Below are 55,947 nucleotides of genomic sequence, written 5' to 3'. Positions count from 1 at the left end.
CACGGGTGGCCCGGCTGCCGCTCGTGTCACTGGCCCAGATGACGAAGTTGTCGCCGTTGCGGTAGTGCACCAGGTTGCCGTCGTCCTGCATGCAGAGGCGGGTGGACCCATTCCCCAGGCAGTGCGGCGCCGGCAGGAACTGGTTCTGCCGCAACTGAGAACCCGAGGTGACCTGTACGGGAGCGACCTTGTCGACGATGGTCCACCGCACCAGCTCACGACCGTTGGGAGGGTCGTCGGGGGTGACGATGCCGCGTGCGTCGCCGATGAGCTGCCAGGAGGGCATGTCCCAGCCGCAACTCGTGCCCACCCCCCTGATCAGGGGCGCGCTGCGGACGGTCCAGTTCACCGCGTCGGTGCTGCGGGCGACGCCGACCGACGTCTGCGAATCGGACTGGTTGCACACGCCGTTCGCGCCGCCGAAGGCCTCGAAGATGAGATACCAGTAACCGTCGGCCTCGCGGCGCATGTCGCCCATCCCCATCCCGTAGTTCGCCCACGAGGGAGCGGGACTGAGGGAGAACGGGAACCTGCCGCCGGAGTAGTCCTCCACCAGTGCCGGGAGCCGAACCGTCGCCCGGCCCTGCGTCAGCCGTCCCGTGGAGTCGTGAAAGTGGAAGGTCAGCACGTAGCCTGACCCGTCCTTCTCGACGTCGGGCGTGCCCACCTCGTCGAATCGATCGCCGACCGGTCCCTCTTTCAACAACCGGGTGCTGTTCGACCAGCCGATCCCATTGGAGCTCGTCACCCAGCGGACGGAGTGCAGCGCCCGGCCCCGACCGGGCCCGTTCCCGTTCGGCCGCCAGTCGCGCTGCTCGAACACCATCAGCAGGCGACCGTTGTCCACGATCACGTCCGGAGCGAAGATCCGCGTGCTCGTGGCGCCGTCGTCGTTGTGGCAGGGGTCGCCGTACTGCTGCACCGACTGCAGCCCCGCGAGCGGCCTGCCTCCGTTGTGCTGAACCCAGGTGTTCCCGCCGTCGCCGGAGGTCGCGAGCGCGATTCCCTGGGCGAAGCCGCAGATCTGCCCGCTCGGGCTGATGAAGGTCCGGTAGTACATGAAGTACTGGCCGTTCCAGACGACGGTGCTCGTCTCGGCGTGGTCGCCGATGCCCCACCCGAACGGTTTCGGGATCTGCTGACTCAGCCCGGCCGCGTCGGTGAACAGTTTGCACGCGGTGTCGCACCCGGCGGCCGAGGCCGTCGGAGACGACCAGACCACGGCCGAGGCCAGGCCGGTGATCAGCACGGTGATCAGGCCGGTGATCAGAGCGGCGAACGCCCTGCGGGGCCGGTTCACAACCCGCTCGACAGGGTGACGCCGGCGCCGACGCTGCGCTGGGTGGTCACGTTGGTGACCGAGTTGCCCGTCGAGGTCACCGTGAGCTGGTTGCCGCCGCGCTGGTAGGACAGCCCGGTGCCCGATCCGTTGCCGCGTACGGCGTTGCCGGTCACGGCCACGTTCCCGGTGCCGTAGTTGACCTGCTTGATGGTCAGGTAGGTGGTGCCGGCGCCGTTGAACTGGAAGACCCGGTTGCCGACGACGGTGCTCGCGGCGTCGCCCTGGACGGTCACGCCGATGCCGTTGACGCCGAAGTCCTCGACGTAGTTGTCGCTGATGCTGCTCGCGAACAGCCGGCCGGCGTTGATGCCGGTGCCGCCGACGCCGTAGACGTGGTTGCGCTCGACCGTCCAACCGGCGGAGTTCTCGAGTTTGACGGCGTCGCCGCCGCTCGACGCGATCCAGCTGTCGGAGAGGTTCCAGTCGGTCACGGAGTTTCCGCTGTCCTGGACGTAGACGCCGTGCTGACCGGAGTCCTCCACGAACAGACCCTGGATGGAACCGTTGACCTGGGAGTTGGTGAGTGTGGTCCCGTTCTGGGACGTGTTGGTGACCCGCAGGCCGTTGACCTTGGCGTTCCGGATGGTGAGGTCGCGGATGGCCGTGCGCCACGACCGGATCACCACGGCGTCGCCGGCGGTCGGGTTGTTCGCGGCGTTCGCGTCGACGGTCAGGTCGCGCAGCGTGATCGGCTCGCCGGTGAAGGAGTCGTTGTTCACCCACGAGTCCGAGGCCAGCACCGCGGCGAGGTTGCGGCCGTTGGCCTGCTTGAGCAGGGTGTGCGCGCTGTCGCCGCGGTAGGCCCGGCCGCCGAGCAGGGTGATGGTCGTGGTGATCGAGCAGGGCCCGTCGACGACGATCTCGTCGCCCGCGGCGGAGCCGTTGATCGCCGCCTGGATGATCGCGGCGTCGCCGCTGCCGTTCGCGCACGTGGCGGTCACCCGCGCCGCGGCGGCGGGCGCGGAGAAGGCGAGCGACCCGATCGCCGAACCGGTGGCGACCACCCCTACCGAGACGACGACGGCGAGAATCCGATGACCGGTGTTTTTCATGAACGCTCCTCTATCGATTGACCGAATTCGGCTAATCGGAGTAAACGGAGCGGCGGGCGGGCACGACAGTACACCCCTGAACCCTCGGAGGTGGCGCACGTGGGAAAGGATGGAACTCCAATACCGGTCGACGCCGTTTCGGTGGTGTTCGACGGATCACAATGGTGGCTGAATCGCGGACAGTCGTTGACAATGGGCCGAAGCCGCGCGTGTGACCTGCGGTTCCCCGAAGACGAACATCTTTCCCGGCGGGCCGCGGCAATGACGGTTCTCGACGACTGTGTTCTCGTGCGCAACAATTCCTCGCACAAACCATTCGTCGTCCGGCCGCCGACGGGGGAGGACCGGGTGGTCGAGCCCGGAGCGGCGACGACCTCGTTGCCGTTCGCGACGTTCGCCCTGGTCTTCGCGGGCCGGGGAGGAGCGACGGTGACGATTCACGTCGACGCCAGGCCGATCACCTGCCCGCCGTCAGGAACGGAGACGGCCACGCGTGCCCCCCAGACGGTGAACGCGCCCATGACGATCACGCCCGCCCAGCGACTGGTGTTGTGCGCCCTGTGCGAACCTCTGCTGGCGAACGCCGGCCCGCGCGCCGCTCCCGCGACGTACGCCGAGATCGGCAGCCGGCTGGGACGACGACCGCAGTACATCCGCAACGTCGTCAAGGCCATCCGCGAGTCCCTGTCGGGCCACGGCGTTCCGGCGCTGACGGCCGACGACGACAACGCCGTACACGACGACTTCCGCTGGGCACTCGCACGGTGGGCCGTCCGCAGCGGTGTCGTCGACCTGGTTCAGATCACCGCCCTTCTCCCCGGAGGGGAAGGTCGCGATGGACGACGGTGACGAGCCGGAGACCACGGGCGGCCCCCTGCTGCCGCCGGCGCCGGCCTTGTTCGTCGGCCCTCCCGACGCGCCGGACCGATACGAACTGCTCGGCGACGGCATCCCCGGTGGTGAGGGCGTCACCTGGAAGGCCCGCTACCACGGCGACCTGGCCTCTCCGCTCCCGCTGGCCGTCAAGTTGCTGCGTCCGCCGGGCCACGCCGGTCCGCACTGGCCCTCTCCCCGAGACCGGCAGCGCTGGCGCGATCACGCGGTGCTGCTGCGCCACCTCCAACTCGACCACGTGGTGCGCCTCGACGAGGTGTTCTCGGGCGCCGCCCCCCATCCGCCCGGCGACGCTTCCGCCACGACCGGGACGTCGGCCTACCTGGTCATGGAATGGGTCGAGGGGCCGACGCTCCAGGTGCTCCTGGGCGGTCGCCCGGCGGAGGCCGGCACCATCGGCGGACGTCTCGGCTACATCGGGCAGGCGGCCGAGGCGTTGAGCGCTCTCGCCTCGGTGACGCGGTCGGGCGGCAACCCGAGCCTGCACCGGGACGTCAAGCCGTCCAACTGCATCGTCCATCCCGAGCGGGGGCTGGTGCTGATCGACGTGAGCACCCTCCGGCTCGTCGACGACGGCCACGATCCCGTCGGCTGGCACACACCCGGCTACACGGCGCCCGAGGTGCTGGCCGCACCCCACCTCCCCCGAGCCGTCGCGGCGGACGTGTACTCCCTCGGCGCACTCGCCTTCTTCTGCCTGACAGGGCACAACCCGCCGGTGACCGACCCTCGCGAACCGATCGTGCGCGCGGCCGCGTCGGCCGGCGTCGACGCTCCGGACGCTCTCGCCGCGCACATCTCGGCGGCGCTGGATCCCGACCCGGCCCGCCGCCCGCAGGACCTGCTCGCGTGGAGCCGGAACCTCATCGAGGCGGCGACCGTGAGGCGGGCGCCGAGCCGATGGCGCCGCCCCGTCGTGGCCGTCGGCTCGGCCACGATCACCGCCGTCGCGGTGCTGCTGCTCCTCCCGGATCTGATCGTGGAGAAAACGAATACGCCGGTTCCGGCGCCGCCGGCGAACGTCGGCGGGGAAATCCTCTCTCCCGCCGACGGCGCCGACGTCGAACAGTGTTCCTATTTCTCTGGTACGGCCGCACTCCCGCCCGGAACCACGCTGATTCTGGCCATGCGCAATCTCGATAACGGGGACCCGGAAAGATATCTTCAGGTGGTCTTCGGTTACGACAAGACCGAGACACTCGCTAATTGGCGGGGAGCGCAGTATTTCGGCACCGAAAAAGGCGGGGTCGGCCAGAATTATCAGGTCGACCTGCTGGCGGTGCGAGTCGACGGCGCGCGGGCCTACCACGAGTCGGCGAGCGGCGACGTCGATCGAGCGCTGGCCGACTCGGGCACTTTGCTCGACAGCGTGCGCGTCCATCGAGTCGCCGGGACCGGGCCGGGCGGCTGCGAGGGACCGCCCGGGAACTGACCACCGGCCTCAGACCGTGACCGCGCCGTCCGAAGCCGAGCCCACCGTCGCCACGTACTTCGTCAGCACCCCCCGCTCGACCGGCCGCTCCGGCCGCGTCCACGCCTGGGCCCGGGCCTCCAGCTCCGCCGCGTCGACCCGCAGGTCCAGGACGCGCGCCGCCGAGTCGATGACCACGGTGTCGCCATCCCGCACCAGCGCCAGCGGGCCCCCGCGATACGCCTCCGGCGCCACGTGACCGATGACCAGCCCGTGGGAGACGCCGGAGAAACGCCCGTCGGTCACCAGGGCCACGTCGAGCCCCTGGCCGACCAGCGCTCCGGTGATCGAGAGCATCTCGCGCATGCCCGGTCCGCCCGCCGGGCCTTCGTACCGGACGATGATCACGTCTCCGTCCACGAGGCGGCGTTCCTGGATGGCGGCGAAGCACGCCTCCTCGCCGTCGAAGACGCGGGCCGGGCCGGTGAAGACGAAGTCCGGCTTGCCGCCGAGCTTCAGCACGCACCCGTCGGGGGCGAGTGAACCCCGCAGCACGGCCAGCGCCCCGGGACCCTTCACCGGGTCGGCCACGGTCTTCACGACCTGCTGGCCGGGGGCCTCCTGGGCCGATTCGGCCACTTCGGCGAGGGTGCGGCCGTCGACCAGGGTGACGTCCTCGCGGAGCAGGCCGGCGTCCAGGAGGCGACTGGCGACCAGGGACGTGCCGCCGGCGCGCCATAGGTCGGCGGCGGTGTGGGGGCCGGCGGGCTTCACGCCGGCGACGATCGGGATCTGGTGGCAGATGCGGTCGATGTCGTCGATCTCCAGCGGGATCCCGGCCTCGCGGGCGATGGCGAGAAGGTGCAGGACCGAGTTGGTGGAGCCGCCCATCGCGGCGACCGAGACGATCGCGTTGTGCAGCGACGCCTCGGTGATCACGCGGGAGGGGCGGGCGTCGCGGGCGAGGGCGTCCATGACGATCTCGCCGATCCTCGTCGCGGCCTCGTTCTTCGACGGGGCCACTGCGGGGATGTCGCTGACGCCGAAGGGCGACAGGCCGAGGAAGTCGCAGATGGCGCCCATGGTGTTGGCGGTGTACTGGGCGGCGCAGGTGCCGGCGCCGGGGCAGGCGTGGCGGGCCAGGTCGTCGACGTCGTCCTGGGTGAGCTTGCCGACGCTGCGTTCGCCGAGGGCCTCCCACATGTCCTGGATCGTCACGTCGCGGTCGCGCCAGCGGCCGGGCATCATGCTGCCGCTATAGAGGATCACCGACGGGACGTCCAGGCGGCTCAGGGCCATGATCGCGGCGGGGGCGGTCTTGTCGCAGCCGACGACGGCCACGATGGCGTCGAACTGGTGGGCGCGGCCCATCAGCTCGATCGAGTCGGCGATGACCTCGCGGCTGACCAGCGAGGCGCGCATGCCGGGGGTGCCCATCGTGAGGTTGTCGGAGACCGCGATGGTGTTGAACTCCATCGGGGTGCCGCCCGCCCGGCGCACCCCCTCGGCGACGTGGGCGGCGAGTTCGCGGTGGGTGAGGTTGCACGGCATGGTGCCGGTCCACGTGGAGGCGATGCCGACCTTGGGGCGGCGCATGTCCTCGTCGGTCCAGCCCATCGCGTACAGGTGGGAACGCGCCGGGGCGCGGTCGGGGTCGGTCGCGATGTTCATGCTGTCTCCCTGGATGTGGCGACGGGCAGGTCGAGGCTCAGCAGCCGTGCGGCGTTGCCCGCGAAGATCAGTTCCCGGTCGCGGGCCGACAGGTTCAGTTCGTCGACGATCCTGACCTGCTCTTCCGCGTACTTCCTGATGTATCCCCACGGGAAGTCGCACGAGTCGGTGCCGAACAGGATGCGCTCGGGGCCGAAGGTCTCGTGGAACTTCCGGAAGAGCTGCTTCTGGTCGAGGTCGTAGGGCACCCAGCGGGTCCACTCGTGGTTGCTGGAGCTGTCGACGTGGACGTTGGCGTTCGACCAGCCGAGGCGCAGCAGTTCGGCCGGGTAGCCGCAGCCGAAGTGGGCCACCACGAAGTTGACGGTGGGGAAGGCCTTGGCGACGTCGTGCAGGGCCAGCGGGTCCATGTTGGGGGCCCAGCCGAGCCCGCCGCCGCCGTTGACCGGGCCGAAGTGCAGCACGACGGGCAGCGCGTGCTCCTCGACCACCTCCCACACCGGCCAGAGCGACCGGTCGGCCAGCGGCACCGTCACCCAGGGCGCGATGACCTTGTAGCCGCGCAGCCCGATCTCCACCGCCCGGCGCAGTTCCGCGGCGGCCCCGGGCGAACAGGGCGGGTGGTTGGCGAAACCGACGAAACGGTCGGGGTGGGCGGCGACGACGGAGGCGAGCCGGTCGTTGCCGCCGCCGGACATGAACACCACCCGCTCCAGGCCGAAGTCGTCGGCCTCGGCGCGCCAGGCGGCGGCCAGGTCTTCGGTGCCGCGCGTCTCGGGGGCGGTCGGGGGCAGGCTGCGCGCTTTGCGGACCCGGTCGGCGTACCGGGCGGAGTTCTCCCGGAGCACGCTGAGTTTGGCGGGGCCGCAGACGTGCTCGTATTCGGCGTCGAGACGATCCTGGGTGGGTTCGTCGCCGGGGAAGTGGCAGTGGAAGTCGATGATCACTTGAATCGCACCGTGTTCCGCAGCAGCCCGATCCCCTCGACCTCGCACTCGACCACGTCGCCGTTCTTCAGCCAGAGCGGGGGCTTGCGCCCCATGCCGACGCCGTGCGGGGTGCCGGTGGCGATGACGTCACCGGGGTTCAGGGTCATGTACGCGGACAGGTAGGCGATGATCTGCGGGATCTGGAAGATCATCTCGCTGGTACGGCTGTCCTGGACGACCTCGCCGTTGACCCGCGCCGAGATGGCCAGGTCGTGGGGGTCGGCGATCTCGTCGGCGGTGACGATCCACGGCCCGAGCGGGCAGAACCCGTCGAAGTTCTTGCCCCGGAACCACTGCCCGTCGGCGAACTGGGCGTCCCGGGCGGACACGTCGTCGGCGACGGTGTAGCCGAACACCCCATCGGGCCCCATGACCACGGCGAGCTCGGCCTCCCAGTCGAGCTGCGCCGTGCTCCCTTCGGACACGACGACGTCGGCGTGCGGGCCGGTCAGCGTGTGGGCGGTCTTCACGAAGGCCAGCACCGTGGACGGGGTCTCGAGACCGGTCTCCCGGATGTGGTCGGCGTAGTTGAGGCCGATACAGATGATCTTCTCCGGGTGGGCGACCGGGCTGAGCAACTCCACCCCGGCCAGCGGAACGGCCGATCCGTTCGGGGTGAACGGCCCACCGGAGGCGATCAGATCACGAACGGCGTCGGCCATGTAAGCCGAGGACTCCTCGGCCACGGGGGCGACGACGTCCCCGTCGACGAGCCCGGCGAAGACCCGGCCGTCGGGCGTGCGGTAGCGGGCGATGCGCATAAATCAGAACTCCAATCCCGAAATAACGGGATAAAACGGGCGAACGGAAAGCTGGGGGTGCCGAAACGACGGCGGTCAGGGCCGCCGAGAGGGGTGCGTGCGGCCATTGCTCAGGCGACGGGCTCGGGCAACACGTGGGCGGTGTGCTGAGGCGGCGCGATCGGGTGACGTGGCCCGGCGAGGTGCCGGGGCGGTGTGCTGAGGCGAGGTGCCGGGGCGGTGTGCCGGGGCGGTGTGCTGAGGCGGTGTGCTGAGGCGGGTGGTCGGGCGCCGTGTCTCGAGAAGTGCTCGCCCAAACACCTCTGGTGCCGTGTCCCCAAAGGTGTTTGGGCGAGGTGCTCGGGCGCCGTGTCCCTAGAGGTGTCCGGGCGAGGTGCTCGGGAAAGTGCCTAGACGAGGTGTTCGGAGAGGTCCTCACGCGAGGTGTTCCCGTGAGTTGTTTCCGTGAGTTGTTTCCGCGGCGCCCTCAGCGATCCCCTCAGGTCACGGGCTCAGGCGAAGGCTGGGAGGAAACGTTTCTGTTCGGCGAGCAAGGCGTCGGTGAGCGCGGCGGCGGCTGTCGGGTCGGTGACCGCGCCGTCGGCGATCATCGCCTCTATCGCCAGGTCGCGGGAGCCGGTCATGGCCGCCTCCACCGCCAGGTAGACCGAGGTCAGGCGGCGCGCGAGGATCGCGGTCAGGGGGGCCGACAGGTCCGGGACCGACACCGGGCGCAGGCCCCTCGCCGTCGCCACGCCGGGGATCTCCAGGGCCGCGTCGTCGGGCAGGCCCGGGACCGCGCCTCGGTTCGGCACGTTGACCGAGAACATCGCGCGCTGGTCGAGTTCGATCGAGCGGATGATGGCGATCAGCTGTTCCTGTTCGCCCGTCGAGCGGTCGAAGACCGTCTCGTCGAGCGGGGTCTCGCCGAGCGCCTGGGCGCGCATGCCCTGGTAGCGGTTCTCGCCCCATTCCAGGATCTCCGGTACGGAGAAGGCGTCCACGCCGAGGGTCTTGCCGTAGTAGGAGCCGCCGGCCCAGCGTTCGGGGAAGAACTCCAAAACGTGGCGGTCGTTGGCGGCCGGGTAGGCGCCGTACCGCTGGAAGATCTCCCAGGAGAACGGGTTGTGCCAGGCCTTGCCGTTCTCCCAGATGGAGCCGATGTCCTGCGGCTCGGGGGCGACGGCCAGTTCGCGGGCCACCTTCTCGCGCACGCCGGGCCAGGCGTCGGCGCCGTTGTGGCGGAAGTCGTAGATGAAGGTCAGGTGGTTGATGCCGGCGTACAGGGTGGAGGTCTCCTCGAAGGGGAGACCGGCGAAGGCGGCCAGTTCGCGCTGGACGTGGTGCATGCCGTGGCACAGGCCGACGACCTCGACCCCGGCGTACCGGGTCATCGCGTACACGTTGGCGGTCATCGGGTTGCTGTAGTTGAAGAAGAACGCGCCGGGCGCGAGCGCCTTCACGTCGCGGGCGATCTCGACCATGACCGGGACGGTGCGCAGCAGCCGGGAGATGCCGCCGGGCATCACCGAGTCGCCGACCGGCTGGTAGATCCCGTGCCGGATGCAGACGTCGTGGTCGGCCTGCCAGGCGGGCCTCCCGCCGACGCCGACGCAGGTCACGACGTAGTCGGCGCCGGGCAGCAGCTCCCGGCGGTCCGTCGAGGAGCGCACGGTGATGCGGTCGCCCGCGCCCCTGGCCTCGACCATCAGCCCGGCCAGGCGGGCGGCCACGCCGAGGGCCTCCTCGTTGACGTCCACGAGGCGGATCTCCCACGCCCCGAGGTCGTCGGCCGAGATCAGGTCGGCCAGCAGGCCGCGGGTGAAGACGGCTGAACCTGCTCCTATCAGGACCAGGACTTTCATGATGCTCCTTGCGAAAAGGTTCAGGTGGACACGACGGTGACGCCCGCGCCTTCGAGCGCGGTCACCGCCTCGACCGGCGCGGCCGTGTCGGTCACGACCGTGTCGATGCGCGACAGCGGTGCGATGCGCACGGCGCTGCGCTGGGTGAACTTGCTGTGGTCGGCGAGCACGACGAGCCGCGTGGCCGCCGCGATCATGTTGCGGTCGGTCTCGGCCTCGGCGAGGTGGGCGCCGAGCATCCCGTACGCCGGATCGAAGCCGTAGGCGCTGAAGAAGCCGACGTCGATGTGCACGTCGTTGAGGGCCTGCGTGGTCAGGTGGCCGAGCAGCGACAACTCGGCGTTGCGCATCAGGCCGCCCAGCACGAGCACCTGCGTGGTCTCCGAGGCGATGCCGATGGCGTACGCGATGGCGACCGAGTTGGTCACCACGGTGACGTCGGGCACCGCGACGAGGTGGGGCACCATCTGGGCCGTGGTCGACCCGCCGGTCAGCAGCACGGCGCTGCCGGGGGCGATCATCTGGGCCGCTGCGGCGGCGATGCGGCGTTTCTCGTCGAGGTTGCGGATCGAGCGTTCGATCATCGGCGTCTCGGCGACCTCGGGGCCGCCGTCGACGGCGACCGCGCCGCCGTGGACCCGGCGCAGCAGGCCGCGTTCGTCCATCTCGTCGAGGTCGCGCCGCACGGTGGAGACGCTCACGTTCAGCAGCGCCGCGAGGTCGTCCACGCTCACCGACCCTCGGCTGCGCACGTGGGAGAGCAGTTCGCTCCGGCGCCTCTCGCTCAGCATCAGTAGCCGGCCTTTCTGTCCACAAGATTCAGCAGGGGGCGGCCCTCGACCAGCCGGCGCAGATTCTCGGTGAACAGGACGCGGACATGATCGTGGTAGCCGGGCGCGAATCCTGCCACGTGCGGAGTGATCAGGACATTGCTTTCCGACCAGAAAGCACTGTTTTCCGGCAGCGGTTCCTCGGCGAACACGTCGGAGACGAGATAGCCGACCTGTCCGCTTCTGAGGGCGGCCAGCAGCGCGTCCTCGTCGACGACCCCGCCCCGGGCCCCGTTGATGACCACGGCGCCCGGTTTGAGCTGCGCGAACGCGTCGGCGTCCAGGAGATGGTGGGTCTCGTCGGTGTGCGGGACGGTCAGCACGAGGTAGTCGGAGCGGGCCAGCAGGCCGGGCAGGCCGTCGGGGCCGACGATCTCGGCGGGGGTCTCGTCGGCGACCTCGCTGAACCGTTCGCCGGCCCGGCCGCCGCCCCGGCGCATGCCGATGACGTTCATGCCGAAGGCGTGCGCGAGCCGGCCGATCTCCTGGCCGATGCGGCCGTAGCCGACGATGCCCACGGTCGAGCCCGGGATCATGCGCGGCATCAGCCGGTTCCACCGGTAGTCGAGGTCGGGCCAGTGGCCGAGGCCGATGATGTGCGGCAGGTGGTGGGCGTGGGCGAGGATCATCATCAGCACCCACTCGGCCAGCGGCTTGGGCGAGACGCCGCCGATGGTGGTGACGTCGACGTCGCTGTCCCACAGGTCGGTGCCCTTCACGTGGTCGCAGCCGCTGGTGTCGAGCTGCACCCACCGCAACCTCGGCGCGGCGCCGCGGGGCGGGAAGGCGGTGTTGGTGTAGAGCACGTCGGTCTCGGCCAGCAGGCCGGCCGGGATCTCCCCGGCGCTGCGCGCCAGGTGCTTCCGCACCCGGACGCCGGGCACGGTCACGGCGGCGAGCCAGTCGTCGTCGAAGTCGAGGGTCACCAGCACGTTGATCATCGGGGTCGTCCTCACTTGATGCCCGATCGGGCCATGCCTTCGACGAAGTGCCGCTGGAACAGCGCGAACACGATGATCATCGGGATCATCGACAGCAGCGACATCGCCATCAGCGAGCCGTAGTCCTGGCCGTACTGGTTCTTCAGGAACAGCAGGCCGACCTGGAGGGTGTAGCTTTCCGGGTCCTTCAGCACGATGAGCGGCCAGGCGAACTCGTTCCACCGCCACATGAACGTGAAGATCACCAGCACCGCGATCAGCGGACGGCACAGCGGCAGCACGACCGTGCGGAAGATGCGCCACTGGCTCGACCCGTCGCACTGCGCGGCCTCGATCAGCTCGTCGGGGATCGCCATCATGAACTGCCGGGCCATGAACAACCCGAACGCCTCGGCCAGCCTCGGCACGATGACGCCCCAGTCGCTGCCGATCAGCCCGAAGTCCACCACCAGGTGGAACTGCGGCACCATCACGACCTGCACGGGCACCATCAGCGTGCTGATGATGAGGATGAACAGCACGTTCCGGCCGGGGAAGCGCAACTTGGCGAAGGCGTAGCCGGCCATCAGGTTGATGACCACGGTCAGCACCACGGCCACGACCGCGATGAACACCGAGTTCACCGCCCACATGCCGTAGGGGAACTTGCTCAGCGGGTCGGTCAGGTTCTCCCACCGCACGCTCGTCGGCCACAGGTGCAGCCCGGGGCCGCGCATGTCGGCCGACGAGGAGATCGCGGTGACGACCATCCAATAGACGGGGAACAACATCGCGACCGCCCCGGTGATCGCGAACGCCAGGCGATAGCGCGTCATGCGACGTCCCTCCGCTTGTTCACACGCCACTGGACGATCGTCATGACCAGGACGATGAGGTAGAGCACGACGCCGATCGCCGAGGCGTAGCCCTGCTGCCGCTGCTCGAACCCGGCGGAGTAGGCGTAGGTGACGAGCATGGTGGTCGAGTTGCCGGGGCCGCCGCCGGTCATGACGTACACGATGTCGAAGACCTGGAAGCTGTTGATGATGCCGATCACGATCAGGAAGAACGTGGTCGGGCCGAGCTGCGGGACGGTGATGCGGCGCAGCGTCGCCCACCGGGAGGCGCCGTCGCAGCGGGCCGCCTCGAACACCTCGCGCGGGATGCCCTGGAGGGCGGCGAGGTAGACGACCATGTTGAAGCCGAGGCCGATCCACAGGCTGATGGCCACCAGCGACAACAACGCCGGCACGCCTTCCGACTGCCACGGGATCGGGCCGAGCCCGACGACGTCGAGGATGCGGTTGACCAGGCCGATGTCCTCGTTGAACAACCACGCGCCGATGAGCGCGCTGCTGACGCCGGAGATGACCGCGGGCAGGTAGTAGATCGCCCGGATCAGCCCCCGGGCCGGCATGCGCTTGTTGAGCAGCAGCGCCGCCGCCAGGCCCGCGACCAGGCACAGCGGCACCGAGATCGCGGTGTAGAGGGCGGTGTTCCAGAGTGCCGTCCAGAAGATCTTGTCGCTCAGGATCTCCTCGTAGTTCTGCAGCCCCACCCATTTGGCGAGGCCGAAGCCGCGGGTCTGCTGGAGGCTGATCCAGAAGACCTGGATCAGCGGCCAGAACATGAAGACCGCGAAGACGGCCACCGCCGGCGCGGCGAACGCCAGGCCGGTCAGCGCCTCGCGCGCCCGCCGCGTGCGGACCGTTGCCATCGGGCCTCCTAGGCGGACAGTGCCTTCTCGATCGCGGCGCCGATCGCGCCGACGGTGTCGTCGGCCGACTGGCCGCCGGTGAAGTAGCCCTCCAGGTTCTGCACCAGCGCGTCGTTCACGCCGGAGAAGCCGGGCAGGGTGACGAACTGGACCAGGTCGGCGGGCATGGTGGTGGCCTGCTGCTGGAAGACCGGCATCAGGTCGGGGGAGACGGCGTAGTTGAGCTTCGCGCCGGCCAGGTCCTTGCGGGCCGGGAGCACCGTCGTCTGCTCGCAGAACAGCTGCATGTTCGCCGGTTCGGCGAGGAACTTCGCGAACGCGGCGGCGGCCTCGGGGGCCTTGCTCTGCGTGGTCACCGCGACCGCGTTGCCGCCGAGGTCGGAGGCGGCGCCGCCGGGGCCCTTGGGCAGGAAGGTCGCGCCGATCTCGATGCCCTTGGCGGTCTTGTTGATGTCGGGCAGCAGGAAGTCGCCGACGAACGCCATGGAGATCTTGCCGGAGCCGAACACCAGGTCGGGGCTGTTGGCCGTCTTGACCATCATGTTCTTCGGCATCAGGCCCTTGTCGTAGAACGACTTGGTGAACTCCAGCGCCTGGCGGGCCTGCGGGGTGTCGAACGCGGCGGTCGTGCCGTCGGGGGACAGCGCCTTGCCGCCCGCCTGCCAGAGCCAGTTGAACCAGCGGTAGGCGCCGTACTGCTGCCAGTTGACGCCGAAGGCGGCGGTCGCGCCGGTGCCGGCGGCGTTCAGCTTCTCGGCGACCTCGAGGAACTGTTCCCAGGTCCAGGCGGTGTCGAGGGTGGTCGGCACGTCGGTGATGCCGGCCTTCGCGAAGTGCGCCTTGTTGTAGAGGATCGCGCTCGTGTCGGTGTGGTGCGGGACGCCGTAGGGCTTGCCCTGGTACTGCACGCCGGCCCACAGGGCGTCGATGAACTGGCCCGAGTCGGCGCCGACGGTGGCCGACAGGTCGGCCAGCACGCCCTGCGAGCTGTAGATGCCGATGTCGTTGTAGGTGACGCGGAACAGGTCGGGACCCTGGCCCGACTGCAGCCGGGCGTCGAGGGTGGTGCGCATCTGGTCGTACGGAAGCTGCTCGACCTTCACCTTCACCCCCGCGTTCGCCTTCTCGAAGGCGCGGGCGATGGTGTTGAAGGCGGCCATCTCTGCGTCCGAACCCCAGACGGAGAACGTCAGGTCGCCGGTCGCGGCGCCGGCGCTCGCGGCGGCGGCCGGGGCGCTGGTGCCGGCGTCACCGCCGCCGCACGCGGCGAGGGCGCTCATCGCGGCGGCGCCCGCGGCGGTCATGCCGGCCGCACGGAGGAACTGGCGGCGGTTGAAATTCATGGGGGGCCTCCCTTGGCTCCGGCCTGGTGTGCCGTTCCTATCAACTTCACGCAGAAAACGTCAATACATCTCAAAATGGTCACTTGACAGTCACGACGGCCGTCTCTACGGTCCTGAAATGACAGATCTGCTCGTTTTTGAGAGTTTTGAGGGGGCCGGCGTGCGCGATCAGGCGGGGCGGTCGCCCCACGGGCGGGTCACGCCGAGCACCGCGTCGTCTCCGCTTTCGGCCAGCGCCAGGGCGGCGGTGGAGACCTCCTCCGGGGTGTGCCACCGGCCGCTCGGGTGCCAGCCGAGGATCAGCCTCGGACGGCCGGGCAGCGGGGGCTCCGGCCCGTCCGGGGCGGCGTACACGCTGGTCAGCACCTGGACGACCCGGTCGGCGCGGGCGTCGACGACGTCCCAGGCGGCCTGGTCGCCGAACGGCATGTACACCAGCGCCAGGTCGAACCGCCGGTCGCCCAGGGCCGTCACGAAACTGGGCACATTTGTAACGTCCGCTAGCACTATGTGGCAAATGTCTGAAGTGCGATGTTTGTTGCGCGAAACGATAGAAACGACCATCCCTCTGGCGGCCAGGCCGGTCACGGCCGGAGCCAGGATCCCCGTTCCGCCGACCACCAGGACGTGACCTGACATGGAATTCGACCTCCTCGTGGCAGGGGAGCTGAACGCCGACGTCGTCGTCGAGTGCGGTGACGTGCGGCCGACGTTCGGGCAGGTCGAGGAGATCGTGGAGGATGCCACGATCGTCCTCGGCAGCTCCGGCGCGATCACCGCCTGCGGGGCGGCCCGGCTCGGCGCCCGCGTCGCCATGGCCGGGGTGGTCGGCGACGACTGGCTCGGTGACTTCGTGCTCGACCGGCTGGCCGAGCGCGGCGTCGACACACGCTACTGCCTGCGCCGACCTGGTCGGCGCACCGGGATGACGGTGGTCCTCGGGGCCCGCGGCGACCGCTCGATGCTCACCTTCCCGGGCGAGATCGGCCGGCTCGCCGCCGCCGACGTGCCCGCCGAGGCGCTCGCCGCCGCGCGGCACCTGCACGTCAGCTCCTACTTCCTCCAGTACGACCTGTGGGCCGGCCTGCCCGCCCTGGTCAGGGAGTTCGCCGGCACGACGTCGGTCGACCCCAACTGGGACCCGTCACGCTCCTTCGACCACGGCCTGCCGGCCCTGCTGCCGCACCTCGACTACCTGCTCCCGAACGAGCAGGAGGCCGAGCACATCACCCGCGCCAACGGCGGCCCGCCCACCTGCGGCCTGGTCGTGAAACGCGGCGGCGACGGCGCCACCCTGAACCTGCCCGACGGCACCGCGCTCGGCGTGGACGCCCCCGCGATCACCCCGGTCGACACGACCGGCGCGGGCGACTCCTTCGACGCCGGCTTCCTGGCCACCCTCCTGCGCGGCGGCAGCTACGCCGAAGCGCTGCGCGTCGCCTCCGCCTGCGGCGCCCTCTCGACCCAGGGCATGGGCGGCACCGCCGCGCAGCCCACCCTCCCCGAGGCGCTCGAACTCGCGGGCAGCCTCACCGTCCACGATCTCCAGGAGACCCAGAAGTGACCGCAACGACCGCCCCCGAGCTGGCCCGGCGTACGCAGGCCGAAGTGGAGTCCCAGCCGGACACCTGGCGTCGCGCCCTCGACCTGGCCGCCGCCACCGGCGTGCTGCCCGGCGCGGGCGCGAACGTGCTCGGCGTCGGCTGCGGCACCTCCTATTACATCCTCGAGAGCTACGCCCGCCGCCGCCAGCAGCTCGGCCAGGGCCGCACCCGCGCCGCCATCGCCACCGAACTCGACGACGCCGACGCCTACGACGCGGCGATCCTGCTCTCGCGCTCCGGCACCACCAGCGACCTGGTCCGGGTCGCCCGCGACCTGTCGGAGCGCACCCGCACGATCGCGATCACCGGCACCCCCGGCTCGCCGATCACCGAGGCCGTGCACGAGACGATCGTGATGGACTTCGCCGACGAGCACTCGGTCGTGCAGACCCGCTACGCCACCTCCGCGCTGACCCTGCTGCGCGCCTCCATCGGCGACGACGTGTCCGGCCTGCCCGACCTGGCCCGCGCCGCGCTGGCCGAGCCGCTCGCCGCCGACCCGGCCGACTTCGACCACGTCGTCTTCCTCGGCACCGGCTGGGCGCGGGGCCTCGCCGAGGAGGCCGCCCTCAAACTGCGCGAGTCGGCCCGGTTGTGGACGGAGTCGTACGCGAGCCTCGAATACCGGCACGGCCCGATCGCCTGCGCCTCCCCGCGCAGCCTCGTGTGGGCGCTCAGCCCGCTGCCCGCCGACGTGGTCGAGGCCGTGCGCGCGACCGGGGCCACGCTCCGGGTCGCCGCCGCCGACCCGCAGGCCGAGCTGGTCCGGGTCCACCGCCTGGCCGTCGCCTACGCGCGCCACCGGGGGCTGGAGTGCGACAGCCCCGAGCACCTGTCCCGTTCGGTCGTCGTGGAGTAGCCGTGCCGTTCGTCCAGTACGCCACCGCCGCCGCCGTCCCCGAGAACCTGTCCGACCGGCTCGCCCTCGCGGTCGCCGACGCCCTGGACCTGCCGCCCGGCGCGGTCGTCGCCCAGCGGCTGGCCGCCCTCGACGGCGCGGGCGTCACGGCCGTCGTGCGCGGGCGGCTCCGCGACCCCGAGCTGATGCGCGCGGCGGTCGGCCGGGCGGCCGCGCTGCTCGCCGCCGACCTGGGCGTCGACCCCGACTACGTCTTCGTCTCCTGGCCCGATCCGGGGGTCGTCGGGTGATCCTCACCGTGACGCTCAACCCCGCCTACGACGTCACCTACCGCCTGGCCGCGCTGCGGCCGGGCGCGACCAACCGGGTCGGCGAGGTGGCGGTGCGCGCGGGCGGCAAGGGCCTGAACGTCGCCCGCGTCCTGCTGGCGCTCGGCCACGAGGTGACCGCGCTCGGGCTGGCCGACGCCCGGTTCGGCGCGTCGGCCGGCCTGCCGGCCGCGTTCACGCCGATCGCCGGGGAGACCCGCCGCACCACGGCGGTCGTCGCCGACGAGGTGACCATGCTGAACGAGCCCGGCCCGGTGATCTCGGCGGGGGAGTGGGCCGCCTTCCGGTCCGACTTCCTGTCGTGGTTGCCGCGCGCCTCGGCCGTGGTGATGTCGGGCAGCCTGCCGCCCGGCGTGCCCGGCGACGCCTACGCGGTGCTGGCCGCGCTCGCGGGCGACGTGCCGACGATCGTGGACGCCGAGGGCGACGCCCTCGTCCACGCGCTGGCCGCCCGCCCCCACGTCGTGAAGCCCAACGCCGACGAGCTGAGCCGCACCTTCGGCGCGGCGACCTCCGTCCGCGACGGCGCGATGCGGCTGCGCGAACTCGGCGCCCGCGCCGCCGTCGTCTCAGACGGGCCCCGCGGCCTGCACGCCGACACCTCCGACGGCGTGTGGCGGGCGGTGCCGCCGTACGCCGAGGGCAACCCGACCGGCGCGGGCGACGCCGCCGTCGCGGCCATCGCCATGGGCGTGGTCGCCCGCTGGGACTGGGCCGAGACCCTCCAGCACGCCGCCGCCCTGTCGGCCGCCGCCGTCAGATCGCCCCTGGCCGGGCAGGCCGACCACGCCGCCTACCGGGCCAACCTCACCGCCGTCACCACGGAACCACTGGAGCGAGAGTGCTGACCCCCACCGCCGAGATCGTCTCCGCCGCCTACGCCGCCGGCCGAGGCGTCGGCGCCTTCAACGTGATCCAGGTCGAGCACGCCCAGGGCATCGTCGCCGGGGCCGAGGAGGCCGGGCTGCCGGTGATCCTCCAGGTCAGCGAGAACACCGTCGACTACCACGGCGGCCTGGCCGCCATCGGCGCGGCCTGCCTGGCGGTCGCCCGTGAGGCGTCGGTGCCGGTCGCGGTCCACCTCGACCACGCCACCCGGGGCGACCTCGTCGACCGGGCCGTGGAGCTCGGCTTCGGGTCGGTCATGTTCGACGCGTCGGCGTTGCCGTACGAGGAGAACGTGGCCGCGACCGCCGAGGTGGTGCGCCGGACCGGCGTCTTCGTGGAGGCCGAACTGGGGGAGGTGGGGGGCAAGGACGGCGTACACGCGCCCGGGGTTCGCACCGACCCGGCCGAGGCCGCCGCCTACGTCGCCGCCACGGGGGTGAACGCCCTCGCGGTCGCCGTCGGCACCTCCCACGCGATGCTCACCCGCGACGCCGCGCTCGACTTCGCCCTGATCGCCGACCTGCGCGCGGCGGTGCCGGTGCCGCTGGTGCTGCACGGCTCCTCGGGCGTCGCCGACGACGGGCTCACGGCGGCCGTCGCGGCGGGCATGACCAAAATCAACATCGCCACCCACCTGAACAAGGCGTTCACCGCCGAGGTCCGGCGGGTGCTGGCGGCCGAGAAGACCGTCGACCCGCGCAAGTACCTGCGGCCCGCCCGGACGGCCGTCGGGGCGCAGGTCGCCCATCTGCTGCGTGTCCTGCACTAAGGAGCCGACATGAGCCTCACCCCGCATCCCGACCCCGGGGCGATCCTCGCCGAGAACGAGCGGCGCGCCCTGGAGCGGGAGGGCATCCCGATGTTCCTCGCGCTGGAGGACCTGCGCGGCCCGGCGCGGCCGGCCGCCGACCGCGCCGAGGGGCCCGCCCTGGCCGACCTGACCGGCCGCTACGCCACGGCGGTGCGCCCCGAAGCGGCCGACGACGACCTCGCCGCGCTGGCGTCGGTCATCACCGTCGTGGCCCGCGTCCACTTCTTCCCCACCGAGGACTGACATGGGATTCGCCGACCACCGCACCGCCCTCGAAGAGGGCCGCTACCTGCGGGTCGTCAACTACCACAACACCCCGTCGTCGACCGCCGCCCAGCTCCGCGAGGAGCTCGCCGCCTACGCGAAGGCGTTCGCGTGCGTCACCGTGGCCGACCTCGACCGCTTCTACGCCACCGGCGAGTGGGGCCTCGACCGGCCCGGCTTCATCCCCGTCTTCTACGAGGGCTACCGCAACAACCACACGGTCGCCGCCCCCATCTGCGACGACCTCGGCCTCACGGCCTGGTTCCCGATCATCACCCGGTTCGTCGACTGCCCGCCCGCCGAGCAGCGCGCCTTCGCCGACGCCCACGACATCGACCTGGTCGAGGAGGAGCTCTCCTACGACCGCCTGGCCCTGACCTGGGACGAGGTCGCCGAGCTCGGGCAGCGCCACGTCGTGGTCCCGCACACCGGCAGCCACTCGCCGATCGGCGCCATCACCACGGCCGCCGACGTCGAGCGCGAACTGGTCGAGCCGCGCCGCCGCATCCAGGAGGTGACCGGCCAGGAGGCGGTCGCCAACGTCTACCTGTACGGCACTCCGTTCGGCACCAGCGGCTTCCAGGACCGGGCGGTGCTCGACGCGGGCTACCGCTACCAGATCAGCAACACGATGATCCAGCGCATCGCCTAGGCGGCGGACGCTATTCGGGCCAGGCCGAGTCCTCGACGACCTCGACGAAGTCGCCGCGGACGAAGCCGGGCACGAAGCGGGCCAGCACGTCGGCCTTGACGTTGCCGAACGTCGTCTCGGGCCGGTCCCTGATCCCGTCGGTGAAGGCGGCCAGGATGCGCCTCTTGAAATCGGGCCGGGGATGGGCCGCCACCACGGCCGCGCGCTGGTCGCCGGTGACGGCGTCGTAGCCGAGGCCCAGCACGTCGAGCTCCACCCCACGGGTGACCAGCGCGATCTCGGGCGCCATGTGCAGCGGGATCTCCGGGGTGGTGTGCAGGGCGATGGCCGTCCACACCAGATCGGCCTCGGGGCCGGCGATCCCGTGGGCGGCCAGGAACCGCCGCGCCTCGTCGGCGCCGTCGATCTCGAACCGCTGGTCCTTGCGGCGGAACCGGTCGGTCAGCCCGAGATCGTGGAACATCGCGCCGACGTACAGGAGCTCGGGGTCGAAGGGCAGGCCCTGGTCGCGCCCGCGCAGCGACCCCCACAGGAACACCCGCCGGGAGTGGTCGAACAGCAGCGGCGACGCCGCCTCCCTGACCAGTTCGGTCGCCGCCCGCGCGAGAGGGCTGTCGGGGATCCGGACCCCCGCGATGGTCTCGCTCATGATCTTCTCCTTTCTCGGTACGACTCCAGCCTCTCCCCGCCGCCTAGACTGGGGCCATGTCCTTTCTGACAGACGAACCACAGATTCAGACATGACGCACCGGGTCGGATTCGTGGTCTTCGACGGGGTGACCATGCTCGACGTCAGCGGCCCCGCCGAGGTCCTGCACCAGGCCGGCCAGGCCGGGCACCCCTACGAGCTGGTCCTGATCTCCGCCTCCGGCGGCCAGGTCACCACCTCGACCGGCCTGCCGCTGAGCGGCGTCGTGACGGCCGCCGAGGCCGGGCCGGTCGACACCGCGATCGTGTCCGGCGGCGACCTGCTGGCCGAGCGGCCCCTGGACGCCGGCCTGCTGGCGACCGCCCGCACGGTGGCCGCCGGGGCCGCCCGGGTCGCCTCGGTCTGCACGGGCGCGTTCGTGCTGGCCGAACTCGGCCTGCTCGACGGACGCCGGGCCGCCACCCACTGGCGGCACGCCGACGCCCTCGCCCGCCGCCATCCCCGGGTGCGCGTCGAGCCCGACGCGATCCACGTCAGGGACGGCCGGTTCATCACCTCGGCGGGCATCAGCGCGGGCATCGACCTGACCCTGGCCCTCGTGGAAGACGACCACGGGGCCGAGACGGCCCGCCGCATCGCCCGGGAGCTGGTCGTCTTCCTGCGGCGGCCCGGCGGGCAGTCGCAGTTCACGTCGGCGGCCACGCCGCCCGCCCGCAACGACGTCCTGCGGGTGCTGATCGACTCGGTGCTGGCCGACCCGGCGGGGGATCACGGCCTGCCCGCCATGGCCGCCGCGGCGGCCGTCAGCACCCGCCACCTGACCCGGCTGTTCCACACCGAACTGGGCACCACTCCCGGCCGCTGGGTCGAGCGGGTCCGGCTGGAACACGCCCAGCGGCTGCTCCTCGACGGGCACAGCGTCACCGTCGCGGCCCGCGACAGCGGCCTCGGCAGCGACGAGACCCTGCGCCGCGTCTTCGACCGCCACCTCGGCATCACGCCCACCGCCTACCGCCAGCGCTTCACCACCACGACGGGTGGTACCGTTCAGCTAAACGGATGAGTTATCCGCTTATTGAGTGGAGGGCGCATGACGAAGACGGCTCTGGTCACGGCCGGCACCGGAGGCATCGGCCTGGAGACCGCCCTGGGCCTGGCCGCCGCCGGGTTCGCGGTCACCGTGGTCGGGCGCGACCCCGGCCGGGGCGCCCGCGCGGTCGGCCAGATCGACGCCACCCGGCCGGCCCACCCGGCGCGGTTCCGGCAGGCCGACCTCGGCTCCCTCGACCAGGTCCGCGCGCTGGCCCGCGACGTCGCCGCGTCGGGGGAGCCGCTGACGGTGCTGGTCAACAACGTCGGGGCCATGTACGCCGACCGCGCCGACCTCGACGGCGTCGAGGCGTCGTTCGTGGTCAACCACCTGTCGCCCTACCTGCTGACCGAGCTGCTGCTGCCGGTCCTCACCGCCGGGGCGCCGAGCCGGATCGTGAACGTCACCTCGGGCGCGGTCCGCTCCGCCAAACGGCGTTTCGACGCCGTCGAACCGCCGGGCGGCTACTACGGCTTCCACTGGTACGGCCGCGCCAAGCTCGCCAACCTGGCCTACACCCTCGACCTGGCCAGACGGCTCGACGGCACCGGCGTCTCGGTCTTCGCCGCCGACCCGGGAGGCGCCGCGACCGACATGACCGACGGCACCATGACCGACCCGAAGATCGTCTCGCCGCCCCTGCGGCTGCTCTGGCCGCTGGTCCGCCGCGTCTTCGCCCGCAGCACCTCGGGCCCGGCGTCCAGTGCGGCCCGCCCTTCGATCACCGCCGCCACCGACCCCGCGCTGACCGGCCGGACCGGCCTCGTCATCGGCCCCGACGCCCGCCCGGTCACCCCGATCCGCGCCGCGACCGACCCCCGCGTCGCCCAGGCCGTCGACCTGCTCAGCCGGACCCACGCGCCCGTATGACGGCCGCACCCCTGCGCAAGGACGCCGCCCGCAACTGGGAACGGATCGTCGCCACCGCCCGCGCCCTGGTCGACCAGGGCGTCACGCTGCAGCTGAACGACGTCGCCCACCGGGCCGGCGTCGGGGTCGCCACCGTCTACCGCCACTTCGCCACCCCCGAGGCGCTGCTGGAGACCGTCGCCGCACCCTGCCTCGAAGACCTGGCCGCCTGTGGCGAGCAGGCCCTCGCCGAACCCGACCCGTGGCGGGCGCTGGAGGGTTTCCTGCTGCGCGTCGTCGAGGCGCAGGTCACCGACGCCGCCCTGCCCCCGGTCGCCTCGACGGCCACCGACACCCTGCCGCGCACCACGGAACTCAAGCGCTCGCTCACGACGGTCGGCACCGCCCTGCTCGCCCGCGCCCACGCCGCCGGGGTCGTACGCGCCGACCTCGCGGCCGTCGACGTGGTGCCGCTGATGTGCGGGATCGCCCACGCGGTGGCGGTCCGGGGCGGCGCCCCGGCCGACCGCATCGACACCGCCCGCCGCTACCTCGCCATCCTGCTCGACGGTGTTCAGACCTGAAGATGGCGCAGGACCGCCAGGACCCGGCGGTGGTCGTGGTCCGACGGCGGCAGGCCGAGCTTGGCGAAGATCTGGCTGACGTGCTTCTCCACCGAGCCGTACGACAGGAACAGCGCGCCCGCGATGGCGGTGTTCGACCGGCCCTCCGCCATCAGGGCCGGCACGTCGCGTTCCCGCGCGGTGAGGGCGGCCGGCGTCTCCATGCGGTGGGCGGCGCCCATGATCTGGGTGCGGCGCGCTCCTAGAGTGGGCCGCATGGATCTCTTCGCGGGCGTTCCCGTCACCGACTACCAGCGGGCCCTGGAGTGGTACGAACGTCTCCTGGGCACCCCGCCGGCGTTCTTCCCCAACGACGTCGAGGCCGTCTGGGAGCTCGCCGAGCACCGCTACCTCTACGTCGAGCTCCTCCCCGACCGCGCGGGCCACGCCCTGCAGACCCTCTTCGTCGACGACTTCGACGCCCGCGTCGCGGCGATCTCCGCGCGCGGCGTCGAGCCTGTCAAACAGGAGACCTACGACAACGGCGTCCGCAAGGCGACCTACCACGACCCCGACGGCAACGAGATCGGAATCGGCGGGGCCTGACGTCGATCCCCGGCCCGCCCGTTCGACATGAGGGTGCGGACTCACGGGATGAGGAGAGAACGATGCCGAGATACATGCTGATCATGCGGGGCACCGACGAGTCGAACGCGGCCATGATGGCCTCGATCGACGAGGCGATGGCCGCGACCGGCCGGTTCATCGAGGACATGATGAAGGCCGGGGTGCTCCTGGCGGCCGAGGGCCTGGACGATCCGGCGCGCGGCGTCGTCGTCGACTTCGGCGGCGAGACCCCGGTCGTCACCGACGGCCCCTACGGCGAGACGAGGGAGCTGTTCGGCGGCTACTTCCTGCTCGACGTCGCCACGCGGCAGGAGGCGGTCGAGTGGGCGACGCGCATGCCGGCGGTCCGCGGCTCGAAGATCGAGGTCCGCCGGGTGGCGGAAGAGGACGAGGTCCCGCAGGGCGGCCAGGCCTGATGGGCGCGGCCGACGTCGAGGCGGTCTGGCGGAGCGCGTCTCCCCGGATCGTCGCCGCGCTGACCCGCTTCACCGGCGACTTCGGCCTGGCCGAGGACGCCGCCCAGGAGGCGGTCGCCGAGGCGCTGACGTCGTGGCCGCGCGCGTCTCCGGCCAACCCGGCCGGCTGGCTGATGGCGACGGCCCGGCGGCGCGCGATCGACACGATCCGCCGCCGGGCCGCCCTCCACGACCGCTACGCCCTGCTGGCGGCCGATGATCCGGCCGAGCCGGAACACGACCCCGACGCCATCGACGACGACGTCCTTTCGCTGATGTTCGTCAGCTGCCATCCGGTGCTCTCCCGCGAGGCCCGGGTGGCCCTGACGCTGCGCGTGGTCGGCGGCCTGTCGAGCGAGGAGATCGCCCGCGCGTTCCTGGTGCCGGTGCCGACGGTGCAGGCCCGCATCACCCGCGCGAAGAAGACGATCGCGGCGGCCGGGGTGCCGTTCGAATTGCCGCCGCCGGACGAACGGCGGGAACGGCTGGGCGGCGTGCTCGGCGTCCTCTACGTGATCTTCACCGAGGGGTCGACGGCGACGTCCGGGGATCGGCTGCTCCGCCCCGACCTCGCGTTTGAGGCGATCCGGCTGATCCGCGTTTTGGCGGGGTTGCAGCCCGGCGAGCCGGAGGTGCACGGACTGCTGGCGCTGTGCGAACTGACGGCGGCGCGTTTCCCGGCCCGCACCGCACCAGACGGCAGCCCCATCCTCCTCGCCGACCAGGACCGCCGCCTGTGGGACCCGGCGGCGATCCACCGAGGGCTGGCCGCCCTGACCCGGGCTTCCGGGCACGGTCTCGGCCCCTACGCGGTGCAAGCCGCCATCGCCGCCGTGCACGCGTCGGCCCCCTCAGCGGAGGCGACCGACTGGGACCGGATCGTGCTGCTCTACGAGGCCCTCGGCCGCGTCGCGCCCTCGCCCCTGGTCGACCTCAACCGGGCCGTCGCGGTGGCCATGACCGCCGGTCCGGCCGAGGCCCTGCGCATCGTGGACGCCCTGCTCGCCGCCGACCGGCTCCCCGGTTCGCACCTGGTGCCGACCGTGCGCGGCGAACTGCTGACCCGCTTGGGCCGCTTCCCGGAAGCCCGCGCCGAACTCGAATCGGCCGCCCGGCTGTGCGCCAACCAGCGCGAACGCGACGTGCTGCGCGCCAAGGCGGCGGCCCTCAGGGTTTGACGGCCACGCCGCCGTAGGCCCAGGCGTGGCCGCCGCCGGGGATGGGGGAGTGGTACTCGTTCTCGTCGGGGCGCCAGGTGACGACCTCGGAGACGCCCGGAGGCACCAGCGTCCAGCCGTCGAAGAAGCCGGTCACCTGGGCGAGGGTACGGGGGACCATCGAGGCGGGGCCCTTGTCGTAGGGCTTGGTGAACTCGTCCTCCTCCACCTGCGGCGCGAAGTCGAGGGTGATGTGCGAGAGCAGCAGGTGGCTGCCCGACGGCACGGCCGCCTTGTAGCGCTCGACGCACTCGAGCGGCTTGTCGGCGTCGGTGACGAAGTGCAGCACGCCGGCCATGATGAGGCCGACCGGCCGGGAGAAGTCGAGCACCTCCTTCACCTGGGGGTGCGACAGGATGTGGTCGGGGTCGCGCAGGTCGGCTTCGATGACCGTGGTCATGCCCTCTTCGCTGCTGGTCAGCAGGGCCCGGCCGTGGACCAGGACGATCGGGTCGTTGTCGACGTACACCACCCTGGCGGCGGGGTTGGCCGCCTGGGCGATCTCATGGGTGTTGCCCTGGGTGGGGATGCCGGTGCCGATGTCGAGGAACTGGGTGATGCCGGCGTCCACGGCGAGATGACGCACGGCCCGGCTGAGGAAGGCGCGGTGGGCGCGCACGCCCTCGCGGGTGCCCGGCGACAGTTTCATGAGCTGCTCGCCCGCCTCGCGGTCGGAGGCGAAGTGGTCCTTGCCGCCGAGGAGATAGTCGTAGATGCGGGCGGGGTGAGGGATCGACGGGTCGATCCGGGTGATCGGCGGAGCGTCACCTGCGGATTCGGCTCGGGGACCGTTGGGGAAACCGGCCATTTCTTTCTCCCTCAGTCGTTTCGTGTTAACGCTCACAAACGGTACCCGGTTCAGTGAGGCTTCGATCCGATCGTCGATCAATTTATGGTTGCGATCACCGGGAAGAAACGGTCGACGGACTTTCCATAGGACATACGTCCTGCATTTTTCGCTTATCCGACGATCGGCCCGATTGTCGGCTTCCCGTCTTCGACGTGCTGTTATCGTTAACACTCTGATTTCGTGGTAACGGTAAGCAGCGGTCGGCGCGAATGTCAACGACACGTCCGGGCCGTCGGCGACGCCATGACTGACCGTTCTGAACCTTTCATGGCTTTTCGCCGCATCTTCGGCCTGCCGCCGGGCACCATGAGGAGCCATGACGCATCCCCTCCAGGCGGCGATGTGGGAGGCCGTTCCCCGGCTGCTCGCCGAGTCCCGCTACCTCGTCCTCGCCACCGCCGACGGTCAGGGCCGCCCCTGGGCGACCCCCGTCTTCTTCGCCGCCTTCGACGAGAACCGGCTGTTCTGGGTGTCGTCCCCCGACAGCAGGCACTCCCGCAACCTCGCCGAACGCTCCGAGGTCGCCGTCACCGTCTTCGACTCCCACGCGCCCGTCGGACGCGCCGAGGCGCTCTACCTGGAGGCGACCGCCAGCCCCGCCGACGATCCGGCCGCCGCCGTGGCGGCGCTCAACGCCCGTCTGCCGAAGGGAAAGGAACTCGCGGGCGGCGACCTCGCGCCGTCGGGCGCTCTGGTGGCCTACCGCGCCGACGTGCGGGCGCACTTCGTCCTGATCCGGGGCGGCGACGCGCGGTTCGACAACGTCACCGACACGCGGCTCCGCGTCACCCGCGCCGGGTAGGGTCCGCCCCGCCCAAGTAAAATGATCTTCCGGTACGGCGGGGCTGCTCGGATTTCCCCAGGTCAGGGGCCGCAATGAGGGCATGACGATCATCAAGGGCGCCCGCCGTGTCTCCGTGTGGGCCGCCGCGACGGCCCTGTCCATCACCGCCGGCGTCGGGCTGACCGCCACGCCCGCCGCCGCCGACATCTCTCCCCTGGGCGCCAACATCTGGAGCTGCAAGCCCTCGCCGTCGCGGCCGCGTCCGGTGGTGCTGGTGCACGGCACGTTCGAGAACATGGCGGGCAACTGGGCGACGCTCTCGCCGAAGCTGAAGCTGGCCGGCCACTGCGTCTTCGCGCTCAACTACGGGCCGGGGCCGATCCATGGGCTCGGCGACATCCCGCAGGCGGCTCAGCAGTTGTCCGACTTCGTCGACCAGGTGCTGACCGCGACCGGGGCGGCGAAGGTGGACATCGTCGGGCACTCGCAGGGCGGCATGATGCCGCGCTACTACCTGAAGTTCCTGAACGGCGCGGCCAAGGTGAACCGGCTGATCGGGATCACGCCGTCGAACCACGGCACCGACTCCAACGGGCTGGTCACCTTCGCCCGGCTGCTCGGGCTCAGCCCGGCCATCGCGGTGGTCTGCCGGGCCTGCCAGCAGCAGATGGTCGGCTCCGACTTCATGCGGGCGCTGAACGACGGCGGCGACACCGTGCCGGGCGTGAACTACACGGTGATCGCGACGCGGTACGACAACGTCGTCACGCCGTACACGTCGAGTTTCCTCACCGGCGACGCGGTCAGGAACATCCTGCTCCAGGACCGTGCCCCGCTCGACTTCAGCGGGCACGCGGCCGTCAACTACGACCCGGTGGTGCACCAGATCGTGCTCGGTGAACTCGACCTGGTGAACGTTTCAGCACAAGCGTGATCTTGTACGACCGCGCGGCGCGCCCGTAAGAGCAGAAGAGGGGCCCCGCCGAGGCGGACGGCCCCGAATCGGCCCCCAAGGGTGCGCCTTGACGCGACTCGGCCGCCTCGTATTAGCTCCGCGCACTGCCGTCCCTCCGGTGCGGTCGAGCATTTGTTAACGCTATCAGAGAGCAATGAGGAGCACCCCCATGCGCCTGCCCTGGCGAACGCGGACCGCTGCCGCACCGACGGCGTCGTCCCGATCGGCCGTGCGCCGCCGCCTCGCGATCATCTCCCTCCCGATCCTGCTGAGCACGGCCGGACTGGTGGCCACGCAGCCCGCCCAGGCCGCCGTCGCCTGCCGGGTCGACTACGTCGTCACCTCGTCGTGGCCCGGCGGCTTCGGCGCCAACGTCACCATAAACAACCTGGGCGACGCGGTCAGCGGCTGGCAGCTGACCTGGACCTTCGGCTCCGGCCAGCAGATCAGCCAGATGTGGAACGCCACGCCCTCGCAGTCGGGTTCGACGGTGACCGCCACCAACATGAGCTACAACGCGGCGATCCCGTCGGGCGGCAGCACCGCCTTCGGCTTCAACGGCTCGTTCAGCAGCGGCAACGACTCGCCGACCGCGTTCTCCCTGAACGGCGTCGCCTGCACGGGCAACCCCGGCACCCCGACGCCGACCCCCACGCCGAGCCCGACCCCCACGCCCAGCCCCACGCCGACGCCGTCCCCGAGCCCGACCCCCTCACCCTCGCCGACGTGCAACCTGCCGTCGAGCTACCGGTGGACCTCGACCGGCGCGCTGGCGCAGCCGCGTTCGGGCTGGGTGTCGCTGAAGGACTTCACCGTCGCGCCCTACAACGGGCAGCAGCTCGTGTACGCCACCACGCACGACTTCGGCACCAGCTGGGGCTCGATGAACTTCGGCCTGTTCACCAACTACTCGCAGATGGGCTCGGCCAGCCAGAACCAGATGAACTCGGGCACCGTCGCCCCGTCGTTGTTCTACTTCCAGCCGCGCAACATCTGGGTGCTGGCCTACCAGTGGGGCGGCCCGGCGTTCTCCTACCGGACCTCCACCAACCCGACCAACGCCAACGGCTGGTCGTCGCCGCAGACGCTGTTCTCGGGCAGCATCTCCAACTCGGGCACCGGCCCGATCGACCAGGCGCTGATCGGCGACAGCCAGAACATGTACCTGTTCTTCGCCGGTGACAACGGCCGGATCTACCGGGCCAGCATGCCGATCGGCAACTTCCCGGGCAGCTTCGGCTCCAACTACACGACGATCATGACCGACAGCACGAACAACCTGTTCGAGGCGGTCCAGGTCTACAAGCTGGCCGGCCAGCAGCGCTACCTGATGATCGTCGAGGCGATCGGCTCCCAGGGCCGCTACTTCCGGTCGTTCACCGCCACCAGCCTGGGCGGCTCGTGGACCCCGAACGCCACCTCCGAGTCGAACCCGTTCGCGGGCAAGGCCAACAGCGGCGCCACCTGGACCAACGACATCAGCCACGGTGAGCTCCTGCGCACCAACGCCGACCAGACCATGACGGTCGACCCCTGCAACCTGCAGCTCCTCTACCAGGGCCGCAGCCCCAGCTCCAACGGCGTCGACTACGGCCTGCTTCCCTACCGGCCGGGCCTGCTGACCCTCCAGCGCTGACGGCACGACCCGCCCGTACCGGCGGGGGTTCGGCTGGGACGGACCTCCGCCGGTACGACGGCTGTCTCTTCCCAGCCGATCCTGGAATCCTGGGCACCGTGACGTTCCGCGATCCGATCCGGGCGGCGCGCCAGGAGCAGCGGCCCGGGGTGGGCAAGACCCGGCTGCTCGCCTGCGGCACCCGGTTCCGCCTGTTCGAGCAGGTGGTCGCGCTCGTCGTCGACGACCTCCAGTGGGCCGACGTCGCCTCGCTTGAACTGTTCCGCCATCTCACCGCGTGGCTGCCGCGCGGCGTGGTGGTCGTCGGCGCGCTGCGCGACCGCGCCCCGACGCCCGGCTCCGAGCCGGCCAGGACGCCGGCGTCGGCGAGCCGCTCGCAGGACCACCGCCCGGCTGCGCCCCTTCGACCTTGACGATTTGGCCGAGCTGATCCGCGAGGAGCCCGGCCCCGAGGTCGTCGCGGCTGTGCAGGCCCGCACCCCCGGGAACGTGTTTTTCGTCCGGGAGCTCGTCTGGGCCACGGCGGGCTCGGCGACGGGGTGTCGTCGTCGGTGCGCGACGTCGTCCACGACCGGATCGCCGGGTTGCCCGGCGACGCCCTCGACCGGGCCGACGTGGTGCTCGACACTTACGGGGGGCGCGACGGCGAGGGCTGCTGCGGGACTCCCGCCGACGTCCGGGCCGCCGCGAAACACGCCCGGACGCCGGTCGTCTCCCGTGGGGCGGACCTGTTCGCCCACTGCGCCGATCTCGACGAGTAAACGATCATGTGATTTCATGCCATGACCTCCCAGAAAGGGCCCGATGTCCGTCTCCGCTTCCCTGACCGTCCAGGTGCTCGGTCCCCTGCGGGTGTGGCGGGACGGCGTCGAGGTCGACACCGGGCCGCGCCAGCAGAGCTACCTGCTCGCCCTGCTGGCGATGGGCGCGGGCCGGCCGGTCAGCTCCGCCGAGCTGCTCGACCTGGTCTGGGACGACAACCTGCCGACGTCGGCGATGAACATCGTCCAGAAATACGTGGGCACGTTGCGGCGGCTGCTCGAACCCGACCTGCCCGCTCGGGCGGCCGGCGCCTACCTCCACCGCCGCAGCGGCGGCTACCAGTTCGACGTCAGCGACGTCGCCCTCGACCTGGCCGAGTTCCGCCGCCTCCTCGGCCGGGCCCGCGCCGCCACGGCCGCGCACCGCTTCGACGACGCGGCCGACGCCTACGAGGAGGCGCTGTCGCGATGGCGCGGGTCGGCGGGCGACGGGCTGCCCGTCACGCCCGCCGCCTGGCCCCTGTTCACCTCGGTCAACCGCGAACTGCTCGACGCCTGCGTCGAGGCCGCCCACGCCACCGTGCCGCGCGGTCAGGGCGCCCGCATCCTGCAGCCGCTGCGGCTGGCCGCCTGGGTCGCGCCCCTCGACGAGACGGTCCAGGCGACGCTCATGACCACGCTGGCGGCGTCGGGACAGCAGGCCGAAGCCCTGTCGGTGTTCGAGACGGTGCGGGCCCGGCTGGCCGGCGAACTGGGCGTCGACCCCGGACCGGCCCTCCGCGAGGCGCACCGGCAGGTGCTCGGAGAGCCCGAGACCGCCGCCGCCCCGCCCCCGGAGGCGGGGCCGAGAGCCGCGACCGGCGGCGGGGCCGATCGCATCGTGGGCCGGCAGGAGGAACTGGGCCTGCTCCGCCAGGCCGTCGACGCGGCCGCCGCCGGCCGGGCCGGGATCGTCCTCGTCGAGGGCCCGCCCGGAGTGGGCAAGAGCCGGCTGCTCGCCGAGGCCACCGCCGAGGCCGCCGCGAACGGCGCCCTCACCTTCTGGGGCCGCTGCCACGACGGCGAGGGCGCCCCGGCGATGTGGCCCTGGGTCCAGATCGCCGAGGCCCTGATCGCCGCGCTGCCGGAGGACGAGCGGGCCCGCTGGACCGGCGCGCTCGCCGACCTGCTGCACCCCGCCCGCGAGGCCGGGGCCGTGTCCCGGCCGGACGCCGGGGCGCAGTTCCGCCTGTTCGGCACCGTCGTGGCCCTGTTCGGCGCGGCCGCCGCGCGTCGCCCGCTGGTCGTGGTCGTCGACGACCTCCACTGGGCCGACCAGGCCACGCTTCAGCTGTTCGCGCGCCTCGCCGAATCGCTGCCCGACCGCAGCGTGCTGGCGGGCACCCTGCGCGACCACGCGCCGACGCCCGGCCCCCACGTGCGGCGCATGCTGGCCTCGGTCGCCCGCCAGGACCGGCACCGGCGCATCGTGCTCGGTCCTCTCGGCCCGGCGGAGGTCGCCGAGCTGGTCCGCCTGGAGACCGGACGGTCGCCGAGTCCCGGCGTCGCCCGCGACATCCAGGCCCGCACCGAGGGCAACCCGCTGTTCGTCCGCGAGCTGGCCCGGTTCCTGGCCGAGGCGAACCACCTGTCCGACCGGGCGGCGGCCCAGGACGCCGTGCCGTCGACGGTGCGCGACCTCGTCCGCGACCGGACCAGCCGGCTCGACGAGGAAGACCGCCGCCTCATCGAGATCGCCGCCCTGATGGGCCGCGACGTCGACGCCCGGCTGCTGGCGGGCGCGTCCGGCCTCGACGTGCCGGCCTGCCTGACCCGCCTGGAGGCCCTCGAAGCGCTCGGCCTGGTCGAGACGGCCTCCGGCGTGCTGGTCGAGTGGCGGTTCGTGCACGACCTGGTGCGCGAGGCGGTGGCCCGCTCGGTGTCCCGCGTCCAGGCGAGCCGCCTCCACCTGCGCATCGCCGACGCGCTCGCGCAGGCCGGGGAGCCGGCCGAACGGCACGCCGAGGCGCTCGCCCACCACCTCCGGCTCGCGGGCCCGCTCGCCGAGCCCGACCGGAAGGTGCGGGCGATCCTCTTCGCGGCCCGCATCGCGGCCCGGCGCTCGGCCTACGCCACGGCCGAGAAGCATCTGGACGCCGCGGTGCGGATCGCCCGCGACGCGGGGTCGCCGGTCCTGGAGCTGGCCGCGCTCACCGAACTGACCGCCGTCGCGGGCGTGCACGCCGGTTTCGTCGGCGCGGCCATGGAACATCTCGACCGCGCCGAGGAGGTCGCGCGCTCGCTCGGCCGGGAACGCGAGGCCACCGGCTTCCTGTTCTCCCGGTTCCTGGCCCACGCCCAGGGCCTCCGCCTCGACGCCGCCGCACGCCTGGCGCGCCGGCTGCTCGACTACGGCCGCCGCTCGGCCGACCCGGTCGTCCAGGCCGGCGGTCACCACGCCTGGGGCGTCCACCAATGGAGTTCGGGCGACATCGGCGCGGCCTGCGAGAACCTGAGCAGGTCCGACTCGCTCATCCGCGCCGAGCGCGACGCCGAGCCGCTGCGGCACCGGCTGCAGCTGACGACCCCGGTCATGCTGGCGCTGAACACCGCCCTGCACGGCGACCTGACCGCCGCCCGCCACCTGTTCGACGTGGTGGAACTCGACGCCGGCGACGACCCCTACGCCCTCAGCGTCTGGGGCTCCTTCGCCGTCACCGCGGCGGCCGTCGCGGGCGACCCCGCCTGGGCGCTCCGGGCGGCCGACCGGTCGATCGACGCCGACCCGGACTTCTCCTTCACCTTCTCCGGCAGCTACCCCCGGCTCGCCCGGCACTGGGCGACGGCGATGTCCGGCGGCGACCCGGTCGCGGCCGCGGCGGAGATGGAGCACGTCATCGAGACCACCCTGATCGACCCGCCCCGGTCCAATCTGGCCACCTGGTACGCGCTGCTCGCCGAGATCCGGCTGCACGCGGGCGACGTACCGGGAGCGACGACCGCGCTCGACCGGGCCGAGACGTTCATCGACACCTACGGCGAACGCTACGCGGAGGGGCTGGTCCTCCTCATCCGGGCCAAGGCGCTGCACGCCGGGGGCGACCTCCCGGCCGCCGTCCGCACCGCCGATCGGGCGCGCACCCTGTCGCGGGAGCGCGGCGCCCACCTCTTCGCGGCCCGCGCCGAGTGCCTGCTGGCCGAGGTGGGTGGGGTGCAGGGCCGCCGTCCGCCCGGCCCGATCCCGGGCGGACGGCGTCTCCCCTGAGGGAGGTCAGGCGCGGGAGCAGGTGCTCCCGTTGAGGGTGAAGCTCGATGGCGCCGACGTGTTGCCGGTGTGGGTGGCCTGGAAGCCGATGTCCACCGAGCCGCCGGCCGGGATCGAGCCGTTGTAGCTCATGTTCCTGGCCGTGACCTGGCCGCTCGACGGCGAGTAGGTCGCGTTCCAGCCGCCCGTCACGGTCTGCCCCGACGGCAGGGTGAAGACGAGCGACCAGCCGCTGAGCGCGCTGGAGCCGGTGTTGGCGATGGTGATCGCCGCGGTGTAGCCGTTGTTCCACGCGTTGACCGTGTACGTCACCCGGCAGGGCCCGCCCGGACTCGGCGTCGGGGTGGGGGTCGGCGACGGGGTCGGCGTGGGCGTCGGGCTCGGGGTGGGCGTCGGCGAGGGGCTGGGGTTCGGGGTCGCCGCGTTCAGCGCGTTGAGCACCGAGGTGTACGCGGCCTTCTTGTTGCCCGAGGAGTCGAAGAGCAGCGCGTTGTCACTGCCGCGCCAGGAGTCGCTGTCGCGGATGCCCCAGACCGTGATGCCGTTGCACCGCGCCACGTTCAGGCAGGCGCGGGTCACGGAGGCGAAGATGTTGGCCTGGTTGGAGCCCTGCAGGACGTCGAGCTCGGTGATCTCCACGTCGACACCCAGGTCGGCGAAGCGCTGCAGGTTGGCCTGGTAGTCGCTGGACAGGGAGCCGCCCAGGTGCGACTGGAAGCCGACGCAGTCGATCGGCACGCCGCGCGACTTGAAGTCGCGCACCATGTTGTAGATGCCGGTGCTCTTGGCGTTGATCCCGTCGGTGTTGTAGTCGTTGTAGCAGAGCTTGGCGTTCGGGTCGGCGCTGCGCGCGGCCCTGAACGCGGCCTCGATCCAGTCGTTGCCGGTGCGCTGCAGGCTGGAGTCACGCCGTCCGCCGCCACCGCCGTCGGCGAAGGCCTCGTTGACGACGTCCCACGAGTGGATCTTGCCCCGGTAGTAGGTCGCGACCCGGGTGACGTGGTTGATCATCGCGCTGCGCAGGTCGGAACCCGACAGGCCCTGCGCCCAGCCGGGCATCTGCTGGTGCCAGAGCAGGGCGTGGCCGCGGATCTTCATGCCGCGCGCGATGGCGTGGTTGGCGATGCGGTCGCCGTTGCTGAAGTTGAAGCTGTTCCGCGAGGGTTCGGTGGCGTCCCACTTCATCTCGTTCTCGGCGGTGACCTGGTTGAACTCCCGGTTGAGGATGTTCACGTAGGTCGAGTTGCTCAGCCGGCCGGCCGCGATGGCGGCGCCGAAGTACCGGCCCGACTGGGCGGCGGCGGCCCCCAGGGTGTCGGCCGCGGCCGAGGCCGAGGGTGGGGTGACCGCCAGGACGCCGGCCCCGAGGGCCGCGGCGACGGTGACGACCAGGGTTCGTCTGACCGAGGGGGCGATGGTCAGGATCGCAGGTGGGAGCATGCCGCTTCCTTGAAAGGGGGGTTCGAAGGCGTGGTCGCGGAGCCGTGTTATCGCAAACATTTCTCCGCGCCGCCCTGACGAGCGGAGTAAATCCGAGGGTCCGGCGGAGGTCAACGAGCCGCCTTCCCGCCGGGGGTCCGCCTGTTGCCGCGCCCGCACGGCGGGCCTGCGCATTCGGCCCGGCCCATGATCGCTTCGTCGCGTCAGGCATGTGAAAATTTCACCGAAACCACCTGCTCGCGGGCGTTGCTTTCGGTCGTCCCGTGAAGGGTCTCCCGCAGCGCCTCCCGGTAGCCGCTGAAGTGAGCGTCCCTGGTCAGCGAAACTTTTCTCGCTGAATTCGATAGTTTTCAGAACATTGTTCCGCCGAGAGTCGATCGTATCGGTGTCCGCATGCCCACAGATCAGCGGAAACGAAGCCATGGATCGGCCGAAAACATGCCCGTAAACTTTCCGGTATGACCTCGACCGAGGATGTTCCTCGCGCCCCCGCCGACGCCCTGACCCTCGCCGAGATCGCCGGACTGGCGGGTGTGTCGGTGGCGACCGTCTCCAAGGTCGTCAACGGCCGTTCCGAGGTCGGCTCCGAGACCCGGGCGCTGGTCGAGGGCCTCATCCAGGAGCGGGGACTGCGTCGGCAGCGCCGCCGCATCAAACCGGCGGGCCTCATCGAGATCGTCTTCCACGAGCTGGCCGGCGACTATCCGATCGAGATCGTCAAGGGCGTCAGGGCGACGGCGGAGCACCACGGCGTGAACGTCATCGTCTCCGAATTGGGCGGCCGGCACGTCCCGGGCCAGCGGTGGATCAAGGACGTGCTGGGCCGTCGTCCGGCCGGGATCATCACGGTGTTCTCCGGCCCGACCGAGGAGCAGCGCCTGCTGCTGGCCACGCGCGACATGCCCCTGGTCGTGCTCGACCCGGCGGGCGACCCCGGCCGGGGGGTGCCGTCGGTCGGGGCGACCAACTGGAGCGGCGGCCTGGAGGCCACCCGCCACCTGCTCGAACTGGGCCACCGCCGGATCGCCATGATCACCGGCCCCGAGTTCGCGTTCTCCAGCCGGGCCCGCCTCGACGGCTACCGCACCGCGCTCGACGCCGCCGGGATCCCGGCCGACCCGGCGCTGATCCGCCGGGGGGCCTTCCAGATCGAAGACGGCGTCGAGTACGCCCGCGAGCTGATGGAGCTCGCCCACCCGCCGACCGCGATCTTCACCGCCAACGACGGGATGGCGATCGGCGTCTACCGGGCCGCCCACGAGCTCGGCCTGCGCATCCCCGACGACCTCAGCGTGGTCGGCTTCGACGACATGGCCACGTGGCGGTGGACCAATCCGCCGCTCACGACCGTCCGGCAACCCTTGGCCGAGATGGGGTCGGCGGCCACCGAGATGCTGGTCAAACTGGCCACGGGGGAGCCGCTGCCGCAGCGGCGGGTCGAGCTCGGCACCGAGCTGATGATCCGGGGCAGCACGGCGGCACCCCGGCGCTGATCCTTTCAGCCGTTCACCTGCGTCGATCGGTGAAATTTTCACGACCTCCGGCGGATTCGCACAGCGTGCCGCCCGGTCGGCTCAGGCCCTGTTTGACGCTTCTCGCGGTGCCGCGTTCGGGTGTGCGCAACAAGCCCAGCGACGCCGGAGACGTGACGATGGACGATCAGAACGAGCCCGAGAACGGCCGACGGAGCCTGCTGAGCCGCAGAGCCGTGCTGACCACGATGGGAACCCTGCCGGTCATCACGGCGGCCGCGACCGTCGTCGGGGCGTCGGAGGCGGCGGCCGCCACCGCGGTCATCGACCCCTCAACGCAGCGGCAGACGATCCGCGGGTACGGCGGCATGGCGCACGCCGCCTGGATCGGCGACCTGACCTCGGCCCAGCGCGAGACCGCGTTCGGCACCGGCGAGGGCCGCCTGGGCTTCTCGGTCCTGCGCATCCCCGTCCCGGAAAGCTCCGCCGACTTCAGCCGCGACCTGGCCACCGCCCGCCGCGCGGCCGAACTCGGGGTGCTGGTGTTCGCCTCGCCGTGGAACCCGCCCGCCTCCATGATCGAGACGTTCACGCGCGGCAGCCAGACCAACGCCAAACGCCTGCGCTACAACGCGTATGCCGCCTACGCCCAGCACCTGAACGACTTCACCACCCACCTGCGCAACAACGGCGTGAACCTGTATGCCATCTCGGTGCAGAACGAACCCGACTACGCCCACGACTGGACGTGGTGGACCTCCGCCGAGATGCTGCGCTTCCTGCGCGAGAACGCCGGCTCCATCAGCACCCGCGTCATCGCCCCCGAGTCCTTCCAGTACGTCAAGAGCATGTCCGACCCGATCCTGAACGACGCCACCGCCCTGGCCAACGTCGACATCATCGGCGCCCACCTGTACGGCACCTCCTACGCCAACTTTCCCTACCCCCTGTTCCAGCAGCGCGGCGCGGGCAAAGAGCTGTGGATGACCGAGGTCTACCACCCCAACAGCAGCGACTCGGCCGACCTGTGGCCCCAGGCGCTCGACGTCGGGGAGCACATCCACCGCGCCATGGTCGACGCCGAGTTCCAGATGTACGTCTGGTGGTACATCCGCCGCGGCTACGGCCCCATGCGCGAAGACGGCACGGTCAGCAAACGCGGCGCGATGATGGCCCACTACTCCCGCTTCGTCCGCCCCGGCTACGTCCGCATCGGCGCGACCGCCAACCCGGCCTCCAACGTCTACGTGTCGGCCTACCGCAGCGGCGGCACCGTCGTCATCGTGGCCATCAACAAGAACACCTCGGCGGTGAGCCAGCAGTTCACCATCGCGGGAAGCGCGGCCACCGGCGCGTCCTCCTGGGTCACCGACGCCAACCGCACCGTCACCCCCCAGGGCACGACGGCCATGACGAACGGCTCCCTGACGGTGTCGCTGCCCGCCCGCAGCATCACGACCTTCGTCACCACCGCAGGCCCGCTCCCCTCCCCGACTCCGACGCCCACGCCGTCGCCTTCGCCGAGCGGGGGCGGCGGGCAGTTCCGGGTGGCCTACACGATGAACGCCTGGAACAACGGCTTCACCGCGAACATCAGCATCACCAACAACGGCACCTCGGCCGTCAACGGCTGGACGCTCGTCTTCACCCTGCCGTCGGGACAGGCGATCACGTCGGGCTGGAACGCGACCTACTCGCCCTCAAGCGGCCAGGTCAGCGCGGTCAACGTCGGCCACAACGCCACGCTGGCCCCGGGCGCGACCATCGACGTCGGCTTCCAAGCGACCCACACCGGCAACACCGCGGAGCCGGGCGCCTTCACCCTCAACGGCGTGCCCTGCACCGTGGTGTGACCTGGTCCGGATGCGGATATGCGGCGTCGCCTGTACGCCGAAGCGAACCCCGCCCAGGGCGGCCCGCCCCGGCGGATCCGGGAATCGTGGCCGCCCGCAGCCGAGCAGCACGGCCGTCGCGCGCCTCGGCGAGCGCAGCGGCGTGGACCGCCACCAGCGACAAGCTGGCGGTTCCCCCGCCGCCTCAGCCACCATGTGCTCCTCGCGCAGGGCGTCGTCCGCGCCCGGCAGGTCGCCCTGCGCGAGGCGGAGCGCGGCCCGAGCGTTCGAGCCCGACGTCCGGACCGCGTTGCAGGGCTGGCTTGGTTCGGGGCCTTGAGCAGGGCTGGCTTGGTCCAGCGGCTTTGAGCAGGGCTAGCTTGGTCCGGGGCCTTTGAGCAGGGTCGGCCTGGTCCAGCGGCTTCGAGCAGGGCTGGCCTGGTCCGGGGCCTTTGAGCAGGGCTGGCCTGGTCCAGCGGCTTTGAGTAGGGCTGGTCTGGTTCGGCGGCTTCGAGGAGGGCGGCGGCCCGGTCGGGGCCGTCGATCCGGATGCTGAAGTCGGTCTCGCGCGTCGGTCGGTGGCGGCTCGGCCGACGCCGCGTGCGGTGCGCGTTCTCCGGCGGTGGTGATCGGCGCGGGGCGCCTGGCCGACGAATGTGATTGCCGCTGCCGGGCGTGGTGTACGTCGAGATCGTCCATGATGTCGCCGACGCCGCTGTTGGCGCAGGCGCGCGGGCTTCCGTCAGACCGGGTGCCGAGCCGCTGCGGTGCCGCCGGTCCCGGGGACGAGCGGCGTCGAGCCGGTCTGGCGTAGGGGCGTGGTCATGTCGGCCGGAGGCTTGTCTGGTCGCCGGGGGAGGGTGGGCCGAAGCGTTCGCAGAGGCGCTCGAGACCCAGGCCGCTGATGAGCAGACGTTCCTTGGCGTTGCCGAGCAGCTCGGCGCTCCAGGTGACGAATCCTCCGTCGCCGAGGTTGAGGTCGTCTCCGGTCGAGGTGGTGGCGCGGATCTCGAAGCAGGCGTCCCGGTAGTAGCCGCGGCCGCCGATGCGATCGTCGTCGAAAGCGAACGTGGTGCCGGGATGTGCGTGCGTGAGCCGGTCCAGGACATCCTCCAGCGCGGCCCGGTGGCCGGCGGTCAGGTCGGTGACGGACACGCGCACCGGGCCGATGCGGTGTCCGAGGGCGCGGGCGTCGTCCAGGACGTCGAGATGGGCGCCGATCTGCTCGGCCAGGGCCGTGGTCTCGAAGGCGAACGAGCCCTCGTTCCGTCCGGCGGTGCACAGCCCCAGGAGTGCGAAGTGCGCCGCCATGCCTGGGCCGGCGAAGTCCTGGGCGCGCACCACCCGGTGAACGGCGGCCAGCCGGACCCGCTGGCGTGAGCGCGCGTCGGAGCGCAGCAACTGCCGGCGGCGTACCGCGCATTCCAGGGCCAGCACGTTGGTGGTGTCCGCGACGACCTCGGTGGTGCGGACGGTCGTGACCACTTTGTTCTGGTCTGCGGTCGCCACCGCCGAGACGGTGCCCAGCGGGCACAACGGCGACAGCGCAATCGCGGTGAAGGCGTGCTCCGCCAGCCGCCCGTGTGCCAGGGCCTCCAGGCATGCCAGCTCTGCGGGGTCCACGGCCGACGGCCGGGTGAAACGGTTGTGCTCGTAAGCGTGCAGCAGACGAGCGGGGGTCACTGCGGCGGCGCGGCGGCGAGAGACCTCCAGCAGCAGCGTCTGCAGATCGGTCGGCGACAATCGCTCGGCGAGCGCCTCCAGCAGCTCGGGAACGGCGCCCTCACGCAGGATCCGGCCGAGCCACCGATCCTGCGCCCGCGCCGCAGGCCGACCTTCACCGTGTCCGGGTGGATCACTCATCACCTCATCGTGGAGGACTCCCCGGCATCGGGGATACAGCTTTACCAACCGCCTTCCCCGTCAAGGGCGGTGCTCGGAGGGCAGGTCGGGCCCCCAGTCGAAGTCGCTGAGCTGGATACGGAGGTCGCCCTCGCCAGTGACGACCAGGCGGGCGCCCTCGGCGTGGGTCTCGGTCTCCCGCACGCCGCTCAGAGCGTGAAGCCGGTGCCACGTGCGGCGCGTTCTCCGATGACGGCGATCAGGGGGCGACTCGGCGGACGCGGCGTGTGGCGCGTTCTCCGATGATGGGGATCAGGGGGCGACTCGGCGGACGCGGCGTGTGGCGCGTTCTCCGATGATGGGGATCAGGGGGCGACTCGGCGGACGCGGCGTGTGGCGCGTTCTCCGATGACGGCGATCAGGGGGCGACTCGGCGGACGCGGCGTGTGGCGCGTTCTTCGATGACGGCGATTAGGGGGCAACTCCGGCGGACGCCGCGTGTGGCGCGTTCTCCGATGACGGCGATCAGGGGGCGACTCGGCGGGTGCCGCGTGTGGCGTGTTCTCCGATGATGGCGATCAGCGGGCAGCTCGGCGGACGCTGCGTGTGGCGCGGGATTCCCGGCGACGGTGATCGAGGCGAGGGCCGGCCTGTGTGGCCGGATCGCCCGTGCCCAGCGGTCAGGACGCCTCATTTCGGCGGCTGTTCGGACTGCCCGTGCTCGGTGGTCGGGACGCCTCGTTTCGGCGGCTGAACGGCAGGCGTGGATGGGACGGTTGCGGAGCTGGTGGCGATCTTGGAGCATCGCCTTACCGACGCGTGCGACGTTCTGGAGCGGCTGTGGTCATCGAGGATCTGTCAGAGCCCGAACGCAGCCTCTGGGACGCGTTTCCCGCATCGCTTCCCGTGGATCTTCCTGGCGCGCCTGTCCGGGCCGCCGTCATCGCGGCAATGCTGCTCGGCGCACGGGAACGCCTGGCGGGGGAGACCCCCGGCATGCGCCTGTCCGGGGCCCGGATCACCGGCCGCCTGGACCTGTCGCACGCCGAGGTGCAGAGCCCGCTGATCTTGACCGGGTGCGAGTTCGACGAAGCGCCGGTCCTCACTGGAGCCCGTACCGGGCTGGTCGACTTCGCCGGGTCCCGGCTGCCCGGACTACAGGCCGTGGATGCCGTGATCGGCGGCGGCCTGCGTCTGGAAGCTTGCGTGATCGACGGCCCGGTGCAGCTCGGTGGAACCCACTTCTCCGGGACGCTGAATCTCAGCGGCACGATGATCCACGCGGACGTCCAGGCCGACGGGCTGATCGTCGATCGTGACCTCCTAGGTGCGGACGCCGTCGTCGACGGTGAGTTACGTGTCGCGGGCGCCAGGGTCGGCGGGACCATGACCCTCGACGGCGCGCGGGTCGGGCGGTCGGGCGGGCGCAGCCTCGTCGCCGAAGGGATCGCCGTCGACGGCGGGTTGTCGTGCGGTCCCGGTTTCCACTCCTACGGCGAACTCAACGTGCAGGACGCCCGGGTGGGTCGCCGATGCGTCTTCAGCGGGGCCCGGTTGTCGAACCCCGACGGCGTCGCCCTCAATGCGGAACGGCTCACCGTCGAGGGCGGGCTGCTCGCCAACCAGGGATTCACGTCCGAGGGTGAAGTACTGCTACGCGGGGCCCGCATCGCCGGTTCCCTCTCCTTCGCGCACGCGAGTCTGGACAACCCGGGTGGACGCGCGCTGAACGCGCCGCTGATGGAGATCGGCAGCGGGCTGCGGGCCACGCCGGGTTTCGTGGCGACCGGAGAGGTCTTCCTCGACTCCACCCAGGTCCGCGGCTCGCTCAACGTCGATGGGGGCAAGCTCTCGAACCCGGGAAAGACGGCGTTGTCACTGCGGCGGCTGGGGGTCACCGGCAGGCTCAGTTGCGGCGACGGCTTCGGCGCCGACGGGGAGATCGTGCTGAGCAGCGCCAGAGTCGAGGGCAACGTGGACTTTCACGGCGCGGCCCTTCGCAACCCCGGCGGCCGGGTGTTGTCGTTGTGGGAGGTGACCGCAGGCGGAGGCGTCGACTGCTGCGAGGGCTTCACGGCCGAAGGGGAGGTCTCGATCAGGAACTCCCGGATCGCCGCCACCCTGTGCTTCGAGGAGAGCACCGTCGACGGTGAGCTGCGCCTGCGTGGCGTCGAGGCGGCGTCGCTGAAGATCGGGCCGCGGACCACGCTGCGGGGCGCCGTCGACCTGCGCCACACCCGGGTCGGCGTGCTCGACGACGTTCCCGGCCGGTGGCCCGCGCGCCTGCTGATGAACGGCTTCACGTACGACAGCCTGGAGGCCCCTCTGCCGGTCAAGGAGCGCCTCGACTGGCTCGCGAAGGAGCAGTACCAGCCGCAGCCGTATGAGCAGTTGACCTCGGTCTACCGCCGGCACGGCCACGACGAGGCCGCTCAGGACGTGCTGCTGGCCAAACAGCGGCGCCGTCGCGCGGGACAGCGGCTCGGGGCGCGGTCGTGGGGGTACCTGCAAGATTGGACCGTCGGGTACGGCTACCGGCCGTTCCGCGCCGCGTTCTGGCTCGCCGCGCTGCTGCTTCTCGGCACGGTCGTCTTCGCCGTCGACGAGCCGCCGGCGTTCAAGCCGGGTGAGGCGCCGCCCTTCAACGCCTTCCTCTACACGCTGGACCTGCTCCTCCCGATCATCGGTTTCGGGCAGGAGACCGCCTTCGGCCCGCGCGGCCCGCACCAGTGGCTCGCCGCCGCGTTGATCGCCGCCGGATGGATCCTGGCGACCACCATCGTGGCGGGCCTCACCCGCGCGCTCTCCCGCCAGTGACCCCGGTCACGGGGTGATCAGGCCGATCCGGTACGCCAGCACGACCGCCTGCACCCGGTCACGCAGGTCGAGCTTGGTCAGGATCCGCGACACATACGTCTTCACCGTCTCAGGCGTGATGAACAACGCGGCGGCGATCTCGGCGTTGGACAACCCGGCGGCCAGCTGCGTCAGCACCTCCAGCTCGCGGCGCGTCAGCACGTCCACCACGTCACGGCCGGGTGCGGCGGGGCGCACCCGTTCGGCGTGGTGGCCGATCAGGGCGCGGGTGACGGCGGGGGCCAGGAGGGAGTCGCCGGCGGCGATCGTGCGCACGCCGCCGACGAGTTCGGCCGGGTGGGCGTCCTTCAGCAGGAAGCCGCTGGCCCCCGCCCGGAGCGCCTCGTAGACGTACTGGTCGACGTTGAAGGTGGTGACCACGAGGATCTTCGCGGGGTTCACGGTGCCGGGGCCGGCCAGCTGACGGGTGGCCTCGATGCCGTCGACGACGGGCATGCGGACGTCCATCACGATCACGTCGGGGTTCAGCCGCCGGGCCGCCTCCACGGCCGCGCGGCCGTCGGCGGCCTCGCCGACGACCTCCATGTCGGGCTGGGCGTCGAAGATGGTGACGTATCCGGCGCGGACCAGCGCCTGGTCCTCGCACACCAGCAGCCTGATCACGCCTCGCTCCTCGACGGGATCAGCGCCCGGACGGTGAAGCCGCCCTCGGGGCGGGTTCCGGCGGTCAGCTCGCCGCCGAGCAGCCGCAGGCGTTCGCGCAGTCCGGCCAGGCCGCGTCCGCCCGGTGCGGCGTCGGTGGCCAAAGGGCCTTCGGTGGTCACCTCGATCTCGACGTGGTCGTCGCCGTGGCGGACCAGCACGGCGGTCGGCTGCCCGGTCGCGTGTTTGCGGGCGTTGGTGAGCGCCTCCTGGACGACCCGGTAGACGGCCAGCTCGACGTCGACGCTCCGGGCGATCGGACGGCCGTGCTCGGTCAGCTCGACGGGCTGGCCGGACCGCCGGGCCTGTTCCACCAGCTCGTCCACGGTGCCCAGGGCCGGGGCGCCGGTGGCCTCCAGGACGCCGAGCAGCGAGCGCAGCTCGGTCAGCGCGCGGCGGCCGGTTCCGCTGATGGCCGTGAGCGACTCGCCGGCCCGGCCGGGGGCGCTCGACAGCAGGTAGTGGGCGGCGTCGGCCTGGACCACCATCGCGGTCACGTGGTGGGTGACCACGTCGTGCAGTTCGCGGGCGATGCGGGTGCGTTCGGCGACCACGGCCACCTCGGCCGACAACCGCCGCCGTTCGGCCTCGTCGGCCCGCCATCGGCGCACGCCCGCTCCGGCCGTCCAGATCACCGCCAAGACCACGTAGAACGCGAGGAAGTCGGGGAACCGCTGCGGCGAGCCCAGCAGGTGGAGGACGAACGCCAGGACGGCGTAGGCCGCCGTCGCCGCGATCCAGGTCGGGCGGCGCAGCCGGGTCTGATGGGCGCCGGCGGCGTAGAGGGCCAGGTAGAGGCCGACCGTGCCGAACGTCGCCGGGTAGGCGAGGGTCTGGTGCAGCGTGAACGCGAGGCCGACGACGGCCAGGCAGGCCCCGGGCCACCGGGTGCGCACGGCCAGCGGGACGGTCAGCGCCAGGGTGAGCCCCACGGCCAGCGCGTCGGAGGGCCGTTTGGGCAGGTCGCCGATCTCGGCTCCGATGACCGCCACGGTCGGCACGAAGGCCAGCAGCGTGAGGAGCGCGGCGAGCAGACCATCCCTCTTGGCTGACACCCGACGAGCCTAACGGCGCGCGCGGCGCAACATCGCCGCCGCGATCACCAGGCTCACGACGACCGGCACGACCGAGGCTTCGAGCCCGAACCCGCCGCCGGTGAGCCACTCCGGCCCGGAGACGTGCGCGGTCAGCACCCCCTCGGACGGATGACCGGAGACGGGGATGCCCAGCAGCGCCTCGGCCGCGTTCCAGGCGAAGTGCAGCCCGACCACGAACCAGATGGTGCGCCGCCACAGGAACGCGGCCCCCAGCAGAACCCCGGCCTCGACGGCGATCGCCACCGAACTCCACAACGTGGCCCCGGGGTTGAACAGGTGCAGCAGGCCGAACAGCACCGCGGTGACCGCCAGCGCCACCCTCCCGCCGAACCACTGTTCCAGCGCCTGCAGCGCCAGCCCGCGGAACAGCAGCTCCTCGGTGACGGCCGCGCCGATCGCGACCGCGACCACCGGCAGCACCGCCGACAGCCCTTGCGACCAGGTGAACGAGTAGCCGCCGAACACCGTGATCACCAGCACCGAGACGAGCACGAACCCCAGGCCGACCGCGCCGCCCGCCAGCGCCTCGCGGCCGGCTCCCCGCCGGGCCAGTTCCGGCAGGGGACGGCGGGCGACGAAGCGCATCACCGTCCAGTAGACGGCCGTCGCCGCGACCGCGGCCACGACGGCGAGCGCCGCGCCGCCGGAGGCGAGCGCCGACGCCGCGCCGACGCCGACCAGCCCGACGGGGAGCCAGATGAGCGGAGAGCGGGTGCGCCGTGCCGTGTTCATGGGACCTCCGGTGACCGCCGCCGCATCCGTACGGCGACCCGCCGGAAACGCTACGAACCCGGGCCCGACACACGAATCCCCCGTGGGGGACCACTTCGGGTCGCTCTCACGGGGGATGCGCCGGACGGTCAGCTCACGCCGAAGTCCTTGAAGTCGAACTGGCCGGTGACGTTCGCCGCGTGCGAGGTGGCGATGAGCCCCGCGTCCTGCACGGCGGCGATGCCGGGCAGGGTCACGGTCGCGCCGACCTTCGTCCAGGTCGTGCCGTTCTTGGAGTAGTAGCCGCTGACCTGGTCGCCGGCGCGGACGAGCCGGACCCACACCGGCGCGGTGACCCCGGACGCCCCGCTGAAGGAGTCGAGGTAGCCGTTGCCGTTGGCGTCCCACTGGAACGCCACCCCGTTGCCGGGGGTGGCGACCATGACGGCGTAGCCCGGCGAGGCCGCCGTGCCGGTGACGTCGTTGCGCAGCACGACGCCCGCCTTCGCCCACGCGTTGGTGTTGTCGAGCCGGGTGACCTGCGCGGTGACGGTGGAGGCGGCGCCGGCCACGTCGTCGCGGTAGGCGGCGCCGAACTCGTCGAAGGAGCCGCCGCCGTCCTGCCAGATGTCGGCACCGGAGGTGACGATGACGACCTCCGACCCGGCCTCGGCGAACTGGCTGGGCACCGAGCCGTGGCCCTTCATCGTGGTGAGGGGGTTCAGCGCCGACACGGTGACCGACCGGGTCAGGCTGAAGGCGGCCTGGTCGGCGCGTCCGGTGACGGCCGCCTTGACCTCCGCGCGGCTGACGGGGCTGGACACCGACTCAGGGGCGGTGACCTTCCACGTCTCGCTGTCGGAGGCGCCGGAGTCGAGGCCGTACCGCACCGGCTTGCCGACGCGCTCGGCCCGCCAGCCGGCCGGGACGGTGACGGCGACCGCGAACTCCGAGGCCCGGCGCGGGCTGAAGTTCTGGACGGTCACGGTGACGTCGGTCGACTCCCCGGCCCGCAGCACGGCCGGGTCGGCCGCGAGGGCCGCGCCGACCGCGGGCCGCTGCGTGTTCGGGGCGCCCCGGTAGTCGTCCCGGGGACCCGACTGGTAGATCACCCGGCTGGCCTCCAGCGGGAGCGTCGCCTCGGTGACGGTGCGGTTGCCCCGGGCGACGTTGCCGCGCTGCCCGTTCACGATGCCGGTGATGGCCGGGTTGGTGGCGTAGTTGTCGATCAGGGTGAGGTCGCCGGTGCGGTTGCCGTTCTGGTTGTTGGCGTGCGCCCACTGGGCGGCGGTCCGCACGAACACGTTGCGGCTGGCGCTCAGGTATCGGGAGCCCTCGTCGAAGTAGAGGCCGAGCTGGCCGCTGCCCTCGCAGTAGTTCTCGTCGATGACGCTGCGCGGCATCGCCGACAGGGTGTAGATGCACCCGGCGTCGAACATCGTCTGCACGACGTTGCGGACGTGGTTGCCGACGATGCGGACGTCGCTCAGGGTCGTCGGCGTGTCGTAGACGGGCTGGAAGTCGTAGAGGCCGCGGTTGACGTATTCGGGGCTGCCGCCCGGGTCGTTGGCGCCCCAGCCGTAGCCGAGCCCGATGCCCGTGTACGGCATGTCGGAGACGTAGTTGTGCTCGATCGCCAGCCGGGTCACGTAGCTGGCGAAGATCGCGTCCTGGTCGAGGTACTCCAGCGCGGTCGCGTAGACGCGGTTGTCGGTGATCGAGATGTCGCTGTTGACCATGCGGGGGTCGGAGGGGTGGTGCGCGTCGGGCCGCACGCCGCCGACCATGATGCCGCCGCCGGCGTTCGCGGTGAACGTGCTCCCCACGACCGACACCTTGCGGGCGCCGAGGCCGACCTCGCTGGCGTGCGCGTTGGCGTCGTTGCCGATGCCGAGCGCGAGCGAGCCGAGGTTGGTGAACGTGCTGGCGGTGAAGGCGATGTTCTCGGCGGCCGAGACCTGGACGGCCGACGCCGACTGCGCCCACCCGTTGCGGGAGCCCTCGAAGCCCTTGCAGCCGAACGCGCAGGAGGTGAACGCGTCGGCGGGCCGGTGCGGCTGGACGCCGCTGATGAACACGCCGGTCTGCTGGTTGGCGTAGCCGTCGGAGGTGCTGGGGTGCAGCCACGAGGTGCCGGTGAAGGTCAGGTTCTCGAAGCGCAGGTTGCGGGCCGGGGCGTCGTAGGTGCCGCCGACCTGGAGCAGCGACTCCAGCCGGGGCAGCTCGACCCGCGCCGTGGACATGTCCTGGCCGGCTAGCGGCTTGTAGTACAGGACGCCCGCAGTGGTGTCGAGGTACCACTCGCCGGCCTCGTTGAGGAAGCTCTTGGAGTTGAGCAGGGTGAACGTCCCGGCGCGCAGCGGCTGCTGGATGGCGTCGTAGCCGTAGGTGTTGTTGTTCCAGGCCGGCTGCTGCATCACGACGGTGTTCCCGGTGATGCTCTCGACGGGCGCGAACCGGTTGGTGAACGACAACATCGCCTGGAACTCGATGCGCTTCTGGTCGGGCAGCCCGGCCAGGTAGGACAACGCGGGGTTGTTGATCGTGAAGCCGTTGGCGTTGAACGTGACGTCGCTGCGGGCCAGCCGCAGCCGGGCCTTCTGGGCGAGCTTGCCGTCGACGTACAGCTGGCGGGTGTCGAAGCCGGTGCCGACGGCGGCCTTGTAGACGCCGGTGGCGGCGTCGTCGAGCTCCCAGCCGGTGACGGGCCGGGCGCCGCTGATCACGGGGTGGGCGTCGCGGGCGGCCGTCCAGGTGACGGTGGTGCCGTCGGCGGGGGAGTCCTCGGCGGTCAGGCGCAGGGGCTCGGTCAGCCGGTGGACGCCGTCGAGCAGCTCCACCGTGACGTTGACGTCGCCCTTGGCGATGGCGGCGCGGACCCGGCGCTGCGCCTCGGCGAGCGTGGCCAGCGGGTCGTCGCGCCGGCCGTCTCCGCCGTCGTCGGCGTTGGCCGCGCCCGTGGGCGCGACCACGATGGTGTGGCTGGTGGGGGCGGCCTCAGCGGGGGCGGACAGCGCCCCGGTGAGGAGCGCCGTGGTGAGGGCGGCCGCCAGGGCGGCCACGGGACGTCTGCGCGTTGTGGAGAACGGACGCACAGCTGTTCCTTTCTTCCAGTACGAGGGGCGCACGTGAACGTAATTCGTATGACGTCTTACGTCAATGGCCCCTCGATCGCCGGAAGAGCTCTATCGAAGTCGTTCCTCCACTTCAGCCATGGTCGACGCCCAGATCTCGGAAGCCGGGTCGATGACCGCGAAGTGGTCGCCCGGACGTTCGACATATGAGACGTCGTCGCCCGCCGCGGCCGCCTCGGCGGCGTAGCGGCGGTTGAAGTCCAGCAGGTCGAGGTCGTCGTCGCCGCCCATGACGACCAGGTGAGGCACGCCGATGGGCAGGCGGCGCATCGGGTCGGCGGCGGCGTACACCTCGGGGAGCTCCGTGGACGGACCGCCGAGGGCGTGCGCGACCGCGCCGGTGCCGACGCGGCGGCGTTCGCCCTCCGCGAGGTCGAGCACCCCGGCCAGGGAGACGGCCAGCGCGATCCGGTCGTCGTCGGCGGCGGCGCGCAGGGCGAGCTGGCCGCCCGCCGAGTGGCCGAAGACGGCGATCCGGCCCGGGTCGGCCACGTCGAGGCCGGTCAGGCGGTCGATCCCGGCCGCGACGTCGGCGACGGTGGCCGGCCAGCCGTGCCGGTCGGGGCGGCGGTATTCGAGGTTCCAGGCGGCGTAGCCGCGTGCGGCCAGGTCGATCGCCAGGGCGTCCATCAGGTCGGCGGCCCAGATCGAGCGCCAGTAGCCGCCGTGCACGAGCACCGCGACCGGCAGCCGGCCGCCGTCGTGCTCCGGGGGCAGGCGCAGCTCGCCCCACTGCTCGTCGCCGGGGCCGTAGGCGATGCGCTCGGCCGGGTGCCGCAGCCGGTGGACGGCGTGGCGGATGGCCCAGGCCAGGCCCCACAGGCCCCGGCCGTAGAGATACACGGAGCCGGGGGAGACCTCGACCGGGCCGGTGTCGGCGGGGTCGTACCAGACGACCGGGGCGGGGTGCGGAACCGGTGCGCCGACCGCGACCACGGTGTCGGTCGTCTCGCCGAGGCCGGTCACCACGCGGCCCTCGACGCCGAGGCGGCGGAACTCCGCCTCGGCGATCTGCCGGACCAGCTCGGAATCGGCCGTCAGGCCGGGAACGAGCGCCACGGTGATCATGAGGTTCTCCCGAGGAAACGCAGGGCGTTGCCCGACAGCAGCTTGTCCCGCTGCGCCGCGCTGAGGAACGCCGCCTCGTGCACGACCCGGCCGACCGGGCGCTCGCCCAGCGGGTAGGGGTAGTCGCTGCCGACCATCACCCGGTCGTCGCCGAGCACGTCCACCAGCAGCCGCAGCGCCGCCGGGTCGAACACGACGCTGTCGACCGAGAACCGGTCGACGTAGTGGCTCGGCGGGTGGGCCGACCGGCCGCGCACCACGTCGCCCCGGCGGTGCCAGGCGTTGTCGGCGCGGCCGAGCCAGAACGGGAAGCTGCCGCCGCCGTGCGCGAAGCACAACCGCAGCGTGTCGGGCACCTGGTCGAAGACGCCGCCGAGGACGAGCGCCAGCACCGACAGGTGCGTCTCGGCCGGCATGCCGGTCAGCCAGCGCGCCATCCACCGGTCGAGCCGGGGGCCGCCGGGCATGTCCCACGGGTGCACGAAGACCGGCGCGCCGACCTCCGCGCAGTGCCGCAGGAACATCACGATGCCCGCGTCGTCGAGGTCGCGGTCGCCGACGTGGTTGCCGATCTCGACGCCCGCGTGCCCGTTGGCCAGGCAGCGGTCGAGCTCCTCGCACGCCGCCTCCGGGTCCTGGAGCGGCACCTGGCAGAACGGCACCAGGCGGTCGCTCTTCCCGGTCAGCTCCAGCGTGAGGTCGTTGAAGATCCGGGCCACCTTGACGGCCTGGTCGGCGGGGCGGTCGTAGGAGAAGAACACCGGCGTCGGCGAGACGACCTGCACGTCGACGCGGTCGGCGTCCATGTCGGCCAGCCGGGTGGCGGCGTCCCAGGCCTGCGCCCCGATCGGGCGGAACTCGGTCTCGCCCACCATGATCATGGCGGCACGTTCGGAGTCGACGCGCAACCAGGGCCAGCCCGTGCCGCCGCAGGCGGCGGCCAGGTCGGGCCAGCCCTTCGGCACCAGATGGGTGTGGACGTCGACGACGGGCCCGGCCATCAGCCCTTGCCCGGGTGGAGCGCGCCGCACCCGGCGCAGGTGCGGGCGGCCTCGTCGGCGTAGAACGCCTGGAAGACCGGCGGCAGGTCCTGGACGATGTCGCGGACCTGGAGCTCGACCTCGTGCAGCAGGGTGCCGCAGTCGAGGCAGTACCACTGGAACTTCTCCAGCGTGCCCTCCTCGCGCACCCGCTCGACCACCATGCCGATCGACCCGGCCTCGGGCCGCTGGGGCGAATGGGGCACGTTCCCCGGCAGCATCCACATCTCGCCCTCGCGGACGTGCACGGTACGCGGCCCTTCCGGCGTCATGAGGTTGACGTGCATGTTGCCCTTGACCTGGTAGAAGAACTCCTCGTACGGGTCGACGTGGAAGTCGGTGCGCTGGTTGGGGCCGCCCACGACCTGCACGATGAAATCCGATCCGCCCGGGAACATCTCCTTGTTGCCGACCGGGGGCTTCAGCAGGTGCTGGTTGCCCTCGATCCAGCCAGGGAAGTTCACCGGTTCCGTGATGTCGGTCATTCGTCGACTCCTTCCGGCAGTAGCGCCACGGCCTGTATCTCGATCAGCAGATGGGGATGGGGGAGCTGGTGCACCGCCACGGTGGTGCGGGCGGGCCCGGTCTCGTCGAAGTACTCGGCGTAGACCTCGTTGTAGCCGCCGAAGTCGTTCATGTTCACCAGGTAGGTCGTCACCTGCACCAGGTCGGACAGGCCCGCCCCGGCGGCGGCGAGGATGTCGGCGATGTTCTCGATCACGGCGCGGGTCTGCACCCGGATGTCCAGCGAGGTCGTGCCCATCGCGTCGGCCTCCGCGCCCGCGATGCTGTTGTCGGGACGCCGGCTGGAGGTCCCCGACACGAAGGCGAACCCGCCGGCGACCTTCAGATGCGGGAACCGCCCGCGCGGGGTCGCCTTCCCCGGAACGATCTTGCCCGCGCTCATGAGCCCGCTCCCGGCGCGATCGGACCGCCGCTCATGGGGCCGCCTTGAACGACGCGGTGCCGAGCTTCTCGACGACCGCGCGCACGTGGTCGCCGGGCTTCAGCGGCACCGCCGCCGTGGCCGCGCCGGCCAGCACGATCCAGCCGTCGCGCAGTTCGACGCCGCGCCCGCCCGCCAGCCGGACCGCCGCGTCGAAGGCCCGGCGCGGGTCGCCGAGGATGGCGGCCGTCGAACCGGTCTGGACGACCCGGCCGTTCACCTCCAGCAGCACGCCGAGGTTGTCCAGCCCCTCGGGCGCCGGCGTCCACGCGCCCAGGACGTACCCGGCCGCCGAGGTGTTGTCGGCGATCACGTCGGGCAACGAGAAGTCGAAGCCCTCGAAGCGCGAGTCGATCACCTCCAGTGCGGGCGCGACCGCCGCGACGGCAGAGCCGGTGACCAGGAACGCGACCTCCGGTTCGGCCCGGGGGTGGATCAGCCGCGACAGGTCGAGCACGCCGCCGTCGCCGATCCGCATGCCGTCGGTCAGGTGGCCCCAGATCACCTCGTCCACGCCGACCTGGGCCATCTTGGCGCGGCTGGTCAGGCCCATCTTCACGCCGGTCAGCCGCTCGCCCCGGGCCAGCCGCCGTTCGACGAGCGCCCGCTGCACGTCGTAGGCCGCCGACGGGCCGAGACCGGCCGCCGCCGCGAGGCGCGGGACGGCGGTGACCGTCGTGGCCGCCCGGTCGAGGCGGTCGGCGAGTTCGCTGATCATGAGGTCCCTCCGAGGTCGAGCGCCACGTCGACGATCATGTCCTCCTGGCCGCCGACCATCCGGCGGCGGCCCAGTTCGACCAGGATGGCGCGCACGTCCACGCCGTAGCGGTCGGCGGCGCGTTCGGCGTGGCGCAGGAAGCTGGAGTAGACCCCGGCGTAGCCGAGCGAGAGCGTCTCGCGGTCGACCCGGACGGGCCGGTCCTGGAGCGGCCTGACGAGGTCGTCGGCGGCGTCCATCAGCGCGAACACGTCGCAGCCGTGCGGCCAGCCGTGGAGTTCGGCGACGGCGGCGAAGACCTCCAGCGGGGCGTTGCCCGCCCCCGCGCCCATGCCCGCGAGCGAGGCGTCGACCCGGGTGGTGCCGTGCTCGACGGCGACCACGCTGTTGGCGACGCCGAGCGACAGGTTGTGGTGGGCGTGGATGCCGATCTCGGTGCCCTCGTCGAGCACCTGCCGGTAGGCGTCGACCCGTTCGGCGACGTCGCGCATGAGCAGCCGGCCGCCCGAGTCGGTGACGTAGACGCAGTGCGCGCCGTACGACTCCATGAGCTTGGCCTGCCCGGCCAGAGTGGCCGGGTCGGCCATGTGCGACATCATCAGGAACCCGGCCACGTCCATGCCGTTGTCCCTGGCCCAGGCGATGTGCTGGGCGGCGATGTCGGCCTCGGTGCAGTGGGTGGCGATGCGCACGCTGGTGACGCCGAGGTCGCGGGCGGCCCGCAGGTCGGCGATGGTGCCGATGCCGGGCAGCAGCAGCGTGGTGAGCCGGGCCCGGGTCATGACGGAGGCGGCGGCCTCGATCCACTCGGCGTCGGTCGCCGCGCCGTGGCCGTAGTTGACGCTGGAGCCCGCCAGGCCGTCGCCGTGGGCGACCTCGATCGCGTCGACGCCGGCCGCGTCCAGCGCGGCGGCGATCCGGGCGACCTGGTCGGGGGTGTAGCGGTGCGCGATGGCGTGCATGCCGTCGCGCAGGGTGACGTCCTGGACGTACAGGCGGTTCACCGGGTCACCATCCGTTCGGCGACGCGCAGCGCCGCGGAGGTCATGATGTCGAGGTTGCCGGCGTATTCGGGCAGGTAGTGGCCCGCGCCGGAGACCTCCAGGAAGACCGACACCTGGAGCCCGGCGAACCGGCGGCCGAGCGCCGGGACGTGGGCGTCCACGGGGTCGAACTGCACCTCCTGCTTGAGGCGGTAGCCGGGCACGTACTCCCGCACCGAGGCGACCATGTCGGCCACCGAACGGGCGATCTCCGCGCGGTCGGCGTCGGCGCACAGGCAGTAGACCGTGTCCCGCATGAGCAGCGGGGGTTCCGCCGGGTTCAGCACGATGATCGCCTTGCCGCGTTCGGCGCCGCCGACGACCTCGATCGCCCGCGACGTCGTCTCGGTGAACTCGTCGATGTTGGCGCGGGTGCCCGGCCCGGCCGACCGGGAGGCGATGGAGGCGACGATCTCCCCGTACACGACCGGGGCGACCCGGCCCACGGCGGCCACGATCGGCACGGTGGCCTGGCCGCCGCAGGTGACCATGTTGACGTTGCGCTCGCCGAGGTGCTCGTCGAGGTTGACCGGCGGCACCACGTAGGGGCCGACCGCGGCCGGGGTGAGGTCGACGACGACCTTGCCGTGGGCGCGCAGCACCTCGTCGTTGTGCCGGTGCGCCCCGGCCGAGGTGGCGTCGAAGACCACGTCCACGCCGGCGAACTCCGGCATCGCGACCAGGCCCTCGACGCCCTTGTCGGTGGTGGCCACGCCCATGCGCCGCGCGCGGGCCAGGCCGTCGGAGGCCGGATCGATCCCGGCCATCGCGACCATGCGCAGCGTCTTCGACAGGCGCAGCACCTTGATCATCAGATCGGTGCCGATGTTGCCCGACCCGATCACCGCCACTCCGGCGCTCATGCCACCCCTCCGAAACAGGTCCTGACCGAGCCGAGGCCCGAGATGCGCGCCTCGTAGGCCGCGCCCGGCGTCACCGGCACCATCGGGCCGAGCGCGCCCGAGAGCACCACGTCGCCGGCCCGCAGCGGGCGGCCCGCCTTCGCGAGCGTCCCGGCGAGCCAGGCGACGGCGTGCGCGGGGTTGCCCAGGCAGGCCGCGCCCGCGCCGACCGAGACCGGCTCGCCGTCGTGTTCGAGCACCGCGCCGCAGAGCCGCAGGTCGACGTCGGCGACCCGCCGGGGGCTGGTGCCGAGCACGAACAGGCCGCTGGAGGCGTTGTCGGCGACGGTGTCGACGATGGAGATGTCCCAGTTGGCCACCCGGGAGCCGACGATCTCGATGGCCGGCAGCAGGTGGTCGGTGGCGCGGACGACGTCCACGACCGTCACCTGCTCGTGCGGCAGGTCGGCGCCGAGCACGAACGCGATCTCCGCCTCGACGCGGGGTTGCAGCACCCGGCCGGGCGCGACCTCCGCGCCGTCGGGCACCGCCATGTCGGCGAACAGCACCCCGAAGTCGGGCTGGAAGACCCCGAGGGCCTTCTGCACGACCGGGTTGGTCAGCCCGATCTTCGCCCCGACCGGCCGCCGCCCCTCGGCGGTCCACCGCTCGACCTGCGCCTGCTGCACGGCGTAGGCGGTGGCGACGTCCCCTTCGGGCAGCAGGCCGCCGCGCAGGGGCGGGCACGGCGTGCCGGTGTCGTAGGCGTCGCGCAGGACCTGCGCCGCCCGCTGGATGTCGGTCATGTCAGATCCACGCAGACGTTGGTGAGCTCCGAATAGAAGGCCAGTGAGTGTACGCCGCCCTCCCGGCCGATCCCCGACGCCTTGACCCCGCCGAACGGGGTGCGCAGGTCCCGCAGGAACCAGGTGTTGACCCAGACGATCCCGGCGTCGAGGCGGGCGCCGGCCCGGTGGGCGCGGCCGACGTCGCGGGTCCAGACGGTCGCCGCCAGGCCGTAGACGCTGTCGTTGGCGAGCGCGAACGCCTCGTCCTCGTCGTCGAACGGGGCGACGTGGCAGACCGGGCCGAAGATCTCCTCCCGGTTGGTGCGGGCGTCCTGGCCGAGGCCGGTGAGCACGGTCGGCCGCACGTACGCGCCGCCGTCCCGGGCGTCGCCGAAGACCGGGACGTCACCGCCGGCCAGCACGGTCGCGCCCTCGGCGCGGGCCAGGTCGTAGTAGCCGAGCACCTTCTCGCGGTGCCCGTGGGAGATCAGCGGCATCGTGCCGGTCGCCGGGTCGGACGGCCAGCCGAAGCCCTGCCCGGCGGCCCGGCGGGCCAGCCGTTCGGTGAACTCCTCGAAGACGGGCCGCTGCACG

At 71.8% G+C, this 55,947-nt stretch carries 55 protein-coding genes (2 of these 55 only partly in view); 24 read left to right on the top strand and 31 right to left on the bottom strand.

Features of this window, described 5'->3' with window-relative positions:
- Both AW274_RS26080 and AW274_RS26075 read right to left on the bottom strand, forming a co-directional pair.
- Positions 1-1,300 carry the 5' portion of a hypothetical protein gene (locus AW274_RS26080; protein WP_062437185.1) on the bottom strand. Its footprint begins 176 nt before the window's first position, so the window shows 1,300 of its 1,476 coding nt (coding positions 1-1,300); its start codon is at positions 1,298-1,300; the stop codon falls past the left edge of the window.
- Positions 1,297-2,394 carry a right-handed parallel beta-helix repeat-containing protein gene (locus AW274_RS26075; RefSeq protein WP_083974809.1) on the bottom strand — a complete coding sequence of 366 codons (1,098 nt, stop codon included), beginning with the start codon at positions 2,392-2,394 and terminating at the stop codon, positions 1,297-1,299. The genes AW274_RS26080 and AW274_RS26075 overlap by 4 nt, the downstream gene beginning before the upstream one ends.
- A gap of 288 nt (positions 2,395-2,682) precedes the next feature.
- Between AW274_RS26075 and AW274_RS26070 the strand changes: the two genes are divergently transcribed.
- The gene (locus tag AW274_RS26070) at positions 2,683-3,243 is read left to right on the top strand and encodes a hypothetical protein (protein ID WP_198169414.1); all 561 of its coding nucleotides are present in this window, start codon (positions 2,683-2,685) and stop codon (positions 3,241-3,243) included.
- Positions 3,230-4,720, top strand: a complete 1,491-nt coding sequence (locus tag AW274_RS26065; RefSeq protein WP_062437183.1) for a serine/threonine protein kinase — start codon at positions 3,230-3,232, stop codon at positions 4,718-4,720. The genes AW274_RS26070 and AW274_RS26065 overlap by 14 nt, the downstream gene beginning before the upstream one ends.
- 9 nt (positions 4,721-4,729) lie before the next feature.
- On the opposite strand, the gene ilvD is transcribed toward AW274_RS26065, so the two are convergent.
- The 10 genes from ilvD to AW274_RS26015 form a co-directional block, all read right to left on the bottom strand.
- Entirely contained in the window at positions 4,730-6,370 is a 1,641-nt protein-coding gene (ilvD, locus tag AW274_RS26060) for a dihydroxy-acid dehydratase (protein WP_062437182.1), read from the bottom strand.
- Positions 6,367-7,317 (bottom strand): amidohydrolase family protein, encoded by a 951-nt coding sequence (locus AW274_RS26055; RefSeq protein ID WP_062437181.1) that lies wholly within the window; start codon positions 7,315-7,317, stop codon positions 6,367-6,369. The genes ilvD and AW274_RS26055 overlap by 4 nt, the downstream gene beginning before the upstream one ends.
- Positions 7,314-8,120 (bottom strand): fumarylacetoacetate hydrolase family protein, encoded by an 807-nt coding sequence (locus AW274_RS26050; protein WP_062437180.1) that lies wholly within the window; start codon positions 8,118-8,120, stop codon positions 7,314-7,316. Before AW274_RS26050 ends, AW274_RS26055 begins: the two co-directional genes overlap by 4 nt.
- 491 nt (positions 8,121-8,611) lie before the next feature.
- Positions 8,612-9,964, bottom strand: coding sequence for a family 4 glycosyl hydrolase (locus tag AW274_RS26045; RefSeq protein ID WP_062437179.1), 1,353 nt, complete (start codon positions 9,962-9,964; stop codon positions 8,612-8,614).
- 20 nt (positions 9,965-9,984) lie between these two features.
- A complete protein-coding gene (locus AW274_RS26040) occupies positions 9,985-10,755 on the bottom strand; it encodes a DeoR/GlpR family DNA-binding transcription regulator (protein WP_062437178.1) in 771 nt (256 codons plus the stop codon).
- Positions 10,755-11,735: a D-2-hydroxyacid dehydrogenase gene (locus tag AW274_RS26035; RefSeq protein WP_062437177.1), complete on the bottom strand. Its 981-nt coding sequence runs from the start codon at positions 11,733-11,735 to the stop codon at positions 10,755-10,757. Before AW274_RS26035 ends, AW274_RS26040 begins: the two co-directional genes overlap by 1 nt.
- Before the next feature lie 11 nt (positions 11,736-11,746).
- On the bottom strand, positions 11,747-12,550 hold the full coding sequence (locus tag AW274_RS26030; RefSeq protein ID WP_030452561.1) for a carbohydrate ABC transporter permease: 804 nt from the start codon (positions 12,548-12,550) through the stop codon (positions 11,747-11,749).
- Positions 12,547-13,431, bottom strand: coding sequence for a carbohydrate ABC transporter permease (locus AW274_RS26025; protein WP_062437174.1), 885 nt, complete (start codon positions 13,429-13,431; stop codon positions 12,547-12,549). Before AW274_RS26025 ends, AW274_RS26030 begins: the two co-directional genes overlap by 4 nt.
- Positions 13,432-13,439: 8 nt before the next feature.
- A complete protein-coding gene (locus AW274_RS26020; RefSeq protein WP_062437172.1) occupies positions 13,440-14,774 on the bottom strand; it encodes an ABC transporter substrate-binding protein in 1,335 nt (444 codons plus the stop codon).
- Between the two features lie 168 nt (positions 14,775-14,942).
- Positions 14,943-15,260, bottom strand: coding sequence for a hypothetical protein (locus tag AW274_RS26015; RefSeq protein WP_157520726.1), 318 nt, complete (start codon positions 15,258-15,260; stop codon positions 14,943-14,945).
- Positions 15,261-15,411: 151 nt separating this feature from the next.
- Here AW274_RS26015 and AW274_RS26010 point away from each other — a divergent pair, with 151 nt between their 5' ends.
- From AW274_RS26010 to AW274_RS25980, 7 genes are read left to right on the top strand one after another with little or no spacing between them, the layout of a single operon-like run.
- The gene (locus tag AW274_RS26010) at positions 15,412-16,338 is read left to right on the top strand and encodes a carbohydrate kinase family protein (protein ID WP_062437168.1); all 927 of its coding nucleotides are present in this window, start codon (positions 15,412-15,414) and stop codon (positions 16,336-16,338) included.
- Positions 16,335-17,237 carry an SIS domain-containing protein gene (locus AW274_RS26005; RefSeq protein WP_062437166.1) on the top strand — a complete coding sequence of 301 codons (903 nt, stop codon included), beginning with the start codon at positions 16,335-16,337 and terminating at the stop codon, positions 17,235-17,237. Before AW274_RS26010 ends, AW274_RS26005 begins: the two co-directional genes overlap by 4 nt.
- Before the next feature lie 2 nt (positions 17,238-17,239).
- Positions 17,240-17,527, top strand: a complete 288-nt coding sequence (locus tag AW274_RS26000) for a hypothetical protein (protein ID WP_062437164.1) — start codon at positions 17,240-17,242, stop codon at positions 17,525-17,527.
- Positions 17,524-18,414, top strand: coding sequence for a 1-phosphofructokinase family hexose kinase (locus AW274_RS25995; protein ID WP_062437161.1), 891 nt, complete (start codon positions 17,524-17,526; stop codon positions 18,412-18,414). Before AW274_RS26000 ends, AW274_RS25995 begins: the two co-directional genes overlap by 4 nt.
- On the top strand, positions 18,408-19,223 hold the full coding sequence (locus AW274_RS25990) for a class II fructose-bisphosphate aldolase (protein ID WP_062437160.1): 816 nt from the start codon (positions 18,408-18,410) through the stop codon (positions 19,221-19,223). The genes AW274_RS25995 and AW274_RS25990 overlap by 7 nt, the downstream gene beginning before the upstream one ends.
- 9 nt (positions 19,224-19,232) lie before the next feature.
- A complete protein-coding gene (locus AW274_RS25985; protein WP_062437159.1) occupies positions 19,233-19,508 on the top strand; it encodes a hypothetical protein in 276 nt (91 codons plus the stop codon).
- Position 19,509: 1 nt separating this feature from the next.
- Positions 19,510-20,181: a polysaccharide deacetylase family protein gene (locus AW274_RS25980; RefSeq protein WP_062437158.1), complete on the top strand. Its 672-nt coding sequence runs from the start codon at positions 19,510-19,512 to the stop codon at positions 20,179-20,181.
- Between the two features lie 10 nt (positions 20,182-20,191).
- Here AW274_RS25980 and AW274_RS25975 read toward each other — a convergent pair whose 3' ends face one another.
- Positions 20,192-20,830, bottom strand: a complete 639-nt coding sequence (locus tag AW274_RS25975) for an HD domain-containing protein (RefSeq protein WP_062437157.1) — start codon at positions 20,828-20,830, stop codon at positions 20,192-20,194.
- Positions 20,831-20,921: 91 nt separating this feature from the next.
- On the opposite strand from AW274_RS25975, the gene AW274_RS25970 reads away from it, so the two are divergent.
- The 3 genes from AW274_RS25970 to AW274_RS25960 are packed head-to-tail and all read left to right on the top strand — an operon-like array spanning position 20,922 to position 23,353.
- Positions 20,922-21,893 carry a GlxA family transcriptional regulator gene (locus AW274_RS25970; protein WP_062437156.1) on the top strand — a complete coding sequence of 324 codons (972 nt, stop codon included), beginning with the start codon at positions 20,922-20,924 and terminating at the stop codon, positions 21,891-21,893.
- Between the two features lie 27 nt (positions 21,894-21,920).
- Complete coding sequence (locus AW274_RS25965; RefSeq protein WP_062437155.1) at positions 21,921-22,790, top strand: SDR family NAD(P)-dependent oxidoreductase; 870 nt, start codon at positions 21,921-21,923, stop codon at positions 22,788-22,790.
- The gene (locus AW274_RS25960; RefSeq protein ID WP_062437153.1) at positions 22,787-23,353 is read left to right on the top strand and encodes a TetR/AcrR family transcriptional regulator; all 567 of its coding nucleotides are present in this window, start codon (positions 22,787-22,789) and stop codon (positions 23,351-23,353) included. The genes AW274_RS25965 and AW274_RS25960 overlap by 4 nt, the downstream gene beginning before the upstream one ends.
- On the opposite strand, the gene AW274_RS25955 is transcribed toward AW274_RS25960, so the two are convergent.
- Positions 23,344-23,610 (bottom strand): response regulator transcription factor, encoded by a 267-nt coding sequence (locus AW274_RS25955; protein ID WP_083974805.1) that lies wholly within the window; start codon positions 23,608-23,610, stop codon positions 23,344-23,346. The genes AW274_RS25960 and AW274_RS25955 overlap by 10 nt on opposite strands.
- Between AW274_RS25955 and AW274_RS25950 the strand changes: the two genes are divergently transcribed.
- The 3 genes from AW274_RS25950 to AW274_RS25940 all read left to right on the top strand — a co-directional run bounded on the left by AW274_RS25950 (position 23,609) and on the right by AW274_RS25940 (position 25,592).
- Positions 23,609-23,938: a VOC family protein gene (locus tag AW274_RS25950; RefSeq protein ID WP_062437152.1), complete on the top strand. Its 330-nt coding sequence runs from the start codon at positions 23,609-23,611 to the stop codon at positions 23,936-23,938. The two genes, AW274_RS25955 and AW274_RS25950, sit on opposite strands and share 2 nt — an antisense overlap.
- Positions 23,939-24,000: 62 nt before the next feature.
- Positions 24,001-24,375, top strand: a complete 375-nt coding sequence (locus tag AW274_RS25945) for a YciI family protein (protein WP_062437149.1) — start codon at positions 24,001-24,003, stop codon at positions 24,373-24,375.
- Positions 24,375-25,592: an RNA polymerase sigma factor gene (locus AW274_RS25940; RefSeq protein WP_083974803.1), complete on the top strand. Its 1,218-nt coding sequence runs from the start codon at positions 24,375-24,377 to the stop codon at positions 25,590-25,592. Before AW274_RS25945 ends, AW274_RS25940 begins: the two co-directional genes overlap by 1 nt.
- Here the strand turns inward: AW274_RS25940 and AW274_RS25935 are convergent.
- Positions 25,582-26,439, bottom strand: coding sequence for an SAM-dependent methyltransferase (locus AW274_RS25935; protein ID WP_062437147.1), 858 nt, complete (start codon positions 26,437-26,439; stop codon positions 25,582-25,584). The two genes, AW274_RS25940 and AW274_RS25935, sit on opposite strands and share 11 nt — an antisense overlap.
- A gap of 358 nt (positions 26,440-26,797) precedes the next feature.
- Here AW274_RS25935 and AW274_RS25930 point away from each other — a divergent pair, with 358 nt between their 5' ends.
- From AW274_RS25930 to AW274_RS25905, 6 genes are all read left to right on the top strand, one after another.
- The gene (locus AW274_RS25930; protein ID WP_062437145.1) at positions 26,798-27,283 is read left to right on the top strand and encodes a pyridoxamine 5'-phosphate oxidase family protein; all 486 of its coding nucleotides are present in this window, start codon (positions 26,798-26,800) and stop codon (positions 27,281-27,283) included.
- Positions 27,284-27,365: 82 nt separating this feature from the next.
- Positions 27,366-28,199 (top strand): esterase/lipase family protein, encoded by an 834-nt coding sequence (locus AW274_RS25925; protein ID WP_062437143.1) that lies wholly within the window; start codon positions 27,366-27,368, stop codon positions 28,197-28,199.
- Between the two features lie 190 nt (positions 28,200-28,389).
- Positions 28,390-29,856, top strand: a complete 1,467-nt coding sequence (locus tag AW274_RS25920; RefSeq protein ID WP_083974801.1) for a non-reducing end alpha-L-arabinofuranosidase family hydrolase — start codon at positions 28,390-28,392, stop codon at positions 29,854-29,856.
- Between the two features lie 98 nt (positions 29,857-29,954).
- The gene (locus AW274_RS25915) at positions 29,955-30,269 is read left to right on the top strand and encodes a P-loop NTPase family protein (RefSeq protein ID WP_062437140.1); all 315 of its coding nucleotides are present in this window, start codon (positions 29,955-29,957) and stop codon (positions 30,267-30,269) included.
- A 138-nt stretch (positions 30,270-30,407) separates the two neighbouring features.
- Positions 30,408-30,617 carry a hypothetical protein gene (locus AW274_RS25910; protein ID WP_157520724.1) on the top strand — a complete coding sequence of 70 codons (210 nt, stop codon included), beginning with the start codon at positions 30,408-30,410 and terminating at the stop codon, positions 30,615-30,617.
- A 43-nt stretch (positions 30,618-30,660) separates the two neighbouring features.
- Positions 30,661-33,861: a BTAD domain-containing putative transcriptional regulator gene (locus tag AW274_RS25905; protein ID WP_062437136.1), complete on the top strand. Its 3,201-nt coding sequence runs from the start codon at positions 30,661-30,663 to the stop codon at positions 33,859-33,861.
- A gap of 6 nt (positions 33,862-33,867) precedes the next feature.
- On the opposite strand, the gene AW274_RS25900 is transcribed toward AW274_RS25905, so the two are convergent.
- A complete protein-coding gene (locus AW274_RS25900) occupies positions 33,868-35,301 on the bottom strand; it encodes a glycoside hydrolase family 10 protein (protein ID WP_062437134.1) in 1,434 nt (477 codons plus the stop codon).
- A 458-nt stretch (positions 35,302-35,759) separates the two neighbouring features.
- Between AW274_RS25900 and AW274_RS25895 the strand changes: the two genes are divergently transcribed.
- On the top strand, positions 35,760-36,794 hold the full coding sequence (locus AW274_RS25895; protein ID WP_062437132.1) for a LacI family DNA-binding transcriptional regulator: 1,035 nt from the start codon (positions 35,760-35,762) through the stop codon (positions 36,792-36,794).
- 107 nt (positions 36,795-36,901) lie between these two features.
- Positions 36,902-38,626, top strand: a complete 1,725-nt coding sequence (gene xynC / locus AW274_RS25890) for a glucuronoarabinoxylan endo-1,4-beta-xylanase XynC (protein ID WP_269750621.1) — start codon at positions 36,902-36,904, stop codon at positions 38,624-38,626.
- Between the two features lie 801 nt (positions 38,627-39,427).
- On the opposite strand, the gene AW274_RS25885 is transcribed toward xynC, so the two are convergent.
- Positions 39,428-40,468, bottom strand: coding sequence for a hypothetical protein (locus tag AW274_RS25885; protein WP_157520723.1), 1,041 nt, complete (start codon positions 40,466-40,468; stop codon positions 39,428-39,430).
- 60 nt (positions 40,469-40,528) lie between these two features.
- Positions 40,529-40,651 (bottom strand): hypothetical protein, encoded by a 123-nt coding sequence (locus tag AW274_RS42715; RefSeq protein ID WP_269750620.1) that lies wholly within the window; start codon positions 40,649-40,651, stop codon positions 40,529-40,531.
- Positions 40,652-41,353: 702 nt separating this feature from the next.
- On the opposite strand from AW274_RS42715, the gene AW274_RS25880 reads away from it, so the two are divergent.
- A complete protein-coding gene (locus AW274_RS25880) occupies positions 41,354-43,264 on the top strand; it encodes a bactofilin family protein (protein WP_157520722.1) in 1,911 nt (636 codons plus the stop codon).
- A 6-nt stretch (positions 43,265-43,270) separates the two neighbouring features.
- Here AW274_RS25880 and AW274_RS42170 read toward each other — a convergent pair whose 3' ends face one another.
- The 13 genes from AW274_RS42170 to AW274_RS25815 all read right to left on the bottom strand — a co-directional run.
- Complete coding sequence (locus AW274_RS42170; RefSeq protein ID WP_062437126.1) at positions 43,271-43,927, bottom strand: response regulator; 657 nt, start codon at positions 43,925-43,927, stop codon at positions 43,271-43,273.
- Positions 43,924-45,021: a sensor histidine kinase gene (locus AW274_RS42165; RefSeq protein WP_232320372.1), complete on the bottom strand. Its 1,098-nt coding sequence runs from the start codon at positions 45,019-45,021 to the stop codon at positions 43,924-43,926. The genes AW274_RS42170 and AW274_RS42165 overlap by 4 nt, the downstream gene beginning before the upstream one ends.
- 9 nt (positions 45,022-45,030) lie before the next feature.
- Positions 45,031-45,795 carry a CPBP family intramembrane glutamic endopeptidase gene (locus AW274_RS25865; protein ID WP_062437123.1) on the bottom strand — a complete coding sequence of 255 codons (765 nt, stop codon included), beginning with the start codon at positions 45,793-45,795 and terminating at the stop codon, positions 45,031-45,033.
- A gap of 128 nt (positions 45,796-45,923) precedes the next feature.
- Complete coding sequence (locus AW274_RS25860; protein ID WP_157520721.1) at positions 45,924-48,869, bottom strand: NEW3 domain-containing protein; 2,946 nt, start codon at positions 48,867-48,869, stop codon at positions 45,924-45,926.
- A 90-nt stretch (positions 48,870-48,959) separates the two neighbouring features.
- Positions 48,960-49,976, bottom strand: a complete 1,017-nt coding sequence (locus tag AW274_RS25855) for an alpha/beta hydrolase family protein (protein ID WP_062437119.1) — start codon at positions 49,974-49,976, stop codon at positions 48,960-48,962.
- Positions 49,973-50,977 carry an amidohydrolase family protein gene (locus tag AW274_RS25850; RefSeq protein WP_062437117.1) on the bottom strand — a complete coding sequence of 335 codons (1,005 nt, stop codon included), beginning with the start codon at positions 50,975-50,977 and terminating at the stop codon, positions 49,973-49,975. The genes AW274_RS25855 and AW274_RS25850 overlap by 4 nt, the downstream gene beginning before the upstream one ends.
- Positions 50,977-51,501, bottom strand: a complete 525-nt coding sequence (locus AW274_RS25845; RefSeq protein WP_062437115.1) for a 3-hydroxyanthranilate 3,4-dioxygenase — start codon at positions 51,499-51,501, stop codon at positions 50,977-50,979. Before AW274_RS25845 ends, AW274_RS25850 begins: the two co-directional genes overlap by 1 nt.
- On the bottom strand, positions 51,498-51,923 hold the full coding sequence (locus tag AW274_RS25840) for a RidA family protein (protein WP_062437114.1): 426 nt from the start codon (positions 51,921-51,923) through the stop codon (positions 51,498-51,500). Before AW274_RS25840 ends, AW274_RS25845 begins: the two co-directional genes overlap by 4 nt.
- A gap of 31 nt (positions 51,924-51,954) precedes the next feature.
- Positions 51,955-52,680 carry a 2-keto-4-pentenoate hydratase gene (locus tag AW274_RS25835; protein WP_062437111.1) on the bottom strand — a complete coding sequence of 242 codons (726 nt, stop codon included), beginning with the start codon at positions 52,678-52,680 and terminating at the stop codon, positions 51,955-51,957.
- Positions 52,677-53,684, bottom strand: a complete 1,008-nt coding sequence (dmpG, locus tag AW274_RS25830) for a 4-hydroxy-2-oxovalerate aldolase (RefSeq protein WP_062437108.1) — start codon at positions 53,682-53,684, stop codon at positions 52,677-52,679. The genes AW274_RS25835 and dmpG overlap by 4 nt, the downstream gene beginning before the upstream one ends.
- Positions 53,681-54,586 (bottom strand): acetaldehyde dehydrogenase (acetylating), encoded by a 906-nt coding sequence (locus AW274_RS25825; RefSeq protein ID WP_062437106.1) that lies wholly within the window; start codon positions 54,584-54,586, stop codon positions 53,681-53,683. The genes dmpG and AW274_RS25825 overlap by 4 nt, the downstream gene beginning before the upstream one ends.
- A complete protein-coding gene (locus AW274_RS25820; RefSeq protein ID WP_062437104.1) occupies positions 54,583-55,371 on the bottom strand; it encodes a 2-keto-4-pentenoate hydratase in 789 nt (262 codons plus the stop codon). The genes AW274_RS25825 and AW274_RS25820 overlap by 4 nt, the downstream gene beginning before the upstream one ends.
- Positions 55,368-55,947, bottom strand: partial view of a 2-hydroxymuconic semialdehyde dehydrogenase gene (locus AW274_RS25815; RefSeq protein ID WP_062437101.1) — the end only. 890 nt of this gene lie beyond the right edge of the window; the window shows 580 of its 1,470 coding nt (coding positions 891-1,470); the start codon falls outside the window, past its right edge — the gene reads right to left on this strand; the stop codon is at positions 55,368-55,370. The genes AW274_RS25820 and AW274_RS25815 overlap by 4 nt, the downstream gene beginning before the upstream one ends.

The organism is Herbidospora daliensis (assembly GCF_001570585.1).
Taxonomy (GTDB): domain Bacteria; phylum Actinomycetota; class Actinomycetes; order Streptosporangiales; family Streptosporangiaceae; genus Herbidospora; species Herbidospora daliensis.
Note: the sequence above shows the minus strand (reverse complement) of the source record. Positions and strands in the feature narration are given on the sequence as shown.

Excerpts from the sequence above, each read along its gene's own strand:
- AW274_RS26075 (WP_083974809.1), bottom strand. The coding sequence starts at position 2,394 with ATGAAAAACACCGGTCATCGGATTCTCGCCGTCGTCGTCTCGGTAGGG.
- AW274_RS26065 (WP_062437183.1), top strand. The coding sequence starts at position 3,230 with ATGGACGACGGTGACGAGCCGGAGACCACGGGCGGCCCCCTGCTGCCG.
- ilvD (WP_062437182.1), bottom strand. The coding sequence starts at position 6,370 with ATGAACATCGCGACCGACCCCGACCGCGCCCCGGCGCGTTCCCACCTG.
- AW274_RS26050 (WP_062437180.1), bottom strand. The coding sequence starts at position 8,120 with ATGCGCATCGCCCGCTACCGCACGCCCGACGGCCGGGTCTTCGCCGGG.
- AW274_RS26045 (WP_062437179.1), bottom strand. The coding sequence starts at position 9,964 with ATGAAAGTCCTGGTCCTGATAGGAGCAGGTTCAGCCGTCTTCACCCGC.
- AW274_RS26040 (WP_062437178.1), bottom strand. The coding sequence starts at position 10,755 with ATGCTGAGCGAGAGGCGCCGGAGCGAACTGCTCTCCCACGTGCGCAGC.
- AW274_RS26035 (WP_062437177.1), bottom strand. The coding sequence starts at position 11,735 with ATGATCAACGTGCTGGTGACCCTCGACTTCGACGACGACTGGCTCGCC.
- AW274_RS26030 (WP_030452561.1), bottom strand. The coding sequence starts at position 12,550 with ATGACGCGCTATCGCCTGGCGTTCGCGATCACCGGGGCGGTCGCGATG.
- AW274_RS26025 (WP_062437174.1), bottom strand. The coding sequence starts at position 13,431 with ATGGCAACGGTCCGCACGCGGCGGGCGCGCGAGGCGCTGACCGGCCTG.
- AW274_RS26020 (WP_062437172.1), bottom strand. The coding sequence starts at position 14,774 with ATGAATTTCAACCGCCGCCAGTTCCTCCGTGCGGCCGGCATGACCGCC.
- AW274_RS26010 (WP_062437168.1), top strand. The coding sequence starts at position 15,412 with ATGGAATTCGACCTCCTCGTGGCAGGGGAGCTGAACGCCGACGTCGTC.
- AW274_RS25985 (WP_062437159.1), top strand. The coding sequence starts at position 19,233 with ATGAGCCTCACCCCGCATCCCGACCCCGGGGCGATCCTCGCCGAGAAC.
- AW274_RS25980 (WP_062437158.1), top strand. The coding sequence starts at position 19,510 with ATGGGATTCGCCGACCACCGCACCGCCCTCGAAGAGGGCCGCTACCTG.
- AW274_RS25975 (WP_062437157.1), bottom strand. The coding sequence starts at position 20,830 with ATGAGCGAGACCATCGCGGGGGTCCGGATCCCCGACAGCCCTCTCGCG.
- AW274_RS25970 (WP_062437156.1), top strand. The coding sequence starts at position 20,922 with ATGACGCACCGGGTCGGATTCGTGGTCTTCGACGGGGTGACCATGCTC.
- AW274_RS25965 (WP_062437155.1), top strand. The coding sequence starts at position 21,921 with ATGACGAAGACGGCTCTGGTCACGGCCGGCACCGGAGGCATCGGCCTG.
- AW274_RS25960 (WP_062437153.1), top strand. The coding sequence starts at position 22,787 with ATGACGGCCGCACCCCTGCGCAAGGACGCCGCCCGCAACTGGGAACGG.
- AW274_RS25950 (WP_062437152.1), top strand. The coding sequence starts at position 23,609 with ATGGATCTCTTCGCGGGCGTTCCCGTCACCGACTACCAGCGGGCCCTG.
- AW274_RS25955 (WP_083974805.1), bottom strand. The coding sequence starts at position 23,610 with ATGCGGCCCACTCTAGGAGCGCGCCGCACCCAGATCATGGGCGCCGCC.
- AW274_RS25945 (WP_062437149.1), top strand. The coding sequence starts at position 24,001 with ATGCCGAGATACATGCTGATCATGCGGGGCACCGACGAGTCGAACGCG.
- AW274_RS25940 (WP_083974803.1), top strand. The coding sequence starts at position 24,375 with ATGGGCGCGGCCGACGTCGAGGCGGTCTGGCGGAGCGCGTCTCCCCGG.
- AW274_RS25935 (WP_062437147.1), bottom strand. The coding sequence starts at position 26,439 with ATGGCCGGTTTCCCCAACGGTCCCCGAGCCGAATCCGCAGGTGACGCT.
- AW274_RS25930 (WP_062437145.1), top strand. The coding sequence starts at position 26,798 with ATGACGCATCCCCTCCAGGCGGCGATGTGGGAGGCCGTTCCCCGGCTG.
- AW274_RS25925 (WP_062437143.1), top strand. The coding sequence starts at position 27,366 with ATGACGATCATCAAGGGCGCCCGCCGTGTCTCCGTGTGGGCCGCCGCG.
- AW274_RS25920 (WP_083974801.1), top strand. The coding sequence starts at position 28,390 with ATGCGCCTGCCCTGGCGAACGCGGACCGCTGCCGCACCGACGGCGTCG.
- AW274_RS25905 (WP_062437136.1), top strand. The coding sequence starts at position 30,661 with ATGTCCGTCTCCGCTTCCCTGACCGTCCAGGTGCTCGGTCCCCTGCGG.
- AW274_RS25900 (WP_062437134.1), bottom strand. The coding sequence starts at position 35,301 with ATGCTCCCACCTGCGATCCTGACCATCGCCCCCTCGGTCAGACGAACC.
- AW274_RS25895 (WP_062437132.1), top strand. The coding sequence starts at position 35,760 with ATGACCTCGACCGAGGATGTTCCTCGCGCCCCCGCCGACGCCCTGACC.
- AW274_RS25885 (WP_157520723.1), bottom strand. The coding sequence starts at position 40,468 with ATGAGTGATCCACCCGGACACGGTGAAGGTCGGCCTGCGGCGCGGGCG.
- AW274_RS25865 (WP_062437123.1), bottom strand. The coding sequence starts at position 45,795 with ATGAACACGGCACGGCGCACCCGCTCTCCGCTCATCTGGCTCCCCGTC.
- AW274_RS25855 (WP_062437119.1), bottom strand. The coding sequence starts at position 49,976 with ATGATCACCGTGGCGCTCGTTCCCGGCCTGACGGCCGATTCCGAGCTG.
- AW274_RS25850 (WP_062437117.1), bottom strand. The coding sequence starts at position 50,977 with ATGGCCGGGCCCGTCGTCGACGTCCACACCCATCTGGTGCCGAAGGGC.
- AW274_RS25845 (WP_062437115.1), bottom strand. The coding sequence starts at position 51,501 with ATGACCGACATCACGGAACCGGTGAACTTCCCTGGCTGGATCGAGGGC.
- AW274_RS25840 (WP_062437114.1), bottom strand. The coding sequence starts at position 51,923 with ATGAGCGCGGGCAAGATCGTTCCGGGGAAGGCGACCCCGCGCGGGCGG.
- AW274_RS25835 (WP_062437111.1), bottom strand. The coding sequence starts at position 52,680 with ATGATCAGCGAACTCGCCGACCGCCTCGACCGGGCGGCCACGACGGTC.
- AW274_RS25825 (WP_062437106.1), bottom strand. The coding sequence starts at position 54,586 with ATGAGCGCCGGAGTGGCGGTGATCGGGTCGGGCAACATCGGCACCGAT.
- AW274_RS25820 (WP_062437104.1), bottom strand. The coding sequence starts at position 55,371 with ATGACCGACATCCAGCGGGCGGCGCAGGTCCTGCGCGACGCCTACGAC.